The sequence below is a fragment of the Devosia elaeis genome (assembly GCF_001650025.1).
In the GTDB taxonomy this organism is placed as follows: Bacteria; Pseudomonadota; Alphaproteobacteria; order Rhizobiales; family Devosiaceae; genus Devosia; species Devosia elaeis.
Map to the genome: position 1 here is coordinate 1 of NZ_LVVY01000072.1, position 53,424 is coordinate 53,424.

Annotated in this window: 65 protein-coding genes, 2 tRNA genes and 1 other RNA gene (1 of these 68 only partly in view); 37 read left to right on the plus strand and 31 right to left on the minus strand. The window is 64.2% G+C overall.

Annotated features, from left to right (window positions below; all coding sequences use genetic code 11):
* The 11 genes from A3840_RS06710 to A3840_RS06760 all read right to left on the minus strand — a co-directional run.
* On the minus strand, positions 1–924 hold a 924-nt coding region (locus A3840_RS06710), incomplete at its 3' end, for an oxidoreductase (protein ID WP_067453808.1).
* A 2-nt stretch (positions 925–926) separates the two neighbouring features.
* Positions 927–1,127 carry a hypothetical protein gene (locus tag A3840_RS06715; RefSeq protein WP_067453811.1) on the minus strand — a complete coding sequence of 67 codons (201 nt, stop codon included), beginning with the start codon at positions 1,125–1,127 and terminating at the stop codon, positions 927–929.
* Complete coding sequence (locus A3840_RS06720; protein WP_067453814.1) at positions 1,127–1,447, minus strand: hypothetical protein; 321 nt, start codon at positions 1,445–1,447, stop codon at positions 1,127–1,129. The genes A3840_RS06715 and A3840_RS06720 overlap by 1 nt, the downstream gene beginning before the upstream one ends.
* Positions 1,447–2,529 carry a DNA polymerase III subunit beta gene (gene dnaN / locus A3840_RS06725; RefSeq protein ID WP_067453817.1) on the minus strand — a complete coding sequence of 361 codons (1,083 nt, stop codon included), beginning with the start codon at positions 2,527–2,529 and terminating at the stop codon, positions 1,447–1,449. The genes A3840_RS06720 and dnaN overlap by 1 nt, the downstream gene beginning before the upstream one ends.
* 174 nt (positions 2,530–2,703) lie before the next feature.
* The gene (locus A3840_RS06730) at positions 2,704–3,267 is read right to left on the minus strand and encodes a DUF669 domain-containing protein (RefSeq protein ID WP_067453820.1); all 564 of its coding nucleotides are present in this window, start codon (positions 3,265–3,267) and stop codon (positions 2,704–2,706) included.
* Between the two features lie 273 nt (positions 3,268–3,540).
* Positions 3,541–4,335 carry an ATP-binding protein gene (locus A3840_RS06735; protein ID WP_067453823.1) on the minus strand — a complete coding sequence of 265 codons (795 nt, stop codon included), beginning with the start codon at positions 4,333–4,335 and terminating at the stop codon, positions 3,541–3,543.
* A gap of 14 nt (positions 4,336–4,349) precedes the next feature.
* Positions 4,350–4,571, minus strand: a complete 222-nt coding sequence (locus A3840_RS06740; RefSeq protein WP_067453825.1) for a hypothetical protein — start codon at positions 4,569–4,571, stop codon at positions 4,350–4,352.
* 102 nt (positions 4,572–4,673) lie between these two features.
* Positions 4,674–5,696: a hypothetical protein gene (locus A3840_RS06745; protein WP_067453828.1), complete on the minus strand. Its 1,023-nt coding sequence runs from the start codon at positions 5,694–5,696 to the stop codon at positions 4,674–4,676.
* A 50-nt stretch (positions 5,697–5,746) separates the two neighbouring features.
* Positions 5,747–6,013 carry a hypothetical protein gene (locus tag A3840_RS06750; protein WP_067453830.1) on the minus strand — a complete coding sequence of 89 codons (267 nt, stop codon included), beginning with the start codon at positions 6,011–6,013 and terminating at the stop codon, positions 5,747–5,749.
* Positions 6,010–6,249, minus strand: coding sequence for a hypothetical protein (locus A3840_RS06755; RefSeq protein ID WP_067453832.1), 240 nt, complete (start codon positions 6,247–6,249; stop codon positions 6,010–6,012). The genes A3840_RS06750 and A3840_RS06755 overlap by 4 nt, the downstream gene beginning before the upstream one ends.
* A gap of 341 nt (positions 6,250–6,590) precedes the next feature.
* Positions 6,591–6,833, minus strand: a complete 243-nt coding sequence (locus A3840_RS06760; protein WP_131798267.1) for a hypothetical protein — start codon at positions 6,831–6,833, stop codon at positions 6,591–6,593.
* Positions 6,834–6,948: 115 nt separating this feature from the next.
* Here A3840_RS06760 and A3840_RS06765 point away from each other — a divergent pair, with 115 nt between their 5' ends.
* The 8 genes from A3840_RS06765 to A3840_RS06810 all read left to right on the plus strand — a co-directional run bounded on the left by A3840_RS06765 (position 6,949) and on the right by A3840_RS06810 (position 12,081).
* On the plus strand, positions 6,949–7,716 hold the full coding sequence (locus A3840_RS06765) for a LexA family transcriptional regulator (protein WP_067453843.1): 768 nt from the start codon (positions 6,949–6,951) through the stop codon (positions 7,714–7,716).
* 383 nt (positions 7,717–8,099) lie between these two features.
* A complete protein-coding gene (locus A3840_RS06775) occupies positions 8,100–8,330 on the plus strand; it encodes a hypothetical protein (RefSeq protein ID WP_131798268.1) in 231 nt (76 codons plus the stop codon).
* 108 nt (positions 8,331–8,438) lie between these two features.
* Positions 8,439–8,717: a hypothetical protein gene (locus A3840_RS06780; protein WP_067453852.1), complete on the plus strand. Its 279-nt coding sequence runs from the start codon at positions 8,439–8,441 to the stop codon at positions 8,715–8,717.
* Positions 8,717–9,976 (plus strand): hypothetical protein, encoded by a 1,260-nt coding sequence (locus tag A3840_RS19260; RefSeq protein ID WP_067453855.1) that lies wholly within the window; start codon positions 8,717–8,719, stop codon positions 9,974–9,976. The genes A3840_RS06780 and A3840_RS19260 overlap by 1 nt, the downstream gene beginning before the upstream one ends.
* The gene (locus A3840_RS06790; protein WP_067453857.1) at positions 9,969–10,202 is read left to right on the plus strand and encodes a hypothetical protein; all 234 of its coding nucleotides are present in this window, start codon (positions 9,969–9,971) and stop codon (positions 10,200–10,202) included. The genes A3840_RS19260 and A3840_RS06790 overlap by 8 nt, the downstream gene beginning before the upstream one ends.
* 267 nt (positions 10,203–10,469) lie before the next feature.
* A complete protein-coding gene (locus A3840_RS06800; protein ID WP_067453863.1) occupies positions 10,470–10,730 on the plus strand; it encodes a hypothetical protein in 261 nt (86 codons plus the stop codon).
* Positions 10,730–11,011 (plus strand): helix-turn-helix transcriptional regulator, encoded by a 282-nt coding sequence (locus A3840_RS06805; RefSeq protein WP_067453867.1) that lies wholly within the window; start codon positions 10,730–10,732, stop codon positions 11,009–11,011. The genes A3840_RS06800 and A3840_RS06805 overlap by 1 nt, the downstream gene beginning before the upstream one ends.
* Positions 11,012–11,118: 107 nt before the next feature.
* Complete coding sequence (locus A3840_RS06810; RefSeq protein WP_245676564.1) at positions 11,119–12,081, plus strand: tyrosine-type recombinase/integrase; 963 nt, start codon at positions 11,119–11,121, stop codon at positions 12,079–12,081.
* 136 nt (positions 12,082–12,217) lie between these two features.
* On the opposite strand, the gene A3840_RS06815 is transcribed toward A3840_RS06810, so the two are convergent.
* From A3840_RS06815 to A3840_RS06845, 7 genes are all read right to left on the minus strand, one after another.
* A tRNA-Phe gene (locus tag A3840_RS06815) sits at positions 12,218–12,293 on the minus strand.
* Positions 12,294–12,425: 132 nt separating this feature from the next.
* Positions 12,426–12,602 (minus strand): DNA gyrase inhibitor YacG, encoded by a 177-nt coding sequence (gene yacG, locus A3840_RS06820; RefSeq protein ID WP_067453873.1) that lies wholly within the window; start codon positions 12,600–12,602, stop codon positions 12,426–12,428.
* Positions 12,602–13,240: a Maf-like protein gene (locus A3840_RS06825; RefSeq protein ID WP_067453876.1), complete on the minus strand. Its 639-nt coding sequence runs from the start codon at positions 13,238–13,240 to the stop codon at positions 12,602–12,604. Before A3840_RS06825 ends, yacG begins: the two co-directional genes overlap by 1 nt.
* A gap of 10 nt (positions 13,241–13,250) precedes the next feature.
* The gene (gene infA, locus A3840_RS06830; protein ID WP_046103343.1) at positions 13,251–13,469 is read right to left on the minus strand and encodes a translation initiation factor IF-1; all 219 of its coding nucleotides are present in this window, start codon (positions 13,467–13,469) and stop codon (positions 13,251–13,253) included.
* Between the two features lie 76 nt (positions 13,470–13,545).
* Positions 13,546–14,517, minus strand: coding sequence for a UPF0262 family protein (locus A3840_RS20190; RefSeq protein ID WP_131798269.1), 972 nt, complete (start codon positions 14,515–14,517; stop codon positions 13,546–13,548).
* Positions 14,514–15,806, minus strand: coding sequence for a histidinol dehydrogenase (gene hisD / locus A3840_RS06840; RefSeq protein WP_067453882.1), 1,293 nt, complete (start codon positions 15,804–15,806; stop codon positions 14,514–14,516). The genes A3840_RS20190 and hisD overlap by 4 nt, the downstream gene beginning before the upstream one ends.
* A 9-nt stretch (positions 15,807–15,815) precedes the next feature.
* Complete coding sequence (locus A3840_RS06845) at positions 15,816–16,247, minus strand: DUF2948 family protein (protein WP_067453885.1); 432 nt, start codon at positions 16,245–16,247, stop codon at positions 15,816–15,818.
* Between the two features lie 148 nt (positions 16,248–16,395).
* Between A3840_RS06845 and A3840_RS06850 the strand changes: the two genes are divergently transcribed.
* The 4 genes from A3840_RS06850 to A3840_RS06865 are packed head-to-tail and all read left to right on the plus strand — an operon-like array spanning position 16,396 to position 20,037.
* Positions 16,396–17,037, plus strand: coding sequence for a TetR/AcrR family transcriptional regulator (locus tag A3840_RS06850; RefSeq protein ID WP_067453889.1), 642 nt, complete (start codon positions 16,396–16,398; stop codon positions 17,035–17,037).
* On the plus strand, positions 17,034–17,969 hold the full coding sequence (locus A3840_RS06855) for an HlyD family secretion protein (protein ID WP_067453892.1): 936 nt from the start codon (positions 17,034–17,036) through the stop codon (positions 17,967–17,969). The genes A3840_RS06850 and A3840_RS06855 overlap by 4 nt, the downstream gene beginning before the upstream one ends.
* Positions 17,966–18,904, plus strand: coding sequence for an ABC transporter ATP-binding protein (locus tag A3840_RS06860; protein ID WP_067453895.1), 939 nt, complete (start codon positions 17,966–17,968; stop codon positions 18,902–18,904). Before A3840_RS06855 ends, A3840_RS06860 begins: the two co-directional genes overlap by 4 nt.
* Positions 18,901–20,037, plus strand: a complete 1,137-nt coding sequence (locus A3840_RS06865; RefSeq protein ID WP_067453898.1) for an ABC transporter permease — start codon at positions 18,901–18,903, stop codon at positions 20,035–20,037. Before A3840_RS06860 ends, A3840_RS06865 begins: the two co-directional genes overlap by 4 nt.
* Positions 20,038–20,092: 55 nt before the next feature.
* Here the strand turns inward: A3840_RS06865 and murA are convergent, their stop codons facing one another.
* Positions 20,093–21,385 carry a UDP-N-acetylglucosamine 1-carboxyvinyltransferase gene (murA, locus tag A3840_RS06870; RefSeq protein WP_067453901.1) on the minus strand — a complete coding sequence of 431 codons (1,293 nt, stop codon included), beginning with the start codon at positions 21,383–21,385 and terminating at the stop codon, positions 20,093–20,095.
* Positions 21,386–21,807: 422 nt separating this feature from the next.
* Between murA and A3840_RS06875 the strand changes: the two genes are divergently transcribed.
* The 8 genes from A3840_RS06875 to A3840_RS06910 all read left to right on the plus strand — a co-directional run bounded on the left by A3840_RS06875 (position 21,808) and on the right by A3840_RS06910 (position 27,438).
* Positions 21,808–21,882 (plus strand) — tRNA-Thr (locus tag A3840_RS06875).
* A 234-nt stretch (positions 21,883–22,116) separates the two neighbouring features.
* On the plus strand, positions 22,117–22,323 hold the full coding sequence (locus A3840_RS06880; RefSeq protein WP_067453904.1) for a cold-shock protein: 207 nt from the start codon (positions 22,117–22,119) through the stop codon (positions 22,321–22,323).
* 55 nt (positions 22,324–22,378) lie between these two features.
* Complete coding sequence (locus tag A3840_RS06885; protein ID WP_067453907.1) at positions 22,379–22,633, plus strand: hypothetical protein; 255 nt, start codon at positions 22,379–22,381, stop codon at positions 22,631–22,633.
* A complete protein-coding gene (locus A3840_RS06890; protein ID WP_067453910.1) occupies positions 22,630–22,878 on the plus strand; it encodes a hypothetical protein in 249 nt (82 codons plus the stop codon). The genes A3840_RS06885 and A3840_RS06890 overlap by 4 nt, the downstream gene beginning before the upstream one ends.
* 31 nt (positions 22,879–22,909) lie before the next feature.
* Positions 22,910–23,188: a hypothetical protein gene (locus A3840_RS06895; RefSeq protein WP_067453913.1), complete on the plus strand. Its 279-nt coding sequence runs from the start codon at positions 22,910–22,912 to the stop codon at positions 23,186–23,188.
* A 285-nt stretch (positions 23,189–23,473) separates the two neighbouring features.
* Entirely contained in the window at positions 23,474–25,996 is a 2,523-nt protein-coding gene (locus tag A3840_RS06900) for a membrane-bound PQQ-dependent dehydrogenase, glucose/quinate/shikimate family (RefSeq protein ID WP_245676565.1), read from the plus strand.
* A gap of 192 nt (positions 25,997–26,188) precedes the next feature.
* Positions 26,189–26,941: a cytochrome c oxidase assembly protein gene (locus tag A3840_RS06905; protein WP_067453919.1), complete on the plus strand. Its 753-nt coding sequence runs from the start codon at positions 26,189–26,191 to the stop codon at positions 26,939–26,941.
* On the plus strand, positions 26,938–27,438 hold the full coding sequence (locus A3840_RS06910) for a CopD family protein (RefSeq protein WP_205633345.1): 501 nt from the start codon (positions 26,938–26,940) through the stop codon (positions 27,436–27,438). Before A3840_RS06905 ends, A3840_RS06910 begins: the two co-directional genes overlap by 4 nt.
* Here the strand turns inward: A3840_RS06910 and A3840_RS06915 are convergent.
* The gene (locus A3840_RS06915; protein WP_342669892.1) at positions 27,419–27,973 is read right to left on the minus strand and encodes a DUF2231 domain-containing protein; all 555 of its coding nucleotides are present in this window, start codon (positions 27,971–27,973) and stop codon (positions 27,419–27,421) included. The genes A3840_RS06910 and A3840_RS06915 overlap by 20 nt on opposite strands.
* A gap of 27 nt (positions 27,974–28,000) precedes the next feature.
* Here A3840_RS06915 and coxB point away from each other — a divergent pair, with 27 nt between their 5' ends.
* From coxB to A3840_RS06935, 4 genes are all read left to right on the plus strand, one after another.
* The gene (gene coxB / locus A3840_RS06920) at positions 28,001–28,753 is read left to right on the plus strand and encodes a cytochrome c oxidase subunit II (protein ID WP_245676566.1); all 753 of its coding nucleotides are present in this window, start codon (positions 28,001–28,003) and stop codon (positions 28,751–28,753) included.
* Positions 28,750–31,251, plus strand: a complete 2,502-nt coding sequence (gene ctaD / locus A3840_RS06925; RefSeq protein WP_067453928.1) for a cytochrome c oxidase subunit I — start codon at positions 28,750–28,752, stop codon at positions 31,249–31,251. The genes coxB and ctaD overlap by 4 nt, the downstream gene beginning before the upstream one ends.
* Positions 31,248–31,562, plus strand: a complete 315-nt coding sequence (locus A3840_RS06930; protein ID WP_067453931.1) for a hypothetical protein — start codon at positions 31,248–31,250, stop codon at positions 31,560–31,562. Before ctaD ends, A3840_RS06930 begins: the two co-directional genes overlap by 4 nt.
* A gap of 80 nt (positions 31,563–31,642) precedes the next feature.
* Positions 31,643–32,554 (plus strand): SMP-30/gluconolactonase/LRE family protein, encoded by a 912-nt coding sequence (locus tag A3840_RS06935; RefSeq protein WP_067453934.1) that lies wholly within the window; start codon positions 31,643–31,645, stop codon positions 32,552–32,554.
* 62 nt (positions 32,555–32,616) lie between these two features.
* Here A3840_RS06935 and A3840_RS06940 read toward each other — a convergent pair whose 3' ends face one another.
* Positions 32,617–33,006 (minus strand): PRC-barrel domain-containing protein, encoded by a 390-nt coding sequence (locus tag A3840_RS06940; protein WP_067453937.1) that lies wholly within the window; start codon positions 33,004–33,006, stop codon positions 32,617–32,619.
* 176 nt (positions 33,007–33,182) lie between these two features.
* Here A3840_RS06940 and A3840_RS06945 point away from each other — a divergent pair, with 176 nt between their 5' ends.
* Together A3840_RS06945 and A3840_RS06950 are read left to right on the plus strand one after the other, a co-directional pair.
* Positions 33,183–33,440 (plus strand): hypothetical protein, encoded by a 258-nt coding sequence (locus A3840_RS06945; protein ID WP_067453939.1) that lies wholly within the window; start codon positions 33,183–33,185, stop codon positions 33,438–33,440.
* Entirely contained in the window at positions 33,440–33,733 is a 294-nt protein-coding gene (locus A3840_RS06950) for a hypothetical protein (RefSeq protein WP_067453942.1), read from the plus strand. Before A3840_RS06945 ends, A3840_RS06950 begins: the two co-directional genes overlap by 1 nt.
* A gap of 49 nt (positions 33,734–33,782) precedes the next feature.
* Here the strand turns inward: A3840_RS06950 and A3840_RS06955 are convergent, their stop codons facing one another.
* The 3 genes from A3840_RS06955 to A3840_RS06965 form a co-directional block, all read right to left on the minus strand.
* Complete coding sequence (locus A3840_RS06955; RefSeq protein ID WP_109442294.1) at positions 33,783–34,448, minus strand: YiaD family glycine zipper/OmpA-like lipoprotein; 666 nt, start codon at positions 34,446–34,448, stop codon at positions 33,783–33,785.
* Between the two features lie 102 nt (positions 34,449–34,550).
* On the minus strand, positions 34,551–35,321 hold the full coding sequence (locus tag A3840_RS06960) for an SDR family NAD(P)-dependent oxidoreductase (RefSeq protein ID WP_067453946.1): 771 nt from the start codon (positions 35,319–35,321) through the stop codon (positions 34,551–34,553).
* 280 nt (positions 35,322–35,601) lie between these two features.
* Complete coding sequence (locus A3840_RS06965; protein WP_067453949.1) at positions 35,602–36,927, minus strand: hypothetical protein; 1,326 nt, start codon at positions 36,925–36,927, stop codon at positions 35,602–35,604.
* 304 nt (positions 36,928–37,231) lie between these two features.
* Here A3840_RS06965 and hemA point away from each other — a divergent pair, with 304 nt between their 5' ends.
* The gene (hemA, locus tag A3840_RS06970) at positions 37,232–38,512 is read left to right on the plus strand and encodes a 5-aminolevulinate synthase (RefSeq protein ID WP_067453952.1); all 1,281 of its coding nucleotides are present in this window, start codon (positions 37,232–37,234) and stop codon (positions 38,510–38,512) included.
* Positions 38,513–38,566: 54 nt separating this feature from the next.
* On the opposite strand, the gene A3840_RS06975 is transcribed toward hemA, so the two are convergent.
* The 3 genes from A3840_RS06975 to mscL all read right to left on the minus strand — a co-directional run bounded on the left by A3840_RS06975 (position 38,567) and on the right by mscL (position 41,602).
* The gene (locus A3840_RS06975) at positions 38,567–40,018 is read right to left on the minus strand and encodes an FAD-dependent monooxygenase (protein WP_067454151.1); all 1,452 of its coding nucleotides are present in this window, start codon (positions 40,016–40,018) and stop codon (positions 38,567–38,569) included.
* Between the two features lie 194 nt (positions 40,019–40,212).
* Complete coding sequence (locus tag A3840_RS06980; RefSeq protein ID WP_067453954.1) at positions 40,213–40,848, minus strand: response regulator transcription factor; 636 nt, start codon at positions 40,846–40,848, stop codon at positions 40,213–40,215.
* 361 nt (positions 40,849–41,209) lie between these two features.
* Positions 41,210–41,602, minus strand: a complete 393-nt coding sequence (mscL, locus tag A3840_RS06985) for a large-conductance mechanosensitive channel protein MscL (protein WP_067453957.1) — start codon at positions 41,600–41,602, stop codon at positions 41,210–41,212.
* Between the two features lie 170 nt (positions 41,603–41,772).
* Between mscL and A3840_RS06990 the strand changes: the two genes are divergently transcribed.
* On the plus strand, positions 41,773–43,395 hold the full coding sequence (locus tag A3840_RS06990) for an ATP-binding response regulator (RefSeq protein ID WP_067453960.1): 1,623 nt from the start codon (positions 41,773–41,775) through the stop codon (positions 43,393–43,395).
* A 73-nt stretch (positions 43,396–43,468) separates the two neighbouring features.
* On the opposite strand, the gene A3840_RS06995 is transcribed toward A3840_RS06990, so the two are convergent.
* On the minus strand, positions 43,469–44,335 hold the full coding sequence (locus tag A3840_RS06995) for an LOG family protein (protein WP_067453963.1): 867 nt from the start codon (positions 44,333–44,335) through the stop codon (positions 43,469–43,471).
* A gap of 96 nt (positions 44,336–44,431) precedes the next feature.
* Between A3840_RS06995 and A3840_RS07000 the strand changes: the two genes are divergently transcribed.
* The 4 genes from A3840_RS07000 (at position 44,432) to A3840_RS07015 (ending at position 46,704) form a co-directional block, all read left to right on the plus strand.
* Complete coding sequence (locus A3840_RS07000) at positions 44,432–45,304, plus strand: DUF817 domain-containing protein (protein ID WP_067454154.1); 873 nt, start codon at positions 44,432–44,434, stop codon at positions 45,302–45,304.
* Positions 45,301–45,861, plus strand: a complete 561-nt coding sequence (locus A3840_RS07005) for a pseudouridine synthase (protein ID WP_067453966.1) — start codon at positions 45,301–45,303, stop codon at positions 45,859–45,861. The genes A3840_RS07000 and A3840_RS07005 overlap by 4 nt, the downstream gene beginning before the upstream one ends.
* 100 nt (positions 45,862–45,961) lie before the next feature.
* On the plus strand, positions 45,962–46,300 hold the full coding sequence (locus A3840_RS07010) for a YciI family protein (protein ID WP_067453969.1): 339 nt from the start codon (positions 45,962–45,964) through the stop codon (positions 46,298–46,300).
* Positions 46,301–46,311: 11 nt separating this feature from the next.
* The gene (locus A3840_RS07015; protein WP_067453972.1) at positions 46,312–46,704 is read left to right on the plus strand and encodes a DUF1801 domain-containing protein; all 393 of its coding nucleotides are present in this window, start codon (positions 46,312–46,314) and stop codon (positions 46,702–46,704) included.
* On the opposite strand, the gene A3840_RS07020 is transcribed toward A3840_RS07015, so the two are convergent.
* A complete protein-coding gene (locus A3840_RS07020; RefSeq protein ID WP_067453975.1) occupies positions 46,705–47,601 on the minus strand; it encodes a LysR family transcriptional regulator in 897 nt (298 codons plus the stop codon).
* Between the two features lie 202 nt (positions 47,602–47,803).
* Here A3840_RS07020 and A3840_RS07025 point away from each other — a divergent pair, with 202 nt between their 5' ends.
* The 5 genes from A3840_RS07025 (at position 47,804) to recR (ending at position 52,126) form a co-directional block, all read left to right on the plus strand.
* Positions 47,804–49,042 carry a multidrug effflux MFS transporter gene (locus A3840_RS07025; protein ID WP_067453978.1) on the plus strand — a complete coding sequence of 413 codons (1,239 nt, stop codon included), beginning with the start codon at positions 47,804–47,806 and terminating at the stop codon, positions 49,040–49,042.
* 98 nt (positions 49,043–49,140) lie between these two features.
* An RNA gene (ffs, locus tag A3840_RS07030) (signal recognition particle sRNA small type) lies at positions 49,141–49,236 on the plus strand.
* A 131-nt stretch (positions 49,237–49,367) separates the two neighbouring features.
* Complete coding sequence (locus A3840_RS07035; protein ID WP_067453982.1) at positions 49,368–51,137, plus strand: DNA polymerase III subunit gamma/tau; 1,770 nt, start codon at positions 49,368–49,370, stop codon at positions 51,135–51,137.
* Positions 51,134–51,457, plus strand: a complete 324-nt coding sequence (locus A3840_RS07040) for a YbaB/EbfC family nucleoid-associated protein (RefSeq protein ID WP_067453985.1) — start codon at positions 51,134–51,136, stop codon at positions 51,455–51,457. Before A3840_RS07035 ends, A3840_RS07040 begins: the two co-directional genes overlap by 4 nt.
* A 72-nt stretch (positions 51,458–51,529) precedes the next feature.
* Entirely contained in the window at positions 51,530–52,126 is a 597-nt protein-coding gene (recR, locus tag A3840_RS07045) for a recombination mediator RecR (protein WP_067453988.1), read from the plus strand.
* Positions 52,127–52,132: 6 nt separating this feature from the next.
* Here recR and A3840_RS07050 read toward each other — a convergent pair whose 3' ends face one another.
* Together A3840_RS07050 and A3840_RS07055 are read right to left on the minus strand one after the other, a co-directional pair.
* Positions 52,133–52,609: a hypothetical protein gene (locus A3840_RS07050; protein WP_067453993.1), complete on the minus strand. Its 477-nt coding sequence runs from the start codon at positions 52,607–52,609 to the stop codon at positions 52,133–52,135.
* A gap of 98 nt (positions 52,610–52,707) precedes the next feature.
* Positions 52,708–53,424 carry the 3' portion of a DNA recombination protein RmuC gene (locus A3840_RS07055; protein WP_082903707.1) on the minus strand. The gene runs 708 nt beyond the window's last position, so the window shows 717 of its 1,425 coding nt (coding positions 709–1,425); its start codon lies off the right edge, out of view; its stop codon occupies positions 52,708–52,710.

The window sequence follows — 53,424 nt, forward strand, 5'->3', positions numbered from 1 at the left end:
GTCGGTGACCCCATCCCGCCATATCTCGCCGCTGCGCAGGCGGTACTCGATCCACTCCTCCTCCTCGTTGGCGTCGATCTGTTCGCCATCGATAAATCCGGGCAACCAGAGGTGAGTGCCGCACGCCTGTTTCTGCTCGTCGACCGAAAGCGGCTTTGACCACCGGCTGCACGACCAATGCGCATCGCCCGACATTTCTGGCGTGGCATGGATGCACGATCGACAGGTCAGGCGCGGTTCGGCGCCCGTGTGGCAGACGGCGTGGTGCTTGCAGAACCGGCAACCGAAGAATTCCGGGTCTTCTGAGATGCGCGACGGCGGGTCGAAGCTTTCAATGATGCGCTGCGCACGGGCCAATGCGCGCAAGCACCATTCGGCGTCGTACTCAATGCGCTCGACGTAGCGGCTGTCGTCGTTCTTGTTCACGACCATGTAGAGGGCGCGCGATAGGCCGAGGGCGTGCATTCCGATTTGGCACTGGCCGTAGTGCAGCGGCTTTGCCTTCTTGCAGCCCTTCTTCGTGATCTCCTTGAATCCCTTGTCGTTGCTCGACTTGAATTCGCACAGGTGGATGGTCTTGGGCGCTTCTGGCAGGCCTTGGCAGATGCCGTCGATTTTGCCGCGTAGGTGTCCGCCGATCAGCCGAACGCGGTTCTGCTGCCCCCAAACCTCAACGCCGATGCGTTCCAGGTCGGACACCAAGACTTCTTCCCAGCGGTCGCCCGTTCGGAAGATGGACAGCTTTCGGCCGTCGATCACTTCCGGCTGGCTGGCCCAACGGAATCCATACCAGAGCGCGCGGTCACATTCCGTGGCGATCTCGCCGACCGAGATGCCAAGGCTGTCATAGTGCTGGTTGGCGGCTTCATAGGCTTGGTAGATAGCCGTGACGGTGCTGGGCTGGGCTTTTGGGAGTGGGGGCATGGTTAGATGAATTCCTCCATGCCGCGCCACAGCTTATGGGACGCAGGCACCAACACATGCCAGCGGGGGGTGTGATCGTTCGCGCCTTCATTGAGCGCATCGACCATCTTCTTGCCGTCGCGTTCAGACCGAATGTTGTCAGCAACGAGTACGTCAGCGACAGTTTCTCGGTCCCAATTATCTTTGCCGATGATCTTGAACATCACTCACCCCCTTCGGAAGCGGCCGCAGCCGCCTCCTGGTTCTGATAGTGCGCAAAGAGCGCGCCTGTATTGAGTGCCGACTGATGCCCGCGCACGTCGCCGGTGCGAATGTAGGTGGTCCAGACTTCGCGGCCGTCTCGCGTCACCGGGTGCATCTCGTTGATGGTGAAATCCACATCGTCGATTTCGTCGAGGTCGAGTTCGAAATCATCGGCCTCAACCCGCGCCTCGATAGCGGCGCGAGCGGTCGCCTCGTCGTCAGCCTCGACGGTTTCGGTTGCCCGTCCGCGGACGGTGTAGCTGATGCAGAACTTCGCCATCACACCACCCGCATCGGCATAAGCACAGCCTGCCAGCCCGCATCCGCACCCCGGATCAAGGCCGGGCCGTTGCTGTCACCAATCAGGATCGTGACGCTCTCGCCGGTCGCAGTGCGCAGGATTTCGGCCAAGTACCCGGTATTGAACCCGATCGAGACAGGCTCGCTGGAGTATTCAGCGGCAAGCTCTTCGGTGGCGCTTTCGCCTTCGGCCGTGACCGTGAGCACAACCGCGCCAGAAGCCAGGTCCAGTCGCACGGCCTTGCCGCCACGCTCATTGGCAATGGTGCCGACACGCTCGACAGCAGCCAGCATTGCAGCGCGGTCCACCACCAAGGCTTTGTCGTTGTTCTTGGGCGTCACTCGCTCGTAGTCGGGGAACGTGCCTTCGATCAGCTTGGATAGGATGGTGGTTTCGCCCTGCCGCAAACGGATCTTGGTGTCGGACAGCTCGACGTGCACTTCGCCTGAAGGCAGAAGGCCAACGGTCTTGCGCGGGATGATGACCGCAGGTATTTCGCCCAATGTCGGCACGGTGACGCGCGCCATGCGATGGCCGTCGGTGGCCACGGCGCGGGTTTCGTCCCCGGTCGAGTGCAGAAAAACGCCATTGAGATAATAGCGCGTCTCCTCGTTGGAGATAGCAAAGCCAACCGGCGCGAACATGGCCGACAGGTCGGCACTGAACGACGCCGTGAACGCGCCGGATTTCAGGTCTGGGAATGCGTCGGCGCCAAGCGTAGCCAATTTGAAGCGCGATCGGCCCGACTTCACGGTGACAGCGTCGCCATCCTGCTCCAACGTGTTTTCGGCGCCGGCATCGAACTTCCGCGCGATCTCATGCAGCTTCTTGGCCGGCAGGGTTGTCGCGGCCAGTTCGCCCTTGGCCGGAATGCGCGTCGTGATCTCAATGTCCAGATCGGTGGCCCGCAGCGTCAGGAAGCCATCGCTGGCCACCAGATGGACATTGGCAAGGATCGGATAGGTATTTCTGGTTTCGACCGCCTTGATGACGGTGGACAGCGCCGCGACAAGGTGCCCGCGCTCGACCACCAGCTTGGTGGCTGGTTTGGCCTTAGCCATGGTGTTCTCCTCTGTGGTGGTGGACTACTGGCGCGCGGTGACGCGCCAGTAGTGGGTGGTTAGCCCAATGAGCCGTCCTGATTGATCATCGGGTCATAGCCCACATGAACGCGGCGAAGGCGATTGCGCCGCTCAGCGAGCCGACGCTTATGGCTACAGCTTCAGGCCACCCCATTATTTCTTCCCCCACGGCCTGCTTTTCGCCGCCCCGCCAGCAGCTGCCGCCGCAGGTCGGGCGTTGTCATTGGCAGCGGCAGCGCGGTTGTCGTTGGCAGCCTTGGGCGGCTGGGTGGCGTCGATGCCGACTTCGGGCATGTCGCCTTCGTCCTGGAAGTAATAACGCTTGATCTCGGCGCGAGCCGGATACTGCCCGTCCTTGCTCGGCTTCCCGAGTCCAACCTTGGCCCGATAGGTTTTGAAGTGCAGTTCTTCGCTGTCTTCTACTTCGGTCACGCCGATGGCGCGGCACAGGCTGGCAAATTGCTGTTGCCCTATACGCTGCGCCACTTCGTTAGCGTTCTCCAAATTGTAATTGTTGAACAGCTTGCGCCCCTCATATTCAGCCGGCGCAACGACGGTGTTGGTCACCTTGAGAATGGTGCCGCTGCCATTCTTGGCTGGCACGACGACTGACTCCGTGACCTCGAGGTCATAGATGCCGTTGGGGAGTTCTTCGTACTCACCGCGCTGCTCGGTGTCATGAGCAGTCGCATCAAATCTGGTTCCAAGGCCTGCCATGTGGTTCTCCTATGTGGTGGTTAGGTGCGCTGGTGAGGCGCGGTTAGTAGTAGAAAGGCTGGTAGAACGGCGGCGAGTAAGGGATGCCTTCGCCGGTCCATTGGTGGGGCTCGCGGTTGCCGCGATTACTGACTGGCCGCATGTCGATCACCGGCCCGCTGCGGGCTTGCGCTCCGCAACGCGAGCAGGTTGGCTTGGGTGGAAATATGCCGTGCCAGATATGCGGCACTGACACGTCGCCGCCACAGATGCTGCATTCTCCGATTACGCGGTTCATGCGGCTTTTGCCTTGCTGGCAGAATTGTCATTCGCCGCGCTCGGCAGATACTTCGCCCACTCGGCGAAGCCCTGCCCTTTCCGGTACGGCACGCTGTCCGGCATGGAATAGCGGTTCTTGGCCGAGAATCCGGCCTTCTCGTTGAAATGAACCAGGCGCTCGTTGCCGCCCTCGGCGTGGCTCACCTTCTTGTTGAAGCCGACCTCCTTTTCCTTGAGCGAGACTCGGTAATTCATGAACGCCACGATGTCGGCCTGCTCGCGGACCAATGCATTGGCGCGCTTGTGCAGCTTGATCGTGTAGCGGCTGTACGGGTCGGTTGTGGGGCTGTCGAAACGCACGATTTCCGGGTGCGCGAGTTGCACCACGTAGATCCCGGCGCGCGACAGGGCAGAGACGCCGCCGAGGTAGTCTTTCCACTCTGCGTCCGCCTCAATGTAACCTCGGCCGTAACCGGGGGCCTCGATTGTATCCACCCCAAGCCGCTGGCACGTGGCGCCCCACACCAGCGGCTCCAGCCCATCAAGGCTATCGACGATCACGGTTTTGAAGTCGTGCTCGCTGTCGAGCAGTTCGCCGAAAATGTCGAGCAGGCCGTGGAAGCTCTCGACCGTGCCGGGCGTGGTCAGCTCGACATCGCTCGGCGGGCGCTCGCCCTCGGTTGGCAGGTACAGGATCGGGCCGGGCCACTCGGCGGCCAGGCTGGTCTTGCCCACGCCGTCGACGCCGTAAAGCAGCGATACGGGCGGGTTGGTGGTCTTGGTCGTTTTCAGTCTGTCAAAGACGGACATTGTGCTGTTGCTCCTTAGGCCAGTTTCGCCAGATGCGCCGCCGCCACGCTATCGCGGGGGTGGCGGGCAAGGTGCGCGGTGATTGCGCCGCGAACGCGCTCAACTGTGCCGGGCGACTTCTGCTTGCATGTGTTGGACTTGGTGCGGCGACCGAAAGGATGGATCGACGACTTCGCGCTGCGCTTGGCGGCTTCTTGGCGCTCAATCGAGAGCACGGTGAAGGGGTGCAGGTTCATCTGCTGGTATCTCCTCTTGTGGTGGTGCGCGTGGTAGGCGCGGTTATGCGTAAGGTGGCTGCCAGAGCATGTAGATCATCGCCCCGACGAGCACGGCCCAGGCTAGAAGCTCCACAGGATCACCCCCGCAACGAAGGCAACAACAGCGCCCGCCAGGGCCGCCACCAACGCCGTGCGCAAGGCACGGCGCGGCGGGTGGAGTGTGTTGCTGAAGGGGTTGTAGGGTGCTGGGCGGAGTAGGCTGTTCAGGGCCGGGTTCATGCTAGCGCCAGAAAGACGCCGGCCCATATCAGCGCGGCCGTTCCAAGAGCGGCGGCCCATATGCCTACGGCTGGCCAGAATCCAGCCCCGGCAGCAGTGGCACCGAAGATTGCAGCAAAGATGACCCCGAGGATCGCCCATCCGATGAAGTTTGCTGCACTCATCACGCGGCCATGCGGCGGGTTCAGGGGCGGCACGCAGCAGCTCCTTCACTTCCGCCTCGACGGCTTCCAGTTCTTCTGGCTCGTCGACCCACTCGGCGACGAGGTCCGATCGATGGTCTTCTTTAGGGTTCCAGTGGCAGCGCCCTGCGTCCGTGTAGGTGTAGCCGTCAGCGTAGTAGGGATAGCTCTCGCCGTTCGCTCCCTCCTCGAAGCTGGCCCGATTACTATGACGCATCGGCCCGACCTTCCGGCCATCGCGGGTGCGGTAGAACCTGCCAGCTTCGATGGTGAAGGACGGGATCACTTCCCAGTCGTCCGGTCGCGAAGAGTTCTGCTCCGAACCGTCTTTGCCCTCGTACCAAAAACCGCGCCCGTGCGAGAGAAGACGGGTAATGGTCGTTTCGTGACCAATCGGGCAGTTACTGATTATGCCTGTATGGCGAACGCGCCGCACCCGATCGCCAACCTTCGGCTCCCAGGTTTCGGGGGGCACCTGCGCAGCTGGTGCGTCGATCAGTTCCAGTTCGCGGCCTTTGAAGGTCAGTTCGCTGGTGGCGCCGTCTTCATAGGTCACGCGCACATTGTGTTTGCCGCGGTATCCGCGATTTGCGCGGCCCACATAGTCACCCTCGGTGCCGACCCCGATATACGGATGGCCAGCCAGAATCTTCACGCGGTCGCCCGCCTTAAATCTGCCCATTGCAGTCTCCTCATGTTGTGGTGTTTTGCTAAGCGGCCCGGTACGACCGCTCAGTTCGCCCGCCGCAGCGGCACGACATTGTCTGGCTCGTTGGTCTCGAACCAATCTTCGGCCTCGGCCTTCGCCTTTTCGACCAGGCTAAGCTGCGACTCCGACCATTCCCGCTCCTGCGGGTTGCCGTCGGCATCGACGTACTCGACGAGGTAGGAATCTTCCCGTCGCAGCGAGCAGGTGAACGCGGTCACGAAGCCTTTGACCTGCGCCCCCAGGATGCGCACAAAGTCGCCAATCCCAATTTCCTGCGCCGGCTCGCTCATGCCGCCACCCGCTCGGCAGCCACTCGCACCGGCTCGGGCTCGAAGATTTCGGTTTCGGCAGCGCGAATATAGATCTCGCGCCCGTCTTCCTTGGTGGCGCGCACCAGATAGGTGCGGCCCGATGCGCTCTCCGAGCGCTCGATGATCACCGCGCGGGTCATCACCTCGATGGTTTCGCCGATCTGGAAGGCAAAGCCTTCGTCCGGCTGATTGTCGTTGGCAGGTCTGGTGTCCATGATTTCTCCTCTGTGGTGGTGCCCGGTGGTGAGCCGGTACACATTCTCTATTGGGTTTTTCGCTCCGGTTCGGCAAATCGGTGGAGCAAATATTTTGACGGGTGTGGCGCGCGGCGCTATGTGTGCCGCGCCGCTGTGGTGGCGGAAGGAACGGATTGAGTAAGGGTGTGCTGCGGCCCATCTCCTCCTCATTCCTAGTACCGACGATGCGCGGGCCGGGTTCACAGGTGGTGCTGGACCCTTCGGGGTTTCCCGGCCCGCGCATCTGGTTCTCCTCTTGTGGTGGCGCTGCGCCGTGGGTGGTGCCGTCGCAGCGGTTCGCGGTTGGTGGCCGCGAATGGTTAGGCGGCGACCATCTGGCTGGCCAAAACTCCGAGCACGTCAAACCGATATCCCGGACGGCTCGCTGCCAAGCGCGCGGCTTCCGCCTCAGCGGCTTCGCGGGTCGGATGCTCGAATGTCATGAAGGAGGGGCGAATTCGGCCGGTGTCGTCACCGCGCCGGAGAACAATCCAGCCGCCGCCGATCACTTCGCCAGGGCGGGGCTTCATTGGGTTGCGCTTGTGTTTGGTTCTGGTGGTCACTGGAATCTCCTCGGTTGCGTCGGATTGCCTTTATCGTGATTTTCGCAATCCCTGTCAACCATCATCGTGATTTTAGCTACAGATTTCCGCAACGACCTGTGCGATAAGGCCGATTATGGACAGCGAAATCATCAAGGACTGGCTGAAGCGGGCCATAGACACTGCGGGAATCGCGCAGGCAGACCTTGCGCGCGCCGTTGATATGACGCCTGACAAACTGAATCGCGTTCTTCAGGGAAAGCGCGAGATCACAGTTGGGGAGCTGGTCCGAATCTCAACATTCCTCGATCGGCCTATTCCCACCAAGCAACTCGCCCGCGACGTGCGCCCCATGGAATTGCGTCGCGAACCAGATTCGCCGCTTTACCTCCCAAACCACGAACACCACTGGCAGCCTGCAATGAACCAGGAGCGACGGTTTGGCGTTGCGTCTGGCGAGATTCCGCAGGTGGATGGCACGATTGGCGCCGGAAGCCGAGACGATGTGGAGACACTGACCATTGACCTCGGCAATGGTCAGTCGGTTGCAGCCGCACCCGTCTTGGGCTCATGGAGCATCCCAATGTCGGTGCTGCAGCGGCGCGTACGCGCTTCCGCTGAGCATCTTCACTTCTTGGAATGCGAAGGGAACTCGATGTTCCCGATAATCAAGGACGGCGACGTGGTCCTTGTCGATCAGTCCCGGCGAAACCCTACTATGCCAGGCATTTTCGCACTTTGGGAAAATGGTGGCCAAACCATCAAGCAAATCGAGATCGTGCGCGGCACCGACCCGATGCAATACCGGCTGATTCCGGCAAACAAGGATTACGCCACCTACGAAGTGCCGGCGGATGAGGTCACGATTATCGGCCGATACGTCGCCCGGTTCACGGTCGATTAATCACTCAAATCACTACGCAATTGCGAAAAACACGATTCAGTGTTGACTTTCGCAATGATGCTGCATAAATCACCCTCATGACGAACGGTCACCTCCCGATCGTCCACCACACAGAGGAGTGAAGAAATGCACGCAAGCACGAAGGCTGCCGCTCGCAGCGAAACCACCACCAGAAGACCTGACGGCGCGCACGGCGAGGGCGGAGCGCGCGCCATGTACGAACGGGCGGGGTTCCATAGCCCCGCCTCCGGTGCCGCCACCAGCTACCAGGGCAGCGTTGAGCCATTCCGCAAGCCCGACCACAAGGCGAAGCGCCACAGCCGCCCCGCTAACTGGGCCCAGCGCCATGAGCGGCGTGAGCGGCAGTTGAGGGAGTGGGCGCCATGACCTCCCGCCAGCCCACCGGCACGTCCGTGCTGATCAACAAGCCCACAATCATTGACGGCGAATGGCACGAAGTGCCGACCATCGTGCGCATCCAGTCAGGCCGGGTCGTTGCCGAGCGCCTGCCGATCCGCGAGCAGGTCAAATTCGCGGCACAATGCCTCGCGCTGTTCGTCGCGGCGGGGCCCGCGCTGTTCATGGCGGCAGACTGGCTGCGGTATGGCAGCTAGTGCCTAAGCAGGTTGGCGCGTCACCGGCGCCAACTCAGGGTGGGCATTGCCCTATTGCTTCTGCCTATTTGGCCTCACCAGCCACCACACCACACCGAGGAGATTACCATGGCCCAACCACGCCAAATCGCGCCCGCTTCCGCCCGCGCCCACGCCTACCCCATCGTTAGCGTCGCCTATTGCGCGGCGCACGGCATCACCCCGAAAGCCATTCAGGCCAGCGCTGCGTTCAACGAGCGCATGGCTGGCCGTCGTGGCTACGAGCATTGCGCAGACATCGCGAGAAGATTGCGCGACCTGGCGGACGAACTGGACCAAGCCACTGGCTACTTCGCGAGCTTCCGGCGACGGCGTGGACCGAGGCGCCAGGAAAGGAGGGCGGCGTGATGGGCGAGAAGATGACCAAGATCACAGGCGTGACGGATGAGATGGTAGAGCGGGCTTGTCAGGCTTACGGCGAAGCCGATGGGACGTGGAACCCTGACCCCGAGCATATGCGCCGTGCCCTCGAAACCGCTCTACCCTCTGGGGTAACGGATGACTGGATACGCGACACGGCGATGAACGTGATGCTGGCAACGGAGGTTGAAGAAGCAGTTCGCATCCTCGAAGCCGCCCTCTCCGCCATCGCGCCCACCCAAGCACCCCAGCCCGCCCCCGACGCCGAGGGGTTGGAGGCGGAGGCATGGCTCGTTGATTGTTTCGTTGAGCCCGTGGTCGAGTTTTTCAATCCAGGCGACTTTGCCATTCCCCTCGTCCGCCAGTCCGAAGCCCAAGCCATCATCGAGAAGCTGCGGGCTGAGATCGAGGCCGCTGAGAACTATCTGCGAGACTTCCTGACAGCATTCGTGACTGAGCACTTCCCTAACAATGAAAGTTGGAAGCCTCTACCGGATTTGCTCGGCATGCTGTCGCAAATGGATAACGCCTCAACGGTCGCTCGGGACTACAAAGCCCGTCTCGCTGAGGCTGTGGAGATGCTTACAACCATAGTTGAGGCTTACGACGACTGCACCGGGGCAGAGCCATCTCAGTCTGTTCTGGATCGAACAATTGATCTAGATGCCCGCACCTTCCTCCAGTCTCTCGGAAAGGAGGGTGAGATGAAGATGACGCTGCATGACAAGATCGCCGCTGACGTGTCGCAGATCGCACGCGACTTGGTCTGGTGCCGGGAATGCGGCCGCGCTCAAAGAGTGGACGGAGCAAACGCGCTCCGGCACGGTTGGCCGAAGTGTTGCGGACGCACCATGACGATTGACCATCCAAGCACATGGGAAGCCGGCGAATTGGCCGGGGCGGTAGAGGGCTGGCAACGCCGCGCTGAAACCGCCGAAGCCCAAGTCCTTCGCCTTACCGAGGAAAAGGAAGCGATACTCGCCTGGTTCGATGGCTTGACGCCGAATGAGATGCACGAAGCCATCAAAAGAGACAAAGCCCGTATCAAAGCCCTTGAGGCGGCGCTGAGGCCGTTTGCTAAATATACCACCGCAGACGGCGAAGGCTTCGATGACGAGTTTTTCCGCATCGATGATGACCACCCGCTCTTGGGCGAAGGGCTGGGCGATAACTGGCGGCCGGCCATCACCGTAGGCGACATGCGCCGCGCCCGCTCCGTCCTCCACCAGGAGAACGCAGATGGGTAAGGCTGGTAAGCTGACGAAGGCGCAGCAAAGCGCTCGCATCGCAATCCTTGCCGAAATCGACCGGCTGGGCGGATCGGCAATGTGGTCTCAACTGCACAGCAAGGGCCATCACTTCGGTCAGGTCAAGGCGACGGTCTCGCGTGGCGACACTATCGAGGTGGGCGCTTATTGCTTTTCCCTGACCCCCGCCGGTCGCGCAGCCTTGAAGGAATCCCCCCATGAATGAAGCGAAAGACCAGGTGCCAGAGTGGGCAATGGCAGAGGCCGCCTCTTTGCGATCTGCCGTGGTGTGGCAGTCTAATGCCGCCAACGAGACGATAGCCCGCGCCCTGCTTGCTGCCGAACGCAGGGGGATCGAGAGGGCGGCTGCTAAGGCGGATGAGGTAGCCACTAACCCACCCGGAGAGTGGTTCGCCCGCGTGGGCGAGGACAAGGCGTATTCTTGCGGAGCTATGGATTGCTCACATGCCATCCGCCGTCTTGGAGACACCCCATGAACATGAGGGAGAAGATCGCCAAGGCTTTGCACGATTTCGATTATCCGAAAGGCGACTGGCACCGTCTCAATAGCGGCCAGGGCTCCTACCACCAAGACAAGTATCGGGTGAAAGCCGACGCGGTTCTAGACGCGCTTGCGGAGCCGACCGAGGGGATGCTGGAGGCGGGCGTTTTGGACGTTAAGGCGGACGTGTCTTTCTTCGAGGTGGAAGAAACCTATCAAGCTATGATCCGCGCCGCGAAGGAGGGGAAGTGATGAGACCCGCCAATGATAATGGGCCGAGGCGCCGTAAGGGCGCCGCACTGCCACACAGCTTGCCGCCCATCGGGCTCTCGCGCGAGGTGGCGGCAGCATACATCGACCTGTCTCCGGCCAAATTTGATGAACTTGTGCGCGACGGGAGAATGCCTCGACCCAAGCAGATTGATGGACGGCGCGTTTGGGATCGCGCCAAGATAGAGCGCGCCTTCGCAGCTTTGCCGGGTGACGAGGACGACACAATCAAGAAAGTGGACAAATGGGCCGAGTTCGGTTGAACGCAGCAAGGCCGCGCCTCCCGCGTTATGTCGTAGAATACGAGGTGCCCAAGGGGAGCGGCAAGTGGTTCGTCTATTTTCGCAGGAAAGGCCAGAAGGATGTTCGCATGCGTGGCACTCCTGGCACCGACGAGTGGGAAGAGCTTTACAGGCGATTGTTGGCGGGACACAGGCCGGAAGATCGAACTGGTCCAGACGCCATTGATGATGGCACGCTTGGGTGGCTAATTGAGCAATACTACAGGTCAGCGGACTATCTTGATCTCGATGAGCGCACACGGCGAGTCAGGAAATCGATACTCGACCAATGCCTGGCCGAAAGCCCATCAGAAAAAACACAGCTAACTTTCCGCGACATTCCCCTCGCCCGCTTCACCGCGAAATCGGTGGCTATCCTGCGCGACAAGAAAGAGGGCAAACCTGAAGCTGCGAATGGCCGCGTTAAAGCCATCCGCGCTGTGTTTAACTGGGCCGGTAAGCCTGAGGTTGGACTGGTGAACGCCAACCCGGCGCGAGATGTGCAGTATCGCGCCAGCAATAATCCTGACGGCCACCACACATGGACAATCGAAGAGGTTGAGCAGTTTGAAGCCAGGCACCCGATTGGGACGAAGGCGCGATTGGCCTTGGGGCTTCTACTCTACACGGGGCAGCGGCGATCCGATATCGTCCTGCTTGGGCGCCAGCACGAAAAAAGTGGATGGCTTCGATTCACCCAGCAGAAGAACAAGCGCAAGAACCCGGTCCATCTGGAAATTCCGATCAGGCCAGAGCTGCGCGAAATACTGGACGCATCACCGGTTGGGGAGATGGTCTACCTGGTCACCGAATTCAACAAGCCTTTCACAGCCAACGGCTTTGGTAACTGGTTCAGGGACCGATGCTTGGAGGCGGGCGTCCCTGGGCGAGCCCACGGCCTACGCAAGGCCGCAGCAACCCGGCTGGCTGATCGGGGGGCGACGGCCCACGAAATCATGGCCATAACGGGTCACAAAACGCTCAAGGAGGTCGAGCGCTATACGCGCGCTGCCAGCCAGAAGCGGCTGGCCGAACAGGCGATCAAACGATGACCGGAAACGCTTTTCTAATTTTGAAAAGTCAACAGGACGGGCCGTGAACATAATCATCTAGCGCTGGTGCTCGTTAGCGCTCGCGCTAGATAAAAACGCCAAAAAACCCAACAATTTCAATGAGCCTGAAAAGCGGTGGTGCCCAGAGCCGGAATCGAACCAGCGACACGCGGATTTTCAATCCGCTGCTCTACCAACTGAGCTATCTGGGCATCCTGTTTTGCCCGGCTTCTTGCACCGGACGGGCGGCTTATAGTGGCTTTGGGGACACCTGTCCAGCAAGGGTGAGGAAGAAATTCGCGCTACCGAAGATTTCCCCAGAAAGCACGGATTGACCGTCGCATTCAGGCGTCGCCGTCCTCGTCCTCGATCGGCTCGTCGTCGCGCGCGGGGATGACATAGGTGCCGGAGAGCCAGCGGTTGAGGTCGATATCGGCGCAGCGCTTGGAGCAGAAGGGCTTGAACTCTTCCACCGAGGGCTTGCCGCAAATGGGGCATTTCTTCTCTGCTGGCGCGGCCATCAGACGCCCGACAGGCTCGATTGGTTGAGCCAGTTGAAATGAACGGGATAGCCCTCGCCGGCGAGGAGTTGGGTGACCTCATGCAGAGGCAGGCCCACGACGCCGGAATAGGAGCCGACGAGCTTGACCACGAAAGCGCCGGCAATGCCCTGGATGGCATAGCCGCCGGCCTTGTCGCGCCATTCGGCGCTGGCGAGATAGGCTTCCATGTCCTTGGCCGAAAGGCGCTTGAAGCGGATGCGCGTTTCCACCAGCCGGTGCCGCCTGGCGCCGCCCGGGGTGATCAGCGTGATGCCGGTATAGACCCGATGGGCGCGGCCCGAGAGCAGGCGCAGGCATTCGCTCGCCTCTTCCATGGTCTCGGCCTTGGGCAGGATGCGGCGGCCCACGGCCACCACGGTGTCGGCCGCCAGCACCAGGGCATCGGCGCCGAAGCCGGCGGTGCGCGCCTTGTGCTGGGCGGTGATCGCCTTGAGGTCGGCCAAGCGCTGCGCCAGCTTGCGCGGCAATTCGCCCTTTTCGGGCGTTTCGTCGACATGGGCCGGCACCAGATGCTCGGGCTCGATGCCGATCTGGTTCAGCAGCGCCAACCGGCGCGGCGAGGCGGAAGCCAGGATCAGTTCGGGACGACCGGCCATCGGGCTCAGATCACTTGAAACGGTAGGTGATGCGACCCTTGGTGAGGTCGTAGGGGGTCATTTCGCACAGGACCTTGTCGCCGGCGAGAACGCGAATGCGGTTCTTGCGCATGCGCCCGGCGGTGTGGGCGATGATTTCATGGTCGTTTTCCAGCTTCACGCGGAAGGTCGCATTGGGAAGCAATTCGGTGACCACGCCCGGAAATTCGAGCACTTCTTCCTTGGCCATACTTTCTCCTGAGAAGGCCCCCATGCGCCATTGTCGGCTGGCCGGGGCCGCAAAATCGGGCGGAACCTACTTCAATTCAATTGTTTTGTGAACCACCGGAAACAAGCGGCTCCAAACGGTCGCGCACGCGGCGCCGCAGATTGTCGCGCAGATCCCGATAGGCATTGAGAACCAGTTCACGACTGCCTTCCACCAGGGACGGATCGTCCACCGTCCAATGTTCGACCGCGCCGGCTTCCAGGCCCTTGCGCTCCACCGCCCCGGGGGCATCGTCGGACAAGGTGATGACGAGATCGAAATGGTTGGCGACCAGTTCGTCCAGGATATGGGGCGTGTGCACGCTCATATCAATGCCGATCTCCTCCATCACCTCATGCACGAAGCTGTCGGCCTTGCCGCCATCGACACCCACCGAGCGGGCGATGATGCGGCCGGGAAAGGCCTGGCGCGCCAGGGCGGCGGCAATGGGCGAGCGCACCGAATTCATCGAGCAGACGAAGAGCACGCTGGGCAATTGGCTGGTGGCCTCGTCGATGCGGCTGGCATAGGGCTGGACCGCGCAGATGAGGGTGAAGAGCCGCCGGGCCGTATTGAGATCGATGATGATCTTGTTGGTGAGACGGGTGCGCAGAAGCTCGGCGGCTTCGTTGTGCATGCCGCGCCTTGCCATGTCGACCGTCTCGATCTGGAAGGGCTGGGCCGAGCGGATGGCCTCGTAATAGGCGTCGCGGATGCGGAAATAGTCGCGGATCAGCCGGCGGAATGGGGTCAGCGAGAGATAATGGGCGGCAATGGGCTGGAAGGTCTCGGGGTGGCGTACATCGAGCAGGATGTAATTGCCCACGATGGACATATGCAGCGCATAGGGCCCCTCGGCGCTGACCCGCGCCGGCTTGAAGCTATTGTCCTCGAGCAGGTCATAGATGGCGATGCGCCATTCATGCACCTCGTCGGGATTGATCGAGGTGATGGTATTGGGGTCGAGCGTGACGGTGACCAGCCTGTCCTTGCCGGTCTCCTTGTGCTCGGTGCCCATGGAAATGCTCAAGTGTTCAACCGGATGGAAATGGACCGCCCATGGCCATCGAGGTCTTCCACCCCGGCAATGGTGACGGCCGGCTCGGCCAGGGCGGACAAGGCGGACGGCGTGCAGCCGAGCAGCGAGGTCCGCTTCATGAAATCGAGCACGCCCAGGCCCGAGGCGAAGCGGGCCGAACGCGCCGTGGGCAGGACGTGATTGGAGCCGCCGACATAATCGCCGATAGCCTCGGGCGTATGGTGGCCCAGGAATATCGCGCCGGCATGGCGGATGGCGGGCAGCAATGCCTGCGGATCGTCCAGCGCCAGTTCCACATGCTCCGAGGCAATGCGATTGGCGAGATCGGCGGCCTGATCGAGGGATGCGACCGTGATGATGGCGCCGAATTCCTCCCAGCCCTCGCGGGCGAGGGCCTGCTTGGGCAGCAGCGCCAATTGCCGCTCCATTTCGGTGGCGACTGCGCCGGCGAGGCGGGAATCGGTGGTGACCAGGATCGATTGCGCCCCTGCCCCGTGCTCGGCCTGCGCGATGAGGTCGGCGGCGACCCAGGCGGGATTGGCCGAACCATCGGCGATGACCAGCACTTCGGAGGGGCCGGCGATCATGTCGATGCCGACCTGGCCGAAAACCTGCCTCTTGGCGGTAGCCACATAGGCATTGCCCGGACCCACGACCTTATCGACACGCGCAATGGACGCGGTGCCATAGGCCAGGGCGGCGACGGCCTGGGCGCCGCCGATGCGGTAAATCTCGGTGATGCCGGCAATTTCGGCGGCGGCGAGAATGGCCGGATTGATTTCGCCATTGGGCGTGGGCACGACCATGGCGATGCGGGACACGCCGGCGACATGGGCCGGAACGGCGTTCATCAGCACCGAGGAGGGATAGGAGGCCAGGCCCCCGGGCACATAGATGCCCACCGCGTCCACCGGCGTCCAGCGCGTGCCCAGCGTCACGCCCAGCGCGTCGGTATAGACGTGGTCCTGCGGCTTCTGCTTTTCGTGATGCGCGCGGATGCGGTCATGGGCAACCTGCAGCGCGGCGCGGACATTGTCGGGCACCTGGCGCGCCGCCGCGCCGATCTCGCGCGCATCCAGGCGCAACGTGTCGGCCGTGACGCCGGCTTTGTCATATCTGTTGGTGAGTTCGGCCACGGCCGCGTCGCCGCGCGAGCGCACATCGGCGATGATCGCAGCGACGGCGTCGCTGACGTCCCGGCTCGATTCGCGCTTGCCGGCGAGCAGGTCGGAAAAGCGGGCTTCGAAATCCCGGTCGGCGCTGTCAAGGCGGAGAGGCATGGAGAACTTTCAATCGAGAGCGTGGTTGGGCTTGGCCGAAGCCGCCCAGGCGGCGCCCAGATCGGCCAGGCGCGCTTCGAGATAATCGACGGCGAGTCGCACCGTGCCGCCACCGGCAAAGCGCAATTCGACAATGCCGGACGGGGCGTCCTGCGGCTCGAAATGAATGGCCAGAAGCTCGAGCACCCCTTCGGGCGCTGCCGGATCGAAGCCGGCATAGGCGGCATGGGAGACGCCATCGAAATGCAGCGCGGCGCGCTTGCGCAGGCCCTTGGCCCGCGGCTTGTCATGGGTCCAGTCGAACCGGTTCATCAACAGCGCGAAGCGTTTGTCGCCGCGGGCATAGCCCATATCGGCCACGCGGATGACGGCATCCTGGACATGGGCGGAAACGACTTCGAGATCTTCACTGTCAAGCGCGATGAGCTTGAGATCGGTCATGGTGGAGGCCCTGTTGGATGGTGCAGCCTATCTGGTAGCCAGGCCCCCGATCTACAAGGTTTTGCCCCAAGGGGGCAATGCGGGTGTGGACAAGGCGGGTCGCGTTTTTCTATTGCTAACTGACCAGTCAGTTATTTATATTGCTACCATGAAAAGCGAGAAGAAATTCAGCCGGCGGGCCGAGGCCAGACCGGACGAGGTGCTGGACGCGGCGATGGCCGTGTTCGTCGAACAGGGCTTCGCGGCCGCCAAGATGGAGGAAATCGCCCGCCGGGCCGGGATTTCCAAGGGAACGGTCTATCTCTACTTCCCCTCCAAGGAAGCCCTGATCGAGGCGATCATCCAGCGGGCGGTGGCGCCGCTGGCCACCGGCACCCTGCCGCAATTGGCCGCGTTCGAGGGCGATCCGCGCCTGCCCATCACCATGCTGCTCAAATCCATCGCCGGCCTGCTCCACGAGCCCAAGAACCTGGCCATTCCCAGGCTGTTCCTGCGGGAGGGCATGAACATTCCCAATATTGCGCGAACCTATCGGCGGGATGTGCTGGACAAGGCCATTCCGGTGCTGACCGCCCTGGTGGCGCGCGGCGTGGCCAATGGGCATCTGCGCAAGGTCGATCCGGAATTGACGGTGCGCACCATAATCGGCGCGCTCATCGCCCATGTGGCGCTCAGCGAGGTTTTCGACATTCGCCCCGATGACGGGCTGGCGCTGGACCGGCTGGTCGACAACCACCTCGGCATCCTGTTCGAGGGCCTTTCGGCGCCTGCCGCGGAGAATCCGGAATGAACGAGTTTCTGGCTGGCCTTCTGGCGGGGTTGATGTCGGTCTTTTCACCGCAGGCCGGGTCGGCGGGCTATACCGGCTATCTCGAGGCCGACTACGTCTATGTGGCGCCGGTCAGCGCGGGGCGGATCGAAACCATGTCCGCCATCGAGGGCATGCAGGTCGCCCAGGGGCAGGCGCTCTTTGCGCTCGATGCGGGGCAGCAACGGGCCATGCTCGACGCGGCCGAGGCCCGGGTGGCGGCGGCGCAGGCCACGCTCGCCAATCTGGAAACCGGCAGCCGCAGCGCCGAACTGGACGTGATCCGCGCCGCGCAAGGCAAGGCCGAGGCCGACCTGGCGCTGGCGCAATCCAATCTCCAGCGCAGCGAAAGGCTGGCGGAAGCCGGCACGGTGCCCACCATGCGGGTGGAGCAGGACCGCGCCGCCCTGGCCGCCGCCCGCACCCAGGTGGAGCAGTTGCGCGCCCAATTGGCGGTGGCCGAACTGCCGGCGCGCAATGCCCAGCAACTGGCCGCCGAGGCCAATCTGCAGGCCGCGCGGGCCGATGCCGGACGGGCGCGCCAGGATCTCGATGATCGCGTGGTGACGGCGCCGCTCGCGGGCACCGTCGACAAGGTCTTCTTCCGCGCCGGCGAGGTGGCCGGCGCGGGCAATGCCGTATTGGCGCTCCTGCCCGAGGGGCCGCTCGAAGTCTGGTTCTTCGTTCCGGAAACCGAACGCTCGGCACTGGCCATGGGCAGTGCGGTGACGGTGACCTGCGATGGCTGCGCCGATATGGGCGCAAGGGTGATCCACATGGCCAGCGAGCCGCAAACCACGCCGCCGGTGATCTATTCGCGCGAGGAGCGCAGCCGGCTGGTCTACCTGGCCAAGGCCAGGCTGGACGAGGCCGGCACATTGCAGCCGGGACAGCCGGTGACGGTGCTGCCGTGAGCGGGGAACCGGTCATCGCGGTGCGCGGGCTGACCAAGCGGTTCGGCGACAAGCTCGTGGTGGATCATTTCGACATCGCCGTGCCGCGCGGGGCCATCTATGGCTTTCTGGGCCCCAACGGCTCGGGCAAGACGACGACGATCCGCATGTTGTGCGGGCTCCTGGTGCCCGATGCGGGCGAAGGCACCTGCCTGGGCTTCGATGTGCGCAAGCAGGCCGGCGCCATCAAGAGCCAGGTCGGGTACATGACGCAGAAATTCAGCCTCTACGAGGACCTCACCATCGGCGAGAACCTCGACTTCGTGGCGCGGATGTTCGACGTGGCCGACCGCAAGGCGCGCGTCCGGGACGCGCTGGAAGGACTCGGCCTAGCGGACAGGGCGGGACAATTGGCCGGAACGCTGTCGGGCGGCTGGAAGCAGCGCCTGGCGCTGGCGGCCTGCCTGATTCACGATCCTCAACTGCTGCTGCTCGACGAGCCGACGGCGGGGGTCGATCCCAAGGCGCGGCGCGATTTCTGGGACGAGATCAGGCGGCTCAGCAAGGCGGGCGTCACCGTGCTGGTGTCGACCCATTACATGGATGAAGCCATTCAATGCGACTTCATCACCTATATCGCCTATGGGCGGAAGCTGATCGACGGTCCGGCCCGCGACATCCCCGACATGGTCGGGCTCAGCACCTGGCGCGCCGAAGGGCAGGACCTGGTGGCGCTGGAAGACACATTGCAGGGGAAACCCGGCGTGCTGCAGGTGGCCCGTTTCGGCTCGGCCCTGCATGTCTCGGGCACGGACGAGCCGACGCTCGCGAAAACGATCGAGGCGCTGGCGGCGCGCGGGCCGCAGCGCTGGAGCCAGATACCGGCGGGTCTGGAAGAGGCCTTCATCTACCTGATGCCGGGGGCACGAGACAATTTCTCGCGCGACGCGGCATGAGCATCGGCTTTTCCATCAGCCGGTTTCTGGCCGTCTTGCTCAAGGAATTCATCCAGATGCGGCGCGACCGCGTGACCTTCGCCATGATGATCGGCCTGCCGATCGTGCAATTGATGCTGTTCGGCTTCGCCATCAATGCCGATCCCCGGCATCTGCCCGCCCTGGTGGAGGTCAATGACGACGGGCCGCTGACCCGGGCCCTCCTGGCCGGCATGAACACGTCAGGTTATTTCGACTTCATCGGCCAGGTTCGGGGCCCGGGCGAAGGCGAGGAGGCGCTGCGGCGCGGCACGGCGAGTTTCGTCGTCGTCATTCCCGACCACTTCATGCGCGACGTGGTGCGCGGATTGCGGCCGACCCTGTTGGTGGCCGCCGATGCCTCCGATCCCTCGGCGGTGGGCGGCGCGGCGGCGGCGATGAGCGGCATCGTGGCCGGCGCCATCGCGCAGACCTTGACCGGGCCGCTGGCGCAGGTGGCGGGCTCTCCCGCGCCGTTCGGGGTGACGGTGCACCGCGCCTATAATCCCGAAGGGCGCACCTCGACCAATATCGTGCCTGGCCTGTTGGCGATCATCCTCTCCATGACCATGGTGATGATCACCGCCGTCGCCATCGTCAAGGAGCGTGAGCGCGGCACGATGGAGATGCTGATCTCGACCCCGGTGCGTCCGGCCGAGGTGATGCTGGGCAAGATATTGCCCTATGTGCTGGTGGGCTATGTGCAGACCGCCGTGTTCATGCTGGCGGCCTTTGCCGTGTTCGGCGTGCCTTTCACCGGCACTTTCGCGGCGTTCTTCTACGGGTTCAATCTGTTCATCCTGGGCAATCTGGCGCTGGGCTTTCTGATCTCGACCCTGGCGCGCAACCAGATGCAGGCCATGCAGCTCAGCTTCTTCACCATCCTGCCCTCGGTGCTGCTGTCGGGCTTCATGTTTCCCTTTGCCGGCATGCCCGGCTGGGCCCAGGCGATCGGCACGAGCGTGCCGGCGACCCATTTCATCCGGCTGATCCGCAAGGTGATGCTGAAGGGCGCCGACAGCCTGGATGTGGGACCGGAATTGCTGGCGCTGACCGTGATCGTGCTGGTGATCAGCGCTATCGCCATGCTGCGCTATCGCCAGACGCTGGACTAAACGAAAAGGCCCGGCATGGTGCCGGGCCAATCCAGGATGACCGGAGCGGGCGCGCCTAGCCGGCCAGGCGCTCGATCTCGGCGCCGCAGCGGGACAGCTTGTCTTCCAGCCGCTCGAAGCCGCGATCGAGATGATAGATGCGGTTCACCACGGTTTCGCCCTTGGCCGCCAGGCCGGCAATGACCAGCGAGACGGAAGCCCGCAGGTCGGTGGCCATGACCTGGGCGCCCTTGAGCTGGGGCTTGCCGGTAATGGTCGCCACCTGCCCATTGACCGAGATATCGGCACCGAAGCGGGCGAGCTCGGCGACGTGCATATAGCGGTTCTCGAAAATGGTCTCGCGAATCTGGCTGACGCCGTCGCTCATGGTCATCAGCGCCATGAACTGGGCCTGGAGATCGGTGGGAAAGCCCGGGAAGGGGTCGGTATCGACATCGACCGGGCGGATGCCATTGCCGTTGCGGTGCACGCGCAGGCCATTGGCTTCCGAGGTCAGCGTGGTGCCGGTCCGGGCGAGGACATCGAGCGCGGATTGCAGATGTTCCGGACGGGCGCCCTTGAGCAATACGTCGCCACCGGTCATCGCGGCGGCCATGGCGAAGGTCCCGGTCTCGATGCGGTCGGGGATGACCTCCACCGTCGCGCCATGGAGCTTTTCCACGCCCTCGACGGTCAGCGTGCGGGTGCCGATGCCGGAAATCTTGGCGCCCATGGCGACAAGGCATTCGGCGACATTGGTGATTTCGGGCTCCTGGGCGGCATTCTCGATCACCGTAATGCCCCGGGCCAGGGTGGCGGCCATCAGGATCGTATGGGTCGCGCCCACCGAGACCTTGGGAAAGGTGACGGTCGCGCCGACCAGGCCGCCCTTGGGGGCGCGAGCCACGACATAGCCTTCATCGATATCGATCTCGGCGCCCAGTTCCTTGAGCCCATAGAGGAAGAGATCCACCGGCCGCGTGCCGATGGCACAGCCGCCGGGCAGGGAAACGCGGGCCTCGTGGCAGCGGGCAAGCAGCGGGCCGATGACCCAGAAGCTGGCGCGCATCTTGGAGACGAGGTCGTAGGGCGCGGTGGTGTCGACGATATCGGCGGCGTGGAAGGTCATGCGCTGGCCCACGCCCTCCTCCTCGCCGCGCCGGCGGCCATGCACGGCGATATCGACGCCGTGATTCTCGAGAATGCGCTCGAGCTGCTTGACGTCGGCCAGGCGCGGCACATTGTGCAGCACCAGGGGTTCATCGCTGAGCAGGGAAGCGATCATCAGCGGCAAGGCGGCGTTCTTGGCGCCGGAAATGGCGATTTCGCCATTGAGCTCATTGCCGCCGACCAAACGAATACGATCCATAAGAAGTCCTCAATATCGGCCCATTGGGGCCTATCTACCTGGTGGGAGGTAGGCGAGGTCTTCGTTGCCGCGTAGGCCAGACCAGCCGCACTCAAAGAAAGGGTGACTTTGGCGATGTTCGCCCGAAAATGGTTTACGGTTTCTTGTCCGTGTCCGTTTCGGGGGCCGCCGGGGCAGAATCGGGTTCGGGCGCGACAGCACGAGCCCTGGCCTGATCCTTGCGGCGTTTCAGGTTCTCACGCAACTTTGCGGCCAATCTTTGCTCGCGCAGCTTCGCTTGATCCGATTTACCCATATGCCTTCGGCCCGACGATTCCATCGCGGCGGTAGATAGGCTTTTTTTAGCCTTGCGTCGAGGGAGGCACTATGGCAAAGGAGCCCCCGTCGCCGCGTCGGTTCCCACCACGCCGCCACATTGGTTCGCTGCCGTAGCTCAGTGGTAGAGCACTCCCTTGGTAAGGGAGAGGCCGACAGTTCAATCCTGTCCGGCAGCACCATTTTCCAACCATTTGGACCTTCGAGCACCGGGCGATTCGGGCGCATGCCTTGACGCGACCATATTTGGCGCCGATATTGAGGCCATACGTTTTCTGCCCCCGTTGGCGAACTGACCCTGCCGGCATGACCGGTCGATTGGCTTTCCTTCCGAAGTACGAACGTTTTAGGCCCCTGGTGCATGTTGCGCGGGGGAAACCTGCTCGTTTGCTTCGAGCGATAGGAGAGGCGTCGACATGATCACCGGCACCGTAAAGTTCTACAATTCCACCAAAGGCTTCGGCTTCATCACGCCTGACGGCGGCGGCAAGGACGCCTTTGTCCATGTTTCCGCGCTGGAACGGGCCGGCATTACCGGCCTGAGCGATGGCCAGAAGGTCGGCTACGACCTCGAACAGAGCCGCGACGGCCGCGAATCCGCGGTCAACGTTCAGCTGGGTTGAGCGAAATTTCCGGGAGGGCGCCGATTGCGCCCTCTCCATCGAACAGGAGCGCGCCATGCGACACCGCTACAAGATCGGTCAGATGCTGGACCTGCGTTCCGCGCCGCGCCACAGCAATCGGCCATCGGGGCCCTGCGAAGTCATTGCCTGCCTGCCCCACGACAAGGGACCGGTCCTGTACAGGGTCAAATCCCGGGGCGAAAGCAATGAGCGCGTGGTCGAAGAGGCCGACCTGTCGCCCAGCGACGCGATGAAGACGGTTTCTGCGGAAAACGAGAGCGTTTTCAGCATTGCCATCAGCAAGCGGTGAGCGCGTCCATAGACTGGTCGGCGCCGGCGGAACTCTATTCGAGCATCGCCACGTTCAAGACCCGCAACAGCCGCTACAAGCGGTTTCCATCCGCCGCCGAAGCCGTGCGCTTCGCGATCGAGGACCTGCCCGCCGCATCGCTGCGCGCGCTGGCGATCGAGAGCGGCGATAACAGACATGAAGGCGAGGCGATCCGGGCCCTTTACATGGCCGAGGATTACCCCCTGCAGCGCCCGGAGCGCTGACCCGCCGGAACATTCCGGAAGAAAGAACAAGATGAATATCCAAATCCTCAACGCGCCGGGGGCACTTTTCCTCGGCAGCGACTCTGCCACCGCGCTTGCGCAGGGGCCGCGACATTTCCGCACCGCCGCCGGTGCCGTGCGCTTTGCCATGGAGCAGGCCGCGCCCGTCAGCCTGCATGGCGCCATGCTCAAGATCGGGGACCGAACGCTCGGCCCCCAACATATCCGGTTGCTGCATCGCGGCCTGACGACGAGCCGGGCAGAATCCGGCCATGCAGGTGGGCGCCGCCAGGAGCGCGCGCGCTCCTGATTTCAGCCCGCAAAGGCCGAGCCTGCGCACACAGCGCCTAGGAAGCGGCTCGCCTCATCGCCGGCAGGCGATGCCGACCGAATGTCCGACCCTGCCGGTCCATAGGGGATGGCGGGGTTCGCCAACCGCGTTTCCGCACGACGTCAGTTCATGGCGGCGCCGGGCCAAGATGGCGGAACTATGGCCGGGCTTGGGCGTTGGCCCCTCATCACACAGAGGAGGGACCGCATGACGATGCATGATCTATCGCACCGAGATCACAAGGGATTCGGGTTTTGGTGGACCATGCTTGTCGGCATTGTGCTGGTGATTTTCGGTCTGCCCATCGCCGCCGGCGGCGTATGGCTGATCGCCCTGGGAGGCTCCTGGTATTACCTGCCGGCGGGGATCGGGCTCCTGGTCACCGCCTATTTCCTGTTCCGGCGCGATCTCATCGCGCTCTGGATCTATCTCGTCACCTATATCGGCACGCTGATCTGGGCGCTGTGGGAAGCCGGGTTCAACGGCTGGGCCCAGGTGCCGCGACTGGTGGCGCCGACCGTCGTGCTCGTCCTGGTGCTGAGCACCCTGCCCGTGCTGCGCGGATCGCTCCGCCGCGCCGGCACCGGCATGGCGGCGGCCATGGTGACCCTGGCCGGGGCCCTGGGCGCCATTACCGTCAGTCAATACAGCGTCGAACCCAGCCTGGCGCAGGAAGAAACGGCCCCGGCCGAACCGGCCGCGCCTGCCGGCGTCCCGCCAAGCGCGCCCGAGCCGCTGGCGCCGGGCACCGGCGTGCCGGCGCCCGAGCAATCGCAGGCAACGACCGGGGAAACCGGGGTCGCGCCGACCACGACTGCCGAGCCCATCGACTTCGCCATGCCCGAGGCGGGCGCGGACTGGCCGGCCTATGGCGGCACCCACCATGCCACGCGCTACTCGCCGCTCGAACAGATCACGCGCGAGAATGTGGGCCAGCTTGAACTGGTCTGGGAGCATCGCACCGGCGATATGCCGGAAGAGGACGAGCGCTATTCCAACCAGAACACGCCGCTCAAGATCGGCAATCAATTGCTGCTCTGCTCGGCCATGAACAAGATCATCGCACTGGACGCGGCGACGGGCCTCGAGCGCTGGCGCTACGACCCGGGGGTTTCCACCGACGCCATTCCCTATAACGCCACCTGCCGCGGCCTGGCCTATTACGCATCGCCCAATCTAAGCCCCCAGGATGAATGCGCCGAGCGCGTGATCATGAACACGCTGGATGCGCGGCTCGTCGCGGTGGATGTGCAGACCGGCCAGCTCTGCTCCGATTTCGGCACTGGCGGCCTTGTCGATCTCGAAGAGGGCATCGGCCATACGGTACCGGGCTGGTATGCGCCCACCTCGCCGCCGACCATCGTGCGCAATGTCGCCGTGGTGCATTCGCAGGTGCGCGACAATCAGCGGCGCGACGCCCCCTCCGGCGTGGTGCGCGGCTATGATGCGGAAAGCGGCGAAATGCTCTGGGCCTGGGACATGGGCCGGCCGGGCGAAAAGGGCCTGCCGCCGGAAGGCGAAACCTATACCCGCGGCACGCCCAATGTCTGGACCATCGCCTCGGGCGACAACGAACTGGGCTATGTCTATCTGCCGCTCGGCAATTCGGCGGTCGATTATTGGGGCGGCATGCGCTCGGAAGAGGAAAATACCTATTCCACCGCGCTGGTGGCGCTCGATGTCACGACCGGCGACGTCGCCTGGTTCTACCAGACGGTGCATTACGACATCTGGGACTACGACCTGGGCTCGCAGGGGTCCCTGATCGACTTCCCCACGGCGGACGGTCCGGTGCCGGCGCTGATCCTGCCCACCAAGCAGGCCATGTTCTGGATTTTCGACCGGCGCACGGGCGAACTGCTGGTCGAAGTCGAGGAACGCCCCGTGCCGCAGGGCGGCGTGGAGGAGGACCGGCTCTCGCCCACCCAGCCTTTCGTGGTCGACTTTCCCAACCTGCTCAAGCCCGATCTGGAAGAGAAGCATATGTGGGGCATGACCCCGCTGGACCAGCTCTGGTGCCGCATCCAATATCGCGAGGCCTATTACGAGGGCATCTATACCCCGCCTTCGGCCGACCGGAACTGGATCCAGTTCCCCGGCTATAATGGCGGCTCGGACTGGGGTGGCGTCGCCATCGATCCAGTGCGCAACATCATGGTCGCCAATTACAACAATACCGCCAATCTCAACCGGCTGATCCCGCGCGAGGAAGTGGACGCCATGGGCATCCGCTCCATCGACCAGGGCGGCATCGCGGATGGCGCGCCGGACAATATCAATCCGCAGGGCGACACGCCCTGGGGCATCAAGGTCAATGCCGGCTGGCGCGTGCCGTTCACCGATATGCTCTGCACCCAGCCCCCCTATGGCGGCATCACGGCAATCGACCTCAATACCCGCGAAGTGCTCTGGGACAAGCCGTTCGGCACCGCCCGCAAGAATGGTCCCTTCGGCATTCCCTCCATGTTGCCCTTCGATATCGGCACGCCCAACAATGCGGGCGCCGTGGTCACCGCATCGGGGCTGATCTTCATCGCGGCGGCGACGGACGACCTGATCCGGGCCATGGATATCGAAACCGGCGACGTGCTGTGGGAGGCCGAACTGCCGGCGGGCGGCCAGGCGGGACCGGCCATGTACGAGGTCGATGGCCAGCAATTCCTGGTCATCAATGCCGGCGGCCACACCTTCATGGAAACGCCGATCGGCGACTATTTCCTGGCCTATGCGCTGCCGGACACCCACGCCAATGTCGATGCCATGACCGGGGAGAATGGGGAGGAGTAAGGGGGCTGTGACAGCGCCGTCCCCCTCCCCCTTGAGGGGAGGGGCTAGGGGTGGGGGTTCAGGAGCCCAGAGGCGGCACGTCTCTTGGAAACGTGCAGAACCCCCACCCTCGTTCCCTCCCCTCAAGGGGGAGGGAGGCGATAGACCCGATGCTGCGAGTATCTGGACAGATTGAAACAAAACAGGACGGAAATGGACCAAGCGTCAGCCTTTTCCTTCGACATGAGCTATTGCGGCCCGCCGCCGCTTCCGTCCGATCTCTGGACGCGATGGAATTTCGAGCCCTTCCTGCTCACCGCTCTCATCCTCATAGGCCTTGCCGGCGCCGGCCTGCTGCGCCGGGCCGAGGCCGGGCGCAAGGCCGGTTTCGGGGCGGCGTGGCTCCTGGCCGCCGCTCTCTTCATCTCACCGCTCTGCGCGTTGAGCGTGGCCCTGTTCTCCGCGCGGGTCGGCCATCATGTGCTGCTGACCATGGGCGTCGCGCCGCTGCTGGCCCTGGCCCTGCCGTCCCGCTGGGGCCGCGACATGGGCCTGCTGCCGCCGCTCGTCCTTTCCAGCGTGGCGCTGTGGCTCTGGCATACGCCCGATTTCTACACCGCCGCCTTCACCCATCCGGGCCTCTACTGGGCGATGCAGGCGAGCCTCGCAGGCAGTTTCACCTGGCTATGGCTGGGCCTGTTGCGCAGCCGGGCGCCGCTGGCGGCAGGCGTCACCGCCTTGTCCAGCGCCATCCAGATGGGCCTGCTCGGCGCCTTGCTGGTCTTTGCCCCCGCCCCGCTCTACCTGCCGCATCTGGCCACCAGCGCTGCCTTCGGGCTCGGGCCTCTCGACGACCAGCAATTGGGCGGCCTGATCATGTGGGTGCCGGCCAATCTGCCGCTGCTGGCGCTGGTGCTGTGGCGGCTCTTGGCCGTGCTGGGCCCGCGCCAGGAGGCCAGGGAGTGATCGTCGCCTGGCTCAAATTCATCCATGTGGCCACGATCGCGCTGTGGTCGGCGGGGCTGATCGCCCTGCCCTTTCTGTATCGCCAGCGGCGGGGCCTCGAGGGCGAGGCGCTGCACCGGCTGCATGCCTTTACCCGGTTCTTCTATGTCGCGCTGGTCTCGCCGGCGGCCTTCGTCGCCATCGGCTCGGGCACGGTGCTGATCTTCCTCATGGGCACCTATGAAGCCTGGTTTTCCGCCAAGCTGCTCGCCGTCGCCATGATGACCGGCATCCATATCTTTTCCGGCCTGATGATCCTGCGCCTGTTCGAGCCGGGCCAATATTATCCGGCCTGGCGCTTCGCGCTCATCGTGCCGCTCACCCTGCTCGTGATCGCCAGCATCCTGTTCCTCGTGCTGGGCAAGCCGCGCCTGGACTGGCCGGACTTTCTGGCGGAGCTGTTCACGCCGGGGCGGCTGGGCGAGATCGTTGCGCCCTTCATTGCCTGGATGAAATGAGGAGGCCGATACCGTGATCGAAAATCAGCTTGCCTCCATGCCAACCAGCAAAGGCCGTCGCCAGGCTCGCCAGCACCGAGAGCATCAGCCCGTTGGGCAGGACGGTTTCCGGCCAGAAGATGCGCAGCCCGGCATTGGCCCCGGCAATGGCCAGCAGCACCATGGCGGCTATGGCGTGGTTCCAGCTCGCCACGCGCACGCGGATGCCCGCTACGGCCAGCAATTCGAGCGTGCCGACAATAGCCGCCAGGACCCCGAAGATGAACGCCGCGCCAGCAGACCATACGCCGACATCGCGCCAGAACATATCGCCGGTGAACCAGTAGAAGACATCGATGCCCAGCGTCGCGATGACGAAGGCTATGGGGAAATGCACCAGCATGGCGTGGATGGGATGGCCGGCCACGGCAATGGCCGAGCTCGCATCCTTTTCGGCGATTTCGCGAATATGCGGATTGGGATGGCCGGAATGGGCCTCCCGGCCTTCCTCCATCTCGATTTCCTGTTCCTCGGTCGCCCGCGACAGATCGCTCACCGGATTTTCCCCCTGCTGAAGACGCTGTTGCTGGGTGCAACGCCGCTGCTGCTGGCCGGTTGCAGCGGGGAATTGTCGGCGCTCGACCCCGCCGGGCCGCGCGCGGCCAATCTGGCGCTGCTCTGGTGGGTGATGTTCTGGGGCTCGGTCGTGCTCTTCGCCCTGGTCATGGTGCTGTTCGGCCTGGCCTATCTGCGCAGCAATCTCATCGCGCGTCTGACACCGGCGCAATGGATCGTGGGCGGGGGGCTGGTCCTGCCCGTTCCGGTCCTCGTGCTGTTGACTGGGGCGGCGCTGGTCCTGGGCGAGCAATTGCTGCCCCATGGCCAGGCGCCGCTGCGCATCGGCGTGGAAGCGCAGCGCTGGAACTGGACCTTCACCTATCCCGACGGCATCGTGCTGGACGACCAGACGCTGCATATTCCCGCCGGCCAGCCCGTCGATCTCGCCGTCAGCGCCGCCGACGTCATCCATTCCTTCTGGGTGCCGCGGCTGGGCGGCAAGATCGACGCCATACCGGGCCATATCAATGTCATCCGCCTGCAGGCCGACCGGCCAGGCATCTATTGGGGCCAATGCGCCGAATATTGCGGGGAGGGTCACGACATCATGCAGTTCCGCGTGGAGGCGCATGAGCCCGACGCCTTTGCCGATATCCTGGCTCGGTTGCGGGATCAGCGCCCTGCCTCTGCCCAGCCCTCTCCCCTGAGGGGCGAGGGGGCGACGGAGCCGCCAGCCCCTCTCAAAGGTGCAAATCGCCGAAGCGGAGGGGGCCAATGAGCGAGCCGATCTCCCCCATTCGCCTGCACAAGCAGCTCGAACGCATCTGGATGACGCCGTCGGGGATCGGCCGGCTGTCCAGCGTCAACCACACCGTGCTGGGCAAGCGTTTCATGGTGGTCGCGCTGACCTTCTTTGCCATTGGCGGGTTCCTCTCCATGCTGATCCGGGCGCAGCTCGCGACCCCGCACAGCGCCTTTATCGGGCCGGAAATCTACAACCAGATCTTCACCATGCATGGCACGGTGATGATGTTCCTCTTCGCCATTCCCATGTTCGAGGGCTTCGTCATCTATATGCTGCCCAAGATGCTGGGCGCGCGGGACATGGCCTTTCCCCGTCTCACCGCCTACGGGTTCTGGTGTTATCTCTTCGGCGGCATGATCCTGATCGGCGCCATGCTGGCGGGCGTGGCGCCGGACAGCGGCTGGTTCATGTATACCCCGCTCTCCTCCAGGCCCTATACGCCCGGCATCAATGCCGATGTCTGGCTGCTCGGCATCACGTTCGTGGAAATCTCGGCGGTGACCGCGGCGATCGAAATCTTCGTCTCCATCCTGAAAATGCGCGCGCCGGGTATGGCGCTGACCCGCATGCCGCTGATGGCCTGGTACATGCTGGTCACGTCGGGAATGATGATCGTCGGCTTTCCGCCGCTGATCCTGGGCTCGATATTGCTCGAACTCGAACGGGCCTTCGATCTGCCCTTCTTCGACCCGACGCGCGGCGGCGACCCGCTGCTGTGGCAGCACCTGTTCTGGCTGTTCGGGCACCCGGAGGTCTATATCATCTTCCTGCCGGCGGCGGGGGCGCTCTCGACCATCATCCCGGTCTTCGCGCAACGGCAGATCCTGGGCTATCGCGCCATCATCGCCGCCATCGTCGCCATGGGCTTTTTATCCTTCGGCCTGTGGGTGCATCACATGTTCACCGTGGGCATTCCGCACCTGGCCCTGGCCTTCTTCTCCGCCGCCAGCGCGCTGGTGGCCATTCCCACGGCCGTGCAGATTTTCGCCTGGCTGGGCACGCTGGCTTCGGGCAAGCCGAAATGGGACGTGCCGATGCTCTATGTCTTCGGCTTCTTCTTCGTCTTCGTCATCGGCGGGCTGACGGGGGTGATGCTGGCCATGGTGCCGTTCAATACCCAGGTCCACGATACCCATTTCGTCGTCGCACACCTCCATTACGTGCTGGTGGGCGGGTTCGTGTTTCCCATGCTGGCCGGCATCTATCACTGGATGCCGCATATTTCAGGGCGGCAGAGCCTCTATCGCCTCTCGGTGCCGGCCTTCTGGCTGATCTTTTCCGGCTTCAATCTCACCTTCTTCCAGATGCATCTCACCGGCCTCATGGGCATGCCGCGGCGCATTTCCACTTATCCCTCCAATTGGGGCTGGGACTGGCTGAACCTGTCCTCGTCCATCGGCGGGTTCATCCTGACCATGGGATTCGCGCTGGTGCTGGCCGACATGGTGCTGCAATTCCGCTATGGCCGTTTCTTCCGCCGCGATCCCTGGCAGGCGCAGACGCTGGAATGGGCGACGGCGACGCCACCGCCCAGCTATAATTTCGCCGCCATTCCGCGGATCGACATCCGCGCCGACGGGCTCGAACCGGCCCGGATCGGGCCGGTGCAGGCGGGGGGCGCCGGCTATCTCGGCTTTGCCCGCGAAGACAGGCAGGAAACCATGGGCGTCGACATGGCCACCGGCGCGCCCGAGCATGTGATGATCCTGCCTCGCCGCACCTATCTGCCGCTCTGGACGGCCCTGGCCACGGCCAGCTTCTTCCTCGCCATGCTGTTCGGATTCTACGCGCTGGCGCCCTTTGGCGCCCTGGCGACGCTGATCCTGTTCCTGCTCTGGCCCGCCAGCCTGGGGCAGAAGCGCGACCAGGGACCGGTGGATATCGGCATGGGGGAAAAGGCGCCGCTCGATGTCGAATGCGACAGCAATGTCAGCGTGCTTGCCAATCGCGCCGCCATCGTCATGGACGCCACCCTGTTCGCCTCGCTGCTGTTCGGGGGGCTGTTCCTGCTGGTCGTGGCGCCCAATTGGGAGGGTATGACGCCGCTCGACCTGCCGCTCTGGCTTGCCGGAACGGCGCTGGCGGCCGCCGCCCTCGCCGGCGGCGCAAGCTTGCTGGCCCGGCGCGCCAATGGCCGAGGGGGCCGGGGCGGACCCTGGCTCCTGGCGACCGTTCTGGGGCAGATCGCGGCCGTTGCAATGCTGGTCATGCTCGCGCTGGCCCTGCCCGAGCCGACGGCGCATGCGCGCCAGGCCGTCATCCTGGCCCTCATCAGCTATGGCGCCCTCCATTGCGGGCTGGGCGGGCTGATGGCGGGGCACGGCTATTGGCGGCTGAGCCAAGGCTATGTTTCGGCCCGAAGGCAGACCGAGATGGTGCTGGCCTGGCTCTGGAACCTCTATGCCGGGGCCGCGCTGGTGCCTGCGCTCGGGCTTATCGTGCTCCTCGCCCTTGAGGGAGCGACGCCATGAGCCGTCCCGATATCCGGGCCCTGGTGCTGTTGATCGCCGGCTTCACCCTCTGGTCGGCGGCCTTCGTGCTGCTCTATGCGCTCCAGGCGCTGGGCTGCGCCTATGATTGGGGCGCGGCCCATCGCCCGATCCTGATCGGGACCTATCTCGCCTCGCTCCTGCCCCTGGCCTGGCTGGCCCTGCGCCGGCCTTATGAAACGGGCGAACCGCAGACCTCGCTGTCGCGTGCCGCGCTCTGGGCCAACCGCGCCGCGCTCGGCGCAGGCATTCTGGTTTTTCTGCCGGTCACCTTCGCGACGACTTGTCTTTAGCGCCATCAAACGCGGCAATGACGAGCATGGAGGCTTGAGCGAAGTCAGGCGCAAGGCTAGCCTTGCCCCGGGAGGAATATATGACAGACCTGTTCGAGATCATCGATCCGCGCTTCGCCGCCAAGATCGACCCCGATGCCACGCTGGAAGAGCTCTATTCGGAATGCCTCTGGGCCGAAGGGCCGGTCTGGTTCGCCGACCATGACTGCCTCTATTTCTCCGACATCCCCAATCAGCGCGTCATGCGCTATCTGCCGGCGGACAATTCGATCACCACCTATAAGGCCGCCTCCAATTTCGCCAATGGCCATACCCGCGACCAGCAGGGGCGGCTGGTGTCCTGCGAACACGGCACGCGGCGGGTGACACGGACCGAGCCGGATGGGTCGATCACCGTCCTGGCCGACAGTTTCGAGGGCAAGAAACTCAATTCCCCCAATGATGTGGTGGTGACGTCGGACGGCTCGATCTGGTTTACCGACCCCACATACGGGATCCTCTCCGATTATGAGGGCTACAAGGCCGATCCCGAGCAGCCGGTGCATGGCGTCTATCGCGTGGATGGACGGGACGGCAGCATTTCACGGGTGGCCGACGACTTCGTGCAGCCCAATGGCCTGGCCTTCTCGCCGGACGAAACCAGGCTCTACATCGCCGATTCTGGCGCCAGCCACGATCCAGACGTACCGCGCCATATCCGCGTCTTCAACGTGATAGAGGGCAAGCGGCTGGGCAATGGCCGGGTATTCTGCACCATCGACGTGGCGGTGCCGGACGGGTTCCGGTTCGACGCGGATGGCTGGCTCTGGTCCTCATCGGGCGATGGGGTGCAGGTCTTTGACGAAACGGGCAAATTGTGCGGCCGTATCCTGCTGCCGCAGCGTTCGGCCAATCTCACCTTTGGCGGACCCAATCGCGATCGACTCTATATCGCGGCCACCAAGTCGGTCTATGCGCTGCAGGTCAAGGCGCGGGGCCTGCCCTTTCCATAATGAAGCCGGCGCCCGGAGGCGCCGGCCCGGCAATCATCAGGTGATGAAAAGCGGCTGCTGGATCAGATCCAGTACGGCGTCACGCCATAATAATCGTAGACGCGGCGACCGTTCTCGGCGGTGAAGAAATCGTCGCCTTCGCGGTCGTATTTCGGTGCGCCTTCGAGCTGTTCCTTGGTGATATCGACGCGATAGCCACCCAGTTCCTCGTCATAATTGAGCTTGGACCAGGGGAGCGGATAATGCTCGTGGCCCATGCCGAGGAAGCCGCCGAAGCTGAGCACGGCATAGGAAACCTTGCCGCCCCGCTTTTCGACCAGAATGCGTTCGATCGAGCCGATATGTTCGCCGCTGGGGTCATATACCTTGGTGCCTTCGACCTTGTCGGAAGCGATCAGATCGTGGGTTTCCTTGAGGTCTGCGCTAGCCACGCGGGCGTCATCATAGGCCATTTGGTCCTCCTTGCTTGGGGGTTGTGAGAAGCCAACGCGAAGGGGCCGGGGGAGTTTCGCGAGAAAATCAAATGTGATCGGCCCAGCCTCCACGCCCGGCGGCGGGAACCGGGGACGGCGGGGATGCATTGAGTTTTCAGGCGGTTCGCACCGCAGCACGATCGAGGAGAACGAACATGGTCTTCGACACACTCAAGCAGCGCATGGGCGGGGCCGATCAGCTCAACCCGATGCAGATCGCGCGGCACACCCTGTTCACCGCCCGGGAAAAACTCGACCTGCTCAACCAGTTGAAGGCCGAGGCCACCGGCGCGCAGGTGGAGGGCGATCCCGTCGCCTTCGAGCCGGAGGAAATCGACGCCGCCATCGCCCATGTCCGCGAGGGCGTGGCCAGGGGCGTGGGCACCGAAACCGTCCTTAAGGGAGATTATTGATGGCCGAACCACGCGAACCCGGCGTCAGGGAAGACGCCAAGGTCGACTTCCTGGTCGACGAGAAGGGATCCCGGATCGACGTGCCCGATGATTCGGGCATCCGCGTCGCAGGCGAACACGAGACCGCCATGGGCGGCACCGGCCCCACCAATTGGTGGCTTTACGGCCTCGGCGCGCTGGCGATCATCGTCGCGCTGCTCCTGGTGCTGCAGATCTTTTCCGGCGCCCCGGGCACCGACATGCAGCCCGGCACCCCCACTTCCGAGCCGGTGGTGGAAACGCCGGTGCAATAAAAAACGCGGCCCCGAAGGGCCGCGTTTTTATTGCGGATTTCCGACAGGCCTAGCCGCGAATGGGCGAGAGCTGGATTTCCACGCGGCGGTTCTGTGCGCGGCCCGCTTCGGTGGCGTTGGAGGCGATGGGGCTCGAAGACCCCTTGCCCTCGATATAGAAGCGACGCTGATCGATGCCCTGATTGGCCAGGATGGTGGCGACGGACACGGCACGGCGCTGGCTGAGCGCCAGGTTGTGCTCGTTCGAGCCGGTGGAATCGGTGTGGCCATAGACGTCGACGATGGTCTTGTCGAACTTCTTGAGCACCAGGGCGACCGACACCAGGGTCTGGTTGAACTGCGGCTGCACCGTGGACTGGTCGGTGGCGAAAGTGATGTTGGAGGGCATGTTGAGGACGATCTGGTCGCCCACGCGGGTCACCGAAACGCCGGTGCCCTGGAGCTGGGCGCGCAGCTCGGCTTCCTGCTGGTCCATGTAATTGCCGATGGCAGCGCCCGTCAGCCCGCCCACACCCGCGCCGATCAGCGCGCCGACGCGCGGGTCACCACCCACGGCCGCGCCGACAATGGCGCCGGCCACCGCGCCGCCGCCGGCACCCAGCAGACCGCCGCCGGCGGTGTTGGAAAGGCGGCTCTGGCCGGTATAGGGATCGGTGGTGGTACAGGCGCTGAGCGCCAGGGCCGCTGCGAGAGCGACAAGAACCTTCGACTTCATGATTATCCCCCTGAAGGATTCGTGAACAGTGGCCTTGTGATGTCCCTTCATTAAGGCAGGAGCGTGGTAAGGCCAAGACAATGAACGGAGGATGAATATCGTTCAGCTATTGGCCCAGCCCGCATCGACAAGGAAATGCTGGCCCGAGATCATGGCGCTGTCGTCGGCCGCCAGGAACAGGGCCATGCGGGCGCAATCGCCGGCGCTTAGATGGCCGGGCAGAGCCTGGTGCGCCTCGATATCCCGCAAGTCCTCCGGCTTGATCCAGAGATCGAGCTGGCGCTGGGTGATCACCGCGCCGGGCACCAGGGAATTGACGCGGATATTGGAGCGCCCCAATTCGCGGGCCATGGAGCGCGTCAACCCATGCATCGCCGCCTTGGCGGTTTCGTAGATGGGGATGGATGGCGTCATGACCATCCAGCTTATTGAGCCGAAATTGATGATCGAGCCGCCTCCGGCCTTCGCCATGCCCGGCGCCACCGCCTGGATGGCAAAAAAAGCATGCTTGAGATTTACCGCCATGCAGGCGTCCCAATAATCCGGGCTGACTTCGGACCAGTCATGGCGCTGGTCATGGGCGGCATTGTTGATGAGGATGCGCGCGTCGCCATGGGCGGCAGCGAAGCCGGCAATGGCTTGCTGGAGGGCTGCGGTGTCGGTGACATCGCAGCGGGCGAAGCGCGCCACCTGCCCTGCCGAGGTCAGCTCGGCCGCCAGGCGCTCCCCCGCCTCGGCCGCGATATCGACAAAGCCGACCCGCGCGCCCTGGGCCGCGAAATGGCGCACCAGCGCTTCGCCAATGCCCGACGCCCCACCGGAAATGACCACGGGACGATCCTTGAGGCTCGGATAATGCGCGAAAGTACTCATGGCCCGTGATCCGGATGATGGCAATGCGCCTATGCTTATCGCGCCCCGAGACCGGCAGCAACAGCAAAATGATGTACGTACCTCAAAAACAAGCGGTAAGCCTGCCGTGGGCACGGGTTCACCTCTCCCTCCGGGGGAGAGGTCGGCCCGCAGGGCCGGGTGAGGCGGCCTGTGGCCTGCATGCATCCCTCCCCTCTCCCCCAATGAGAGAGGACGATTGGCCCCAAATCCTGCGGAACGCCTCGACATTCCGAATACCGATTGGTGCGCATGCGCGCGCCTAATGCAGCCGCTCCACGGCCGGCGGCACACGCCGCGGGGTGACCTGCCGGCGCTCCATCGCGTCGAGCAGGGTCAGCACCTTGTCGACATTGGGCAGGTGGCGTTGCTCCAGCGAGAAATTGAGGGTCACGTAGTCGCGGCCGGGGCAGAAGGTGCAGATATTCACCTCGCTGTGCCAGGCGCCGCAATAGAGCGGCTCGACCAGGCCATGGGTCATGGGGCCATAGGTGCGATGCGGCGGCACCAGCGTCAGCACGATGTGCAGCCCGCCATTGAAGCGCCAGAAGCGGCGATTGGGCAGGCCCGGGAAGACCCTGTTGATGGTCCGCATGGCCCGGAACACTGAATTGACCATCACTTGGTAGGAGGTGATGTCCTTCTGCTCGATGCAGGCGACATTGTCGTCCACCGCGCGCACATAGGCGAGAAAATCCTCCATGACCGTGAAGCGGGCTTCCAGCGCGCGGACGCGGAAGAAATCGTCGTCGCTGTCGTTGCGCCTTGTATCGAGCATGGTATAGGCCGCGCCGATCACCTTCCGGCTCATCTGCTTTTCCGCGCCCTCGCCATTGAGGGCGTGGGTGACCAGCGCGAAGAGCAGCGAGCGCTGGCGCACGCCCAGCTTGCCGGCCAGTTTGCGCAGCCTGTCGCGCTCGATGGCGAGGGTGCGAAAGCCCCAGGGCTTTTCGCGCGGCGCCATCACATTGGCGATCGCCAGGTAAAAGAGGGCGGTGAGCGTGCCGCGCAGCGTGCTTTTCAACCGCTCGGGCCAGGGCAGCCGGTTGGCCTTGTTCGATTGCACGCCATGGGCGGCGTTCTGCGACCGGGTGAGCAGGGCCGAATCGGAGCCTTCGAGCAGGGCGTGGCTGGAGCGGACCTGGAGAATGGCGGCGCGCCCCAGCGCGTCGGGCCCATCCCGGCGCACCGCGGCCATGACGCGGAACAAAGGCAGGTCCGGACGCTCGAAGATATCCGCCGACTTGCCGAGCCAGGCATCGGGATAGGCGGCGAAATCGTCCACCATCTCCATCGAGATGATGGCGTCGAGCAGATGTTTCGGGAAAGGCTGGCCCGGCCGGGCGCCGACAAAGCCATGGGTGAGCTGCGGCGCCAGGGCCACCATTTCGGCCACCATATTGGCGAGGCTGTCCCTGTCATAGCGCTCGGTCGAGAAGGCGGTGAAAAAGACGCTGTCCCGGCCCTGGTAGAGGAACCATTGGAAATCGGAGAACAGGGCCTGCGGATGGCGGCCGGTCACGGCATGAGCCAGGGCCAGCGCGTCGCCATGCGGCCCGGCGAAACTCGACGACGAAAAACTCTTCACCCCAAAACCCCCATCCCCCCAGGGATGGCCGATCTAAGCCCGGTGGCGGGGCACGAACAATATGGCGCGCATTATGCGCAAAGGGCGAAACAGATGAAAGCCGTGCATCGCGCTGTTGCAGAAGTGCGCGGAAACTTTAGAATGGGTCTCAAAACAGACCCCTCTTCCCTTGTCGGCCAAGGCTTTAGCCCGGTGGCGCGCGTCGAATTGACCTATATCAATGCCGCGCCGGTCGCTTTAGAAGAAGCAAAGCTAGCCTCGCGCGGGTTCCTGCCGCGCCGGGTTTCGGTAAAGGAACGGCCCCATGGACTATCGCGGTATCTTCGAGGATGCAGTGGACACGCTGCGGGCGGAAAAGCGCTATCGCGTCTTTGCCGATCTCGAGCGCATCGCGGGGCGGTTCCCCAAGGCGCTGTATCGCGACGACGCCGACAATAGCCGCGAGATCACCATCTGGTGCTCAAACGACTATCTGGGCATGGGCCAGCACGAAAAGGTCGTGCGCGCCATGCAGGAAACCGCGGCCACGATGGGCGTCGGCGCCGGCGGCACCCGCAATATTTCGGGCACCAACCGCCCGCTGGTCGAGCTCGAGCGGTCGCTCGCCGACCTGCACCGCAAGGAAGCGGCCCTGGTCTTCACCTCGGGCTTCGTCTCCAACGAGGCGGCGATCTCCACCATTGCCCGGCTGCTGCCCAATGGCGTCATCTTCTCCGACCAGCTCAACCATGCCTCGATGATCCAGGGCGTGCGCCAGTCGGGCATGGAAAAGAAGATCTTCCGGCACAATGACGTGGCCCATCTCCGCGAACTGTTGAGCCAGGTGGACCGCAAGCGGCCCAAGCTGATCGTGTTCGAATCCGTCTATTCGATGGATGGCGACGTCGCCCCGATCAAGGAAATCTGCGACCTGGCCGAGGAATTCGGCGCGCTGACCTATATCGACGAAGTCCATGCCGTAGGCATGTATGGCCCGCGCGGCGGCGGCATTGCCGAGCGCGAAGGGCTGATGGACCGCATCGACGTCATCGAGGGCACCCTGGCTAAGGGGTTCGGCGTCATGGGCGGCTATATCGCCGCCAACAAGGCGATCATCGATGCCGTGCGCTCCTACGCGCCCGAATTCATCTTCACCACCGCCCTGCCCCCCGCGCTCTGCGCCTCGGCCCGCGCCTCGATCGAGCATCTCAAGGGCAATGGCCATGAGCGGCAGATGCACCAGCGCCAGGCCCGCCTGACCAAGGCGATCCTGGCCGATGCCGGCCTGCCGGTGATGGAGACCGAGACCCATATCGTGCCGCTCATCGTGGGCGATGCCCGCGCCGTCAAGGCGGCCAGCGACATGCTGCTGGACAAGCACAATATCTATATCCAGCCCATCAATTACCCCACCGTGCCCAAGGGCACGGAGCGGCTGCGCATCACCCCGACGCCGCTCCATACCGACGAGATGATCTTCGAATTGCGCCACGCCCTGGTCAGCGTGTGGACGGCCCTGGAATTGCCGCGCGAAAAGGCCGACGCCGCCATCACCGCCAGCAAGCTCACCTCCGGCGACCTGACCCTGCCCAATCTGGGCGGGTAGCGCTCGACCCAGGGGCAGCGCCCCCGGCGAGGTGTCTGCTGCCGCCTCGGAGGCCTATGCCGGTCCGTACCAGGCCCTGAGCGTCTCGCTGAGCCCCGCATCCGTGCCCTGACCGACCCACGCGACGTGGCCATCGGGGCGAATGTGCACGGCGGAGGGCGCCGCGACGACTCCGATGACCGGCAATTCCCAGGTGCCCTCATAGCGTGCCTCGATCACTCGAACCCGATCGCGCCATGGCCCCGGCTCGAGACTGCCGCGTGGACCGAAATTGAGCACTACCGGCCGCGCCTCGTGCAGCAGGTCGAAGACGCGGACGGCCCCCTGGGCGGTCACGATGTCGAGGTCCGGCATGCGCCGGCCGAGCAGGGGATGGCCCGTGCCCAGATCGTAGCGGATATCGAGACCCGACATCTGCCCGGCGGTCACGCGCCGCGGTTCGGCCATGGCGACGAGCTCGCCCATGATGGCGCCCAGGGCCTTGCTTTGCGGGTCCCTGCGGGCCAGCGCCACGCTGGCCAGGGTATAGCGCAACAGGCTCTCGGCGACCGGATGGCGCTCGGCATGATAGGTGTCGAGCAGCGTTTCGGGAGCCGCGCCACGAACGACCAGCGCCAGCTTCCAGCCCAGATTGACCGCTTCCTGAATCCCCATGCCCATGCCGAAGCCGCCGGCGGGGTAATGGACATGCGCCGCATCCCCCGCCAGCAGCACCCGGCCCCGGCGATAGGTCTCGGCCTGGCGGGTCATGTCGGTAAGGCGGGTGATATAGGTGGGATTGTGAACGCCGTAATCTTTGCCGTAATGGGCAACCAGCGCCTGGCGCAGCACGTCCAGCGTCGGCTCGGCTGTGCCGATGGCCGCCTCGGTGACCATGATGCCCACCTTGCCATTTTCGCCCGGGCTCATGGCATGGGTGCCGATGGCATCGCCGCGCAGGCCGAAATCGGGCGGGTCGGTCAATTCCGCCTCGGCCAGCAGATGGCTGACGGTGGGGTCCGTGCCGGGAAAGCCGATGCCGGCATGCTTGCGCACGAGGCTGCGCCCGCCATCGCAGCCGACGAGATATTGCGCCATCAACCTGCGGCCATCGCTCAATTCGACCGCGATGCCCGAGACCTCCTCGCGAAAGCCTACGATCTCGGTTCCGCGCCGGATCGGCACGCCCAGTTCCGCGGCCCAATTGCACAGAATGCGTTCGCTATGCTTCTGCAGCAGCGACAGGCCGTAGGGATGGCGACTGGGAAAGTCGCTGATGTCGAGCCGTACGCCGGCAAAGCCCAGCACCTGCATCGGCGTGCCCTCGGCCAGGAAGCGCCCGAGAATGCCGCGCTGGTCGAGCACTTCCAGCGTGCGGGCATGCAGGCCCAGCGCACCGGGCTGGATGCGCACCGGGTCCGTCCGCTTCTCGACGATGAGCACATCGGCTCCCGCCAACCGCAATTCGGCGCCGAGCATCAGCCCGGTCGGCCCGCCCCCGGCAATGATCACCGCATGATCCACGATCGGCCTCCACGTTCCGCGATGGGCCTCGGTTTTAGCGGATGAACGAGGGCTTGAAGCAAGCCCCTTGCGCGCCACATATCAAGAGGAGAAGCGCCTTCCATATCGGCCAACGCTTCCCGTCCGGCCGGCTAGGGGAGACGCGCGGCCATCCGGCCTTGTCGAGAATTGCCGCGCCGGCAAATGACCGGGCCGTATCAGCTCGTCAGCACGATCCGCATCAAATCAGCCGTATTCCGGGCGCCGAGTTTTTCCATGACCCGCGCGCGGTGCACCTCGATGGTGCGGGGGGAAATGCCGAGTTCGCGGCCCGCTTCCTTGTTGGATTGACCATTGGTGATCAATTGCAGCACCTCGCGCTCGCGCGGGGTGAGCTGAGAAAAGCCGCGCACTTCCACCGGGCGACGGCCCTCGTTCATGGCGCCCACATGCACGTCCTTGCGCAAGGCGTCGCGGATGACGGTGAGCAGATGTTCGCTGTCGATGGGCTTGGTGAGCACGTCGGTGGCGCCCAGCTTCATCGCCGTCACCGCCGCATCCACCTGGGGATTGTCGGCCAGCATGATCACCGGCGCCCCGGTGCGCAGCGCCTTGACGCGCCGCAGCAGGCCCAGCCCGCTTTCCGCGCTCAGCACCAGGTTGATGACCGCCACATCGGGATGGCGGCGCTCCAGCGCCGTGACGGCGCTGGCCATGTCCAGCGAGAAACTGGTCTGGAACCCCTCCAGCCGAAACAGCACGCTCAACGCTTCGCAAATGTCCAGATCGGCATCGACGACATGCACCAGCCGATCCCGATTGAGGAAGGCGTGATAATAGGAATGCGTATTCATCCGGAGCCCCTTTCGGCAAAGTGTGACGGGGAGCCCGCACAGCCCGAGGCCTGGAACCGGCTCCCACCTTGCAGCCACGTCCGGCGAAACCGCCTGCGCCTTCCGCCGGACGCGCCGGGGCAACCGGACCCGCAACGATCCGCAGGCGGCCGGGACCGCCCTCGCCGCATCCCTCGCCGGATGCCCCGCAAATGTAGTTTACCTTAGGTGGTCGCGCCGACCGATAAGAACAGTTCGTAGGAGGAACCACCTAGGGGCAGGATGGAATAAGATTATATTCCTGTCAATTGATATAATTCCTAATGTTGACGCATGAAAAAGGCCGGCAATGCCGGCCCTTTCCGTCATGACTGCGATTGGGTCAGCTCTTGCTGGCGCGGATGGCGTCGCGAATCTCGGTGAGCAGGACTTCTTCCTTGGTGGGGGCCGGAGTGGTTTCCACCGGCTCCTTGGCGGCCTCGCGCTTGAGCGAATTGATGAACTTGACCACCATGAACAGCACGAAGGCAATGATGGTGAACTTGACCACGGCATTGATGAAGAGGCCAATGCGGACCTGGGCCTCGCCGACCTGGATCACCAGGCTCGAAAAATCGATGCCGCCGATGATGATGCCGATCAGCGGCATGAACAGGTCATCCACGATCGAGGACACGATCGCCCCGAACGCGGCGCCGATGATCACGCCGATGGCCAAGTCGATCATATTGCCTTTGACGGCAAAGTCCCGGAATTCCTTCAAAAATCCGCTCATCGCAAGCCCTCTCGCTTTGTCTGCCGCCGGATCGACGGTCTGCTGGTAAACCCAGGTTAACGATTGCCCGGTTTTTTGGCAAAAGCAATGGGTCCAAGGGCGGTCTTGCACTGAACACTGGCGCGGCGGATAACCGGATTGTTCCAGCAGAAAGGCAACGCGCCGCCCTCATGCCCTTGCATCCCGAAGACCCGGCCTCGGCCCTGCGGCTGGCCATGGACCATGTTCCGCAAGGCATCGCCGTCTTCGATGCCGGGCTGCGCTTGGTCACCTCCAATGCGCGCTATAATGGCCTCCTGGCCCTGCCGGCCGACCTGACCCGCCCGGGCACGGCCCTGTTCGACATCGCCCTGTTCTCCGCCGAACGCGGCGATCTGGGCGCCGGCGACGCGGCGCGGCTGGCCATCGAGCGCATCAATGTGCTCACCTCCTCGGTCACCACGGTCACCCAGCGCATGGGCAATGCCGGCCAGGTGCTGGAATTTCACTCCAGCCGCCTGCCCGATGGCGGGCTGGTCATCAGCTTCTCCGACGTCACCGCCAGGGTGCGGGCCGAGCAGCAATTGGAACAGGTCAACCAGACCCTGGAGCGGCGGGTGGAGGAGCGCACCGCCGCCCTGCGCCAGGTCAATGCCGAGCTCGAAGTGGCGCGCGCCAAGGCCGATGCCTCCAACCACGACAAGACGCGTTTCCTGGCCGCGGCCAGCCATGACCTGCTGCAGCCGCTGAATGCCGCGCGCCTCTATACCTCGACCCTGATCGAGCGCGCCAAATCCACCGCCTTCGCCGACCTGGCCAATTCCATCGAGGCCTCGCTGACCGCGGTGGAGGACATCATGAGCGCCCTGCTCGATATTTCGCGCATCGACAGCGGCGCATTGAAACCCGCGCCGACGCCGATGCAGGCGCAGGACCTGCTGCGCAAGACCGAGGTGGAATTCGCCCCCATGGCCCGGGAGCGCTCGATTTCCCTGCGCATGGTGCCGACCGGCGCCACCGTTCTGGCCGACCGGGCGCTGCTGGGCCGCATCGTGCAGAACCTGGTCTCCAATGCCATCAAATATACCCCGGTGGGCGGCAAGGTGCTGGTGGGCCTGCGCAAGCGCGGCAATCGCTGGCGGCTCGACGTGGTCGATACCGGCATCGGCTTCAACAAGGACCAGCACAAGCTCGTCTTCGCCGAATTCTCCCGGCTCGAACGCGGCGCCCGCATGGCCCAGGGCCTGGGGCTGGGCCTCTCCATCGTGCAGAGGCTGGTGGCCGCCCTGGGGCTGACGCTGGAACTCGACAGCCGCGAGGGCCATGGCTCGCGCTTTTCCATCTATCTGCCCGCCCTGCGCAATGGACGGCCCGCCAGCAAGGCCGAACCCGCCCTGCCCGAGCCCGGCTTCGGTACGCTGAGCCTGCGCGTGCTGTGCGTGGACAATGAAAGCGCCATTCTCGAAGCCATGGAGGGGCTGCTCACCCATTGGGGATGCGATGTGCGCACCGCCCTCTCGCTCAAGCAGATCGACCGCGAGCGATTGCTGGAAGGCTGGTATCCGGACCTGGTGCTGATGGATTACCATCTCGACCAGACATCGGGCCTGGATGCCATCGAATGGCTGCGCCACAATCTGGGCGGCCATCTGCCCGCCGCATTGGTCACCGCCGATCGCAGCCCGGCCGTGCGCAGCCTGGCCGAGGATCGCGGCATCGCCGTCATCACCAAGCCGGTCAAACCCGCCGCCCTGCGCGCCACGATCAGCGGGTTGGCCAATCAGAGCGGCAGGGGCACGCAAAGGGCGGGGTAAGAACCGCGAGCGCCGAAACACCAATAGACCTCATCCCGGGCGTGTCGCAGGCGAGGTCGTGGCGGCCGGCGGGTCAGTCGGCCTGTCCGACCGGCTCGCCCATGATCGGCAGGTTGTAGAACTGGCGCACGATGTCCCAGCCCTCGTCGGCGCTGTCCACCAGGCTGAACAGGTCTGGATCGGTGGGCGAGATGGTGCCCGCCTCGGCCAGGGCCTCCAGGTTGATCACCTTGGTCCAGAAGTGCTTGCCGAACAGCAGGACCGGCACCTTTTCCATGCGTCCGGTCTGGATCAGGGTCAGCGTCTCGAAGAATTCGTCAAGCGTGCCGAAGCCGCCGGGGAACACCGCCACCACCTTGGCCCGGATCAGGAAATGGATCTTGCGGGTGGCGAAATAGTGGAAATTGAACGAGAGGTCCGGCGTCACGTAGAGATTGGGCGCCTGTTCGTGCGGCAGGACGATATTGAGCCCGATGGAGGGCGCGCCCATATCGGCGGCGCCGCGATTGCCCGCCTCCATGACGCCCGGCCCGCCGCCGGTCACCACCACGAATTCCTTGTAGTCCAGCGAGGCCGAGGTCTGCGACGCCAATTGCGCAAAGCGGCGCGCTTCCTCGTAAAAGACCGAGGCGGCTTCGAGGTTCTTTTTCTGCGCCTCGTTCTTGGCGGCCCAGGCGGGCTTGCCCGGCTCGGGAATGCGGGCGCCGCCGAACAGCACCACGGTCGAGAGAATGCCATGTTCGCGCAGGCGGAATTCGGGCTTGAGATATTCGAGCTGGAACCGGACCCCGCGCGTATCCTCGGAGGTCATGAATTCGTCATCGGCAAAAGCCAGCCGATAGGCCGCGCTGCGGGTCTGCGGCGTGTCGGGCGCCTTGCGCGAAACGGCGATGTCCTCGCTGGAGGTCCGCAACGATGTCGGGTGGCGCCGTTTAGTCAATGCGAACTCCTGCCTTGTCCGGTATGAAACCGGCTCGAAACAATTCTGCCCTCCAGAGGGCATAACCAGAGCGGGTTGTTCGGGCAAGGGCGGGGCATGGCCAATCGGTTCACGAGTGTGGAAGCGGGCATCGACCGGGCGGCGCATGCCATATTGGCGCGCATGCCACGCGGACGGCTGGCCGATGGCCTCATCGAGTTCCTGGTCTTCGGGCTGAAACAGGCCTGGGCATGCCTGTTCGGCGGGCTGATGCTGGGCATGATTTTGCTCACCCGGCTCTATTGGCCCGAGATCGGCCTCAACCGCTACGATTTCTGGTTCATCGCCGCGCTGCTGATCCAGGCCGGGATGATCCTGTTCAAGCTCGAAACGCTGGAAGAGGCCCGCGTCATCCTCATCTTCCACCTGGTCGGCACCGGCATGGAAATCTTCAAGACCGCCGCCGGCTCCTGGATTTACCCCGACGAGGCGATTTTCCGCATCGGTGGCGTGCCGCTCTTTTCCGGCTTCATGTATGCCTGTGTTGGCTCCTACATGGCGCGCATCCAGCGCATTTTCGACATCACCTTCACCCGCTATCCGCCGCTCTGGATGAGTGTGCTGCTGGCGCTGGCCATCTACATCAATTTCTTCTCCCACCATTACATCTTCGATTTCCGCTGGCTCCTCTTCGCCGCCATCGTGCTGCTCTATGGCCGCAGTTTCATGCATTACCGGGTGTTCCGCTTCCGCCATGCCATGCCCATGCTGCTGGCTTTTCTCCTGGTGGCCCTGTTCATCTGGATCGCGGAGAATATCGGCACCTGGAGCCGCGCCTGGATTTATCCGAACCAGGCGGAGGGCTGGGCGCTGGTCAGCTGGAGCAAGCTGGGTTCATGGTATCTGCTGATGCTGATATCGGTGGTGCTGGTGACCCTGGTGCATCCGCCCCGCCGCCACGATTCCGACAGCAAGGACCGCCCCGCGTGACGCGCCTCATCCTCTTCAACAAGCCGTTCAACGTGCTGACCCAGTTCACCGGCGAGGGCGCGACGCTGGCCGATTACCTCAAGGTGCCGGGCGTCTATCCCGCCGGCCGGCTCGACAAGGACAGCGAGGGCCTGTTGCTGCTGACCGATCACGGCAAGCTCCAGGCCCGCATCGCCGACCCGAAATTCAAGCTGGAAAAGACCTATCTGGTGCAGGTGGAAGGCGAACCGGACGAGGCGGCCCTGGACCAATTGCGCCGGGGCGTCATTCTCAAGGACGGCCCCACGCGCCCGGCAAAGGCCAGGCGCATCGCCCCGCCCGATCTCTGGCCGCGCGACCCGCCGGTGCGCTATCGCAAAAGCGTTCCGGACAGCTGGCTGTCGCTGACCATCAGCGAGGGCCGCAACCGCCAGGTGCGGCGGATGACCGCCGCCATCGGCTTTCCCACGCTGCGCCTGGTGCGCTGGCAGATCGGCGCCTGGAGCCTCGAGGGCCTGGCGCCCGGTCAATGGCGGGAGGCGAAGCCTGCCCTGCCCGTCCATGCACGGAAGTCCTGAAGCCCTGGCAATCGCCGCGGGCCATGTCGAAATCCGCCCGGCCCGTTCGTCGGGATGGTGAAGGCGGCCACATGGCCCGCCCAGCCTCAAGGAGGATTTCATGACGCAATACCTGGTCGCCATCCACCTGCCCGACGATTATGATTCCAGCCGGGAGGAGCAGGCCATGATCGACGATATCGATGCGCTCAACGACGACATGGTCGCCGCCGGCATCAGGGTGTTCGTGGGCGGCCTGCGCCCTGCCCGCAGCGCCATGTCGCTCCGGACCGAGCCGGACGGCAATGTCATCGTCACCGATGGCCCCTATATCGAAAGCAAGGAACATGTGGGCGGCTTCTGGGTGCTCGAACTCGCCAGCCAGGAGGAAGCCCTGGCCTGGGGCCGCAAGGCCGCCATCGCCTGCCGCGCGCCGGTCGAAGTGCGCGCCTTCAACTGAGGACAATGCCCATGAAGCCGGCCACGATCGAGGCCTATAACGACGCCCAGGCCGATGCGGACCGCGCCATCTGCCAGGCCCTCCGGCAGGTCATCGACAGGGAACTGCCCGATGCCGAGAGCAAGATCTGGCATGCCCATCCGGTCTGGTTCCTCGAAGGCAATCCGATCGTGGGCTACAGCAAGCTCAAGACCTGCGTGCGCCTCCTGTTCTGGAGCGGGCAATCCTTCAAAACCCCGGGCCTTGCCGTGGAAGGCACCTTCAAGGCCGCCGAAAAGCGCTACACTGCGCTCCCCCAGATCGACGAAACCGCGCTGACCGCCTGGCTGGCCGAAGCCCGGGACATCCAGTGGGACTACAAGAACGTGGTCAAGAACAGGGGCCGGCTGGAGCGGCTCAGATAGTCAGGGTCGGTAGCGCAGCGCTTCGACGAGCCGCGCGAAAGCCGGCGATGTCTGGCCGCGGCTGGGATAATAGAGGTGATAGCCCTCGAAGGTGGGCATCCAATCCGCCAAAACCTGCAAAAGCGCGCCGCTTCGGATATGGGGCAGCGCCGCTTCTTCCGGAATGCAGGCCAGCCCATGGCCCTCCAGCGCCGCCGTCAGCACATGGCTGCCGGAATTGAAGGCCAGTTGTCCCTCGACCCGCACGTTGAGGCGTCTGCCCTCCTTCTCGAACTCCCAGGCATAGAAGCCGCCATAGGTGATCAGCCGCAGGTTGATGCAATTGTGTCCGGTCAGGTCTTCGGGCTGCGCGGGGTGCGGGCGGTCCCTGAAATAGGCCGGGGCGCCGACCACGGCCATCTGCCAATCCGGTGCGATCTGGGTCGCGACCATGTCCTTGGCCACCTGCTCGCCCAGCCGAACGCCGGCATCGTAACCACGCTCGACGATGTCGATCAGGCCATTCTCGGAATCGATCTCGATCTTGATATCGGGATGGTCGTGGGCAAAACGGCTGATCTTGGGCCAGAGGACGCTGCGCAGCGCATGCTCGGCGACATTGAGGCGGATCGTGCCGGCCGGCCGGTCGCGAAAGGCGCTCAAGGCCGCGATTTCTACGGCGATCTGGTCTATGGACGGGCCGACCGTGTTGAGCAGGCGCTGCCCGGCCTCCGTAGTGGAGACGCTGCGCGTCGTGCGCTTGAGCAGGGGAACACCCAGGCGCCGCTCCAACTCCCGGATTGTCTGGCTCAGCGCCGATTGCGAAACGCCCATCGTCGCCGCCGCCTTGGTGAAACTGCGGGCCCGCGCCACGGCGAGGAAAGCCTGCAGGTCACGCATGTCCGCGCCGTAATTCATTAGCTCTCCTAATAGACACAAGTGGATTTTACTGGATTATCGCAGAACCGCAAAGCGCTATGCTGCATCCAGGCAGGAGGAGGTGGTGATTGCGACCAAGTTTGTTTTCGTCGGCGCCATACCCTCGCTGCCGGCGGGACACGAGATGCGCGCGCGCCTTATGGTACCCCCGCGACACCCCGCGCCTAACCCGAGAATATCCATGACCACCGAAACCGCCCCCGCGCATGATGCACCGCAAGCCGAGCACTATCGGGGCGTATGGCTCACGGTCCTGCTCAGCCTGCTCCTTGGCTTCGCCTCGATCTCCACCGATCTCTACCTCCCGGCGCTGCCCAGCATGGCGGCGAGCCTGGGGGCGAGCCAGGGCACGCTCGAATTGACCGTCTCCGGCTACCTGCTCGGTTTCAGCCTGGGGCAATTGTTCTGGGGACCGGTCAGCGACCGTTATGGCCGCAAGGTGCCGCTTCTGGCCGGAGTGGCCATTTTCGCCGTCGGCGCGGCAGGCTGCGCCTTGTCCACCGACGCCTTCCAGATGATCGGCTGGCGCATCGTGCAGGCTCTCGGCGCCAGCGCGGCGGTGGTCATCGGCCGCGCCATGGTCCGCGACCTCTTCGCGCGCGAGGAAGCCGCCCGGGTGCTCTCGACGCTCATGACGATCATGGGCGTCGCTCCGCTTCTGGGTCCCATCCTGGGCGCACAGATCCTGGCGATCTCTTCGTGGCAATATATCTTCTGGACATTGGTGGCGATCGGGCTGGTGACGTCGCTCGGCGTGGTCCGGACCACGGAATCGTTGCCCCGGGACCGGCGCATGGATGCCGGACTGGGCAGCGCATTCGCGCATTATGGGCAGCATCTGCGCAATTCGCGGCTGATGCTTTATGCTGGCGTGCTCGGCTGCTTTGCCGCCGGCGTCTTCGCCTATGTCGCCGGCTCCTCTTTCGTGTTCATCCAATATTACCGACTCTCGCCCGATGCCTATGGGCTGGTATTCGCGGCCGGCATTGCAGGCATCATGCTGGCCAATATAGTCAACCGGCACCTCATCGGACGCTTCAGCAGCGACAGCCTGATGCTCACGGGCACCTTCGTGCGCCTGGCGGCGGGGCTCGTCGTGCTCGGCGTTGTAGCCGCCGGCTCGGACGGCCTGGTCGTCTTCACCGTCGGCCTGGCGGTGTTCGTGGCGATGAACGGCCTGGTCGGCGCAAATGCGGTGGCCGGCGGGCTGGCAAGCGTCGATCATGGCACCGGTTCCGCCTCCGCCCTGCTCGGGTTCGCGCAATATGGGGGCGGCATGGTCGGGTCGGCGCTGGTCGGGGCGCTCGCCGATGGAACGCCCTTTCCCATGGCCATCATCATCGTGGTCAGCGCGGTGGCAACGATAGCTTGCGCGGCCACCCTGAAATACATGAAACACCCCGATTCCGCGCAGCCCTGACCTTAGCGGGGGAGATCGCCTCGCACCGCCCGATTACGACCCGGCCGCTCGCGCCCGCCCCCTTGCATCCTCGGCCAATAATCCGCATATAGGCCCTCGGGAGGTTGGCGCGGACGTGTTCCTCGCCAACCGGGTCAGGTCCGGAAGGAAGCAGCCCCAACGAGATCCTCACGGGTCGATGCCAGCCTCCTACTCAATCTGTTCACAAGTGGGCATATCGGCCCCGCAAATCCGTTCTTGGCTTTTGCGGTCGGACGCGGCTTGCCCTATGGTCCGGGCATGAACGAAGGCAGATTCCCGACAAGGCGGCACACGGACGGGCGGCATGGCTGACAACCAGACCTCGCCCTATCTCGTCCTCGCCCGCAAATATCGCCCGCGCGACTTCTCCACCCTGGTGGGGCAGGATGCGATGGTGCAGACGCTGGGCAATGCCTTCGCGCAGAACCGCATCCACCACGCCTTCATCCTTACCGGGGTGCGCGGCGTGGGCAAGACCACCACGGCCCGCATCCTGGCCCGTGCCTTCAATTACGAGGACGAGACCGGACGCCACCCCACGCTCGACCTGTCGGTGGAGGGCAATCATTGCCGCGCCATCATCGAGGGTCGTCATGTCGACGTGGTGGAGATGGACGCCGCATCCAATACCGGCATCGGCGACATTCGCGAGATCATCGACTCGGTCAAATACGGCCCGGTCTCGGCGCCCTACAAGGTCTATGTGATCGACGAGGTGCACATGCTCTCCACGGCCGCCTTCAACGGCCTGCTGAAGACGCTGGAAGAGCCGCCGCCCTATGTGAAGTTCATCTTCGCCACCACCGAGATCCGCAAGGTCCCGATCACCATCCTGTCGCGCTGCCAGCGCTTCGACCTGCGCCGCATCCCGGCCGAGATCATGTCGGCCTATCTCGAAAAAATCCTCGGCCAGGAAGGCATCGGCTTCGAGCCGGACGCGCTGGCCATGATCGTGCGCGCCGGCGAAGGCTCGGCGCGCGACAGCCTCTCGCTGCTCGACCAGGCCATCGCCCACGGCAATGGCAATGTCAGTGCCGCCACGGTCAAGGCCATGCTGGGTCTGGGCGACCGGGCGCGGATCATCGATCTTTTCGAGGACCTGATGGGCGGGCGGATCGCCGAGGCGCTGACCGCCCTGCGCGAGCTCTACGATCTGGGCGCCGATCCGCAGACCTTGCTCGCCGACCTCGCCGAATTCACCCATCTCGTGACCCGCATCAAGGTCGTGCCCGCCGCGGCCGATGATGCATCGCTCACGCCCGACGAGCGGGTGCGCGGGCAGGACCTGGCCAATCGCCTCTCCATGCGGGCGCTGACCCGGACCTGGCAAATCCTGTTCAAGGGCAATGAGGAAGTCTCCCGCGCCGGCAATGCCCTGCAGGCCGCCGAAATGGTGCTGATCCGCCTCGCCTATGCCGCCGACCTGCCGAGCCCGGACGAACTGATCACCAAATTGACCCAGCAGGGCAATCTGCCTTCGGCCGCCGCGCCGGCGGCGGGCGGCCCTCCGCCCCTGCCGCCGCGCGCGCCTTCCGGCTCGGGCTCCGGGGGCGCGTCGGCACTGCGCGTCGAAGCGCCTTCCCTGGGCGAGCCGGCTACCATGGCCGTCGCCTCCCCCGGCCCGACGCCCAATGTCGCGGTGCAGCCGGCGCTGGCGACCGTCACCAGCTACAAGGATCTCATCGCCCTGGCCACGGCCAAGCGCGACATGCTGGTCAAGCTGGCGCTGGAAAGCCAGATGCTGCCGGTTTCCTTCGAGCAGGGCCGCATCGAGGTGGCGCTGGTCGAGGGCGCCAATCCCAACGTGGTCAACAATCTCTCCGCGCGGCTGCAGACCTGGACCGGGCAGCGCTGGCTGGTCACCGTCTCGACCAAGCCGGTCGAGGGCCTGACCATCAGGCAGGAAAAAGAGCAGAAAAAGGAAGCGGCGACGGCCGCGGCCCATGACGATCCGCTGGTCAAGGCCATATTGGAAACATTTCCGGGCGCCAAGCTGGTGAACGTGACGGTGCGCGATGAAGCCGCCATCATTCCCGAGCTGGCCCCGCCACCATCCGAAGAGGACGACGAATGAAAGACATCATGGGCATGATGAAGGCTGCCGGCGAAATGAAGGCCAAGATGGAGGCCATGCAGGCCGAACTGGCCGAACTGGTGGTCGAGGGCCGCTCGGGCGGCGGCATGGTCGTGGTGGCGCTGTCGGGCAAGGGCGAGATGCGCGGTCTCAAGATCGATCCCACTCTGCTCAAGCCGGAAGATGCCGAGGTGATCGAGGACCTGATCATGGCCGCCTTCAACGACGCCAAGGGCAAGAGCGAGGCGGAAATGCAGCGCAGGATGGCCGAGGTCACCGCCGGTCTGCCCATCCCGCCGGGCATGAAGTTTCCGTTTTGAGCTTTTTCGCCCCCTTGGCGGCGCTCAACGTTCACAGTCTGCTAACCAATTCGCCTTCCAGGTGACACCAAAATGCCGTCCGGCGGACCCGAAATCGAACAGCTGATCCAGCTCATGGCGCGCCTGCCCGGCTTCGGTCCGCGCTCGGCGCGCCGGGCGGTCCTGCACCTGATCAAGCGCAAGGAACAGCTCATGCTGCCCCTTTCGGCAGCGATCGACCGGGCCGTGGCGGCGGTGCGGACCTGCGAAGTCTGCGGCAATGTGGATACCACGAGCCCCTGCTCCATCTGCGCCGATCCGCGGCGCGGCGAAACGGGAATTCTCATTGTGGTGGAAGACGTTGCCGATCTCTGGGCGCTGGAGCGCGCCGGGGTCGGCCAGGTCCGCTACCATGTGCTGGGCGGCGTCCTGTCGCCGCTCGACGGCGTGGGGCCGGACGATCTCAACCTCGAAGGCCTCATCGCCCGGGCGCATGATTATGCCGAGATCGTCCTGGCCATGAATGCCACGGTCGAGGGCCAGACCACCGCCCATTACATCACCGACAGGCTGGCGGGCACCCCGATCAAGGTCACCCGCCTCGCCCATGGCGTGCCGGTAGGCGGCGAGCTCGACTATCTCGACGAAGGCACGCTCAGCCAGGCGCTCAGGGCCCGCACGGAGATCTAGAAAGGATCAGTGCAGGTCGGGCTTGAACTCGTCGCTGCCCTGCCAGACATGGTCGTCATCGACCGGCCCGTCCTCGTCCTCCTCGTAGAATTCCTCCTCGCCGATCAGGGCGTCGCGCGCATCGACATCGTCGGGGGCGAGCGCGTCCAGGTGATCAGCCGGATCGGCGGACATGAGCGCATCGGCACTGCCGGTTTCATCGGCATTCTGCGCATCGCGCTGCAATTCGGCCATGGCCCGGTCGAGTTCCTCGATCATGGCAGCGGGATCCTCGTCGCCGAAATCCCCGCTTTCGCGCGTGACCAATTCGTCGCGCATGTCGCGCAGCCGGGCCAGGCGGTCTTCGACCGGCCGGTCATCGCCATAGAGCAGTTCCTCGATCTCGGTCTGGCTGTAGGGCTGGGCGATGCCGGGCGTGTCGGAATTGTCGAAACTGGTTTCCTGCGGCACGATGCTGCCGGGATTATGGTGATGCTGAACCATGATCTGTCTCCCATAAGCGTCCATCACGAGAGCAGAACGCCGTGTCGCGCCCGCGGTTCGACCTGTCCGAGAGATTGTGATCGTATTGATATCGGGGCTTAGTTCAGGTCGCCCGGCTCCTCGCCCGCCAGGCGCAGGGCCGGCTTGTCGTCGCTGCCCCCTTCCCAGCCCGGCGGCAGGGGCTTGTTCGCCTTGGCGCCGAGTTCGCGCAGCATTTCGACCTGGCGCACGACATTGCCGCGCCCGTTCGATAATTGATTGCGCGCGTCGTCGAAACTGGAGCGGGCCTTGTCGAGATGCCCGCCCAGCTTGTCCATGCTGGCCAGGAACCCGGCCACCTTGTCGTAAAGCGCCCCCGCCCGCTCGGCGATTTCCTCGGCGTTCTGATGGCGCTTTTCGATGTCCCAGACATTGCGCACGGTGCGCAAGACCGTCATCAGCGTCGTCGGCGTGGTCAGCATGACGCCCTTGCTCATGCCGAATTCGACCAGCTTGGCATCGTGCTGGATGGCGGTGGCCAAAGCCGATTCGATGGGCACGAACATCATCACGTAATCGAGGCTGGAGCGGGCCGCGCGGTGATAGGTCTTGTCGCCCAGGGTGGCGATATGGGTGCGCACGGAGGCGATATGGGCGCGCAGATGCTGCTCGCGGTCGAGGTCTTCGCTGTTCACGAAGGCTTCGAAGGCATTCAGCGAAACCTTGGAATCGATGACCAGCCGATCGCCATTGGGCATCAGGATTTCCACATCGGTGCGGACGCGCTGGCCATCTTCGCCAGTATGGCTCTGCTGGACGAAATATTGCTCGCCCTC

Excerpts from the sequence above, each read along its gene's own strand:
- ctaD (WP_067453928.1), top strand. The coding sequence starts at position 28,750 with ATGAGCGAGCCGATCTCCCCCATTCGCCTGCACAAGCAGCTCGAACGC.
- A3840_RS06780 (WP_067453852.1), top strand. The coding sequence starts at position 8,439 with ATGGCCCAACCACGCCAAATCGCGCCCGCTTCCGCCCGCGCCCACGCC.
- A3840_RS06955 (WP_109442294.1), bottom strand. The coding sequence starts at position 34,448 with ATGAAGTCGAAGGTTCTTGTCGCTCTCGCAGCGGCCCTGGCGCTCAGC.
- A3840_RS06950 (WP_067453942.1), top strand. The coding sequence starts at position 33,440 with ATGGCCGAACCACGCGAACCCGGCGTCAGGGAAGACGCCAAGGTCGAC.
- A3840_RS06805 (WP_067453867.1), top strand. The coding sequence starts at position 10,730 with ATGAGACCCGCCAATGATAATGGGCCGAGGCGCCGTAAGGGCGCCGCA.
- mscL (WP_067453957.1), bottom strand. The coding sequence starts at position 41,602 with ATGAGCGGATTTTTGAAGGAATTCCGGGACTTTGCCGTCAAAGGCAAT.
- A3840_RS06765 (WP_067453843.1), top strand. The coding sequence starts at position 6,949 with ATGGACAGCGAAATCATCAAGGACTGGCTGAAGCGGGCCATAGACACT.
- A3840_RS06855 (WP_067453892.1), top strand. The coding sequence starts at position 17,034 with ATGAACGAGTTTCTGGCTGGCCTTCTGGCGGGGTTGATGTCGGTCTTT.
- A3840_RS06750 (WP_067453830.1), bottom strand. The coding sequence starts at position 6,013 with ATGAGCGAGCCGGCGCAGGAAATTGGGATTGGCGACTTTGTGCGCATC.
- A3840_RS06895 (WP_067453913.1), top strand. The coding sequence starts at position 22,910 with ATGAATATCCAAATCCTCAACGCGCCGGGGGCACTTTTCCTCGGCAGC.
- A3840_RS06980 (WP_067453954.1), bottom strand. The coding sequence starts at position 40,848 with ATGAATACGCATTCCTATTATCACGCCTTCCTCAATCGGGATCGGCTG.
- A3840_RS07010 (WP_067453969.1), top strand. The coding sequence starts at position 45,962 with ATGACGCAATACCTGGTCGCCATCCACCTGCCCGACGATTATGATTCC.
- A3840_RS06905 (WP_067453919.1), top strand. The coding sequence starts at position 26,189 with ATGGACCAAGCGTCAGCCTTTTCCTTCGACATGAGCTATTGCGGCCCG.
- A3840_RS06825 (WP_067453876.1), bottom strand. The coding sequence starts at position 13,240 with ATGGCCGGTCGTCCCGAACTGATCCTGGCTTCCGCCTCGCCGCGCCGG.
- A3840_RS06850 (WP_067453889.1), top strand. The coding sequence starts at position 16,396 with ATGAAAAGCGAGAAGAAATTCAGCCGGCGGGCCGAGGCCAGACCGGAC.
- A3840_RS07000 (WP_067454154.1), top strand. The coding sequence starts at position 44,432 with ATGGCCAATCGGTTCACGAGTGTGGAAGCGGGCATCGACCGGGCGGCG.
- A3840_RS07015 (WP_067453972.1), top strand. The coding sequence starts at position 46,312 with ATGAAGCCGGCCACGATCGAGGCCTATAACGACGCCCAGGCCGATGCG.
- A3840_RS06745 (WP_067453828.1), bottom strand. The coding sequence starts at position 5,696 with ATGGGCAGATTTAAGGCGGGCGACCGCGTGAAGATTCTGGCTGGCCAT.
- A3840_RS06845 (WP_067453885.1), bottom strand. The coding sequence starts at position 16,247 with ATGACCGATCTCAAGCTCATCGCGCTTGACAGTGAAGATCTCGAAGTC.
- A3840_RS06865 (WP_067453898.1), top strand. The coding sequence starts at position 18,901 with ATGAGCATCGGCTTTTCCATCAGCCGGTTTCTGGCCGTCTTGCTCAAG.
- A3840_RS06715 (WP_067453811.1), bottom strand. The coding sequence starts at position 1,127 with ATGTTCAAGATCATCGGCAAAGATAATTGGGACCGAGAAACTGTCGCT.
- hemA (WP_067453952.1), top strand. The coding sequence starts at position 37,232 with ATGGACTATCGCGGTATCTTCGAGGATGCAGTGGACACGCTGCGGGCG.
- recR (WP_067453988.1), top strand. The coding sequence starts at position 51,530 with ATGCCGTCCGGCGGACCCGAAATCGAACAGCTGATCCAGCTCATGGCG.
- A3840_RS06720 (WP_067453814.1), bottom strand. The coding sequence starts at position 1,447 with ATGGCGAAGTTCTGCATCAGCTACACCGTCCGCGGACGGGCAACCGAA.
- dnaN (WP_067453817.1), bottom strand. The coding sequence starts at position 2,529 with ATGGCTAAGGCCAAACCAGCCACCAAGCTGGTGGTCGAGCGCGGGCAC.
- A3840_RS07040 (WP_067453985.1), top strand. The coding sequence starts at position 51,134 with ATGAAAGACATCATGGGCATGATGAAGGCTGCCGGCGAAATGAAGGCC.
- A3840_RS06775 (WP_131798268.1), top strand. The coding sequence starts at position 8,100 with ATGACCTCCCGCCAGCCCACCGGCACGTCCGTGCTGATCAACAAGCCC.
- A3840_RS06755 (WP_067453832.1), bottom strand. The coding sequence starts at position 6,249 with ATGGACACCAGACCTGCCAACGACAATCAGCCGGACGAAGGCTTTGCC.
- A3840_RS06885 (WP_067453907.1), top strand. The coding sequence starts at position 22,379 with ATGCGACACCGCTACAAGATCGGTCAGATGCTGGACCTGCGTTCCGCG.
- A3840_RS06735 (WP_067453823.1), bottom strand. The coding sequence starts at position 4,335 with ATGTCCGTCTTTGACAGACTGAAAACGACCAAGACCACCAACCCGCCC.
- A3840_RS19260 (WP_067453855.1), top strand. The coding sequence starts at position 8,717 with ATGGGCGAGAAGATGACCAAGATCACAGGCGTGACGGATGAGATGGTA.
- A3840_RS06930 (WP_067453931.1), top strand. The coding sequence starts at position 31,248 with ATGAGCCGTCCCGATATCCGGGCCCTGGTGCTGTTGATCGCCGGCTTC.
- A3840_RS07035 (WP_067453982.1), top strand. The coding sequence starts at position 49,368 with ATGGCTGACAACCAGACCTCGCCCTATCTCGTCCTCGCCCGCAAATAT.
- A3840_RS06790 (WP_067453857.1), top strand. The coding sequence starts at position 9,969 with ATGGGTAAGGCTGGTAAGCTGACGAAGGCGCAGCAAAGCGCTCGCATC.
- A3840_RS07025 (WP_067453978.1), top strand. The coding sequence starts at position 47,804 with ATGACCACCGAAACCGCCCCCGCGCATGATGCACCGCAAGCCGAGCAC.
- infA (WP_046103343.1), bottom strand. The coding sequence starts at position 13,469 with ATGGCCAAGGAAGAAGTGCTCGAATTTCCGGGCGTGGTCACCGAATTG.
- A3840_RS06960 (WP_067453946.1), bottom strand. The coding sequence starts at position 35,321 with ATGAGTACTTTCGCGCATTATCCGAGCCTCAAGGATCGTCCCGTGGTC.
- murA (WP_067453901.1), bottom strand. The coding sequence starts at position 21,385 with ATGGATCGTATTCGTTTGGTCGGCGGCAATGAGCTCAATGGCGAAATC.
- A3840_RS07020 (WP_067453975.1), bottom strand. The coding sequence starts at position 47,601 with ATGAATTACGGCGCGGACATGCGTGACCTGCAGGCTTTCCTCGCCGTG.
- hisD (WP_067453882.1), bottom strand. The coding sequence starts at position 15,806 with ATGCCTCTCCGCCTTGACAGCGCCGACCGGGATTTCGAAGCCCGCTTT.
- A3840_RS06880 (WP_067453904.1), top strand. The coding sequence starts at position 22,117 with ATGATCACCGGCACCGTAAAGTTCTACAATTCCACCAAAGGCTTCGGC.
- A3840_RS06800 (WP_067453863.1), top strand. The coding sequence starts at position 10,470 with ATGAACATGAGGGAGAAGATCGCCAAGGCTTTGCACGATTTCGATTAT.
- A3840_RS06935 (WP_067453934.1), top strand. The coding sequence starts at position 31,643 with ATGACAGACCTGTTCGAGATCATCGATCCGCGCTTCGCCGCCAAGATC.
- A3840_RS06940 (WP_067453937.1), bottom strand. The coding sequence starts at position 33,006 with ATGGCCTATGATGACGCCCGCGTGGCTAGCGCAGACCTCAAGGAAACC.
- A3840_RS06900 (WP_245676565.1), top strand. The coding sequence starts at position 23,474 with ATGCTTGTCGGCATTGTGCTGGTGATTTTCGGTCTGCCCATCGCCGCC.
- A3840_RS06810 (WP_245676564.1), top strand. The coding sequence starts at position 11,119 with ATGCGTGGCACTCCTGGCACCGACGAGTGGGAAGAGCTTTACAGGCGA.
- A3840_RS06730 (WP_067453820.1), bottom strand. The coding sequence starts at position 3,267 with ATGGCAGGCCTTGGAACCAGATTTGATGCGACTGCTCATGACACCGAG.
- A3840_RS06945 (WP_067453939.1), top strand. The coding sequence starts at position 33,183 with ATGGTCTTCGACACACTCAAGCAGCGCATGGGCGGGGCCGATCAGCTC.
- A3840_RS06990 (WP_067453960.1), top strand. The coding sequence starts at position 41,773 with ATGCCCTTGCATCCCGAAGACCCGGCCTCGGCCCTGCGGCTGGCCATG.
- A3840_RS06740 (WP_067453825.1), bottom strand. The coding sequence starts at position 4,571 with ATGAACCTGCACCCCTTCACCGTGCTCTCGATTGAGCGCCAAGAAGCC.
- yacG (WP_067453873.1), bottom strand. The coding sequence starts at position 12,602 with ATGGCCGCGCCAGCAGAGAAGAAATGCCCCATTTGCGGCAAGCCCTCG.
- A3840_RS07050 (WP_067453993.1), bottom strand. The coding sequence starts at position 52,609 with ATGGTTCAGCATCACCATAATCCCGGCAGCATCGTGCCGCAGGAAACC.